This is a genomic window from Flavobacterium sp. Arc2, assembly GCF_041431385.1.
Lineage (GTDB): Bacteria > Bacteroidota > Bacteroidia > Flavobacteriales > Flavobacteriaceae > Flavobacterium.
Map to the genome: position 1 here is coordinate 1 of NZ_JASMRH010000019.1, position 57671 is coordinate 57671.

The following is a 57671-nucleotide window of genomic DNA, read 5'->3' on the forward strand; positions in this document are numbered from 1 at the left end:
TAGGGTGGTCAGTTTACTCCGGAACTGGTGGTCAATTTGCACTGGAATTGGGTGGTCAATTTGACCGGTTTTTCCAGATTGCCAGATAAAAGTGCAGTGAAGTATAATTTTAGAGTTTCAAAAGGTACAGCTCAAGCATTGTTGGGAAAAGTATTGGTTTTTGAAGGAAAAACTCTTGAAGCAATTCCTTATTTAAAAGCGGTAATAGATAATCCAGCACATGACTTGGAGCCGGACGTTTCAAAAGTTTGGTTAAAAGATTCAGAATTTGGAATTGAGTCTTTATTCGAAATTGGCTATATCTCTACAGCTGGTAATGACTGGGGTAATTTCAATTGGGGAGGTCGTACTGAAAGCAACATACATGCGCAATTAATGGGGCCTCGTGGTGACGGTTTTTTCAATCTAACAGGTACCGGAATTATTAATGGATGGGGCTTTAATTTACCAACTGCAAAAATATTAACTGCTTTTGATGCTGCCGGAGATGTAAAACGTAAAGCAGCTACAGTAATGAGTGAAGCAGAACTTAATGCATTTGGTGGAAGTTTAACAGGATCCCCTTGGGATTACGAAGGAGGTATTAGAACAAAATATGCCACACGTTCTTCAGAAACTTCAAGCACTGGTGTTGCAGAATTAAACTACGGTATCAATTGGAGATTATTTAGATATGCTGAAGTTTTGTTGCTTGCAGCTGAAGCGTACAATAAGGAAGGACAAGATGGAAATGCGAGAATAGAATTAAACAAAATTAGAAAAAGAGCAGGATTAGCTGATGTTTCTTCAACCTTAACAGGTACAAATTTGTTTAACGCTATCGCAAATGAAAAATTCCTAGAGTTAGCTTTTGAAGGCCAACGTTTTTGGGATTTAGTAAGATGGGGTAGAGCTAGTGCAGAGTTGTCAAGTAAAGGTTATACCTCTAAAAATGATCTATATCCAATTCCAGCATCAGAAATTGCTAAGAATAAGGCGCTAACAATAGCGGATCAAAATCCAGGTTATTAATAAGTGGTTTGTTAAATTTGGTTAGTTGAAGAAGGCTGTCCGAAAAGTGATTTTTGGGCAGTTTTTTATATAATGGGTAGTTTTTTGATTCTTAAAAGTTAAAAATCCGTCAATACAACCTGAATTTGAATCCTATTCTTAGGATCAATAACTATTTTATTTATCCAAAAAATAGCTACAAGGTTGATAAAGTATGTAAGTGAAAAAATAAAGATTCCTCCTGTTGTTTTGCAATAGAAATACAGCTCTATATTCCTAATTATTAAGTGTGTACTAATAGGTTTGTATACCAACAAAGCCATTAGATTACTTATTCTTTAAAAAGGGTATGATAAATTTAAAATACCTATTTCAAAGCTAAAATCGAGAAATATTTCCAATCTATCTTTGAAGGCTAGGTTAACATGTGCAAATGGATAATCGCCTTACAAATTGTAACTTATAAAAACCCAAAGAGGCTGTCAATTAATGACAGCCTCTTTACTTTTAATACTTTTTTATAAATACCTTAATTAAATTCAGATGTGAAGAATAATTTTACAGATGGATATTTATTTTGTGTCATTTTAATTGTAAAATCTGAATCAGCAAGGAAGACTAATTGACCATATTTGTCTTTTGCCAAGAATTTTTGTTTAATACGTTTGAATTCTTTAAACTCATCATTCTTTGCGTCATCTGGCTTTACCCAGCACGCTTTATGTACAGGAAAGTTCTCATAGGTACATTTAGCTCCATATTCATGTTCTAAACGGTATTGGATAACCTCATACTGAAGCGCTCCTACCGTTCCGATTATTTTTCGGTTGTTCATTTCAAGAGTAAATAATTGCGCTACACCTTCATCCATTAATTGGTCAATCCCTTTGTCAAGCTGTTTAGCTTTCATTGGGTCAGCATTATTGATGTATCTAAAATGTTCGGGAGAGAAACTTGGAATACCTTTGAAACTCATGATTTCTCCCTCTGTCAAAGTATCTCCAATTTTAAAATTCCCTGTATCATGTAGTCCAACAATATCACCAGGATAAGAGATGTCAACGATCTCTTTCTTTTCGGCAAAAAAGGCATTCGGACTCGAAAATTTCAGGTTCTTTTTTTGACGTACGTGATAATACGGCTTATTTCTTTCAAAAGTACCAGATACAATTTTTATAAATGCTAATCTGTCTCTGTGTTTAGGATCCATATTTGCATGGATTTTAAATACAAAGCCTGTCATTTTTTCTTCTTTCGGGTCAACTAATCTTGTTTCAGATTCTTTTGGTCTTGGTGATGGAGCGATTTCAACAAAACAATCCAAAAGCTCGCGAACTCCAAAATTATTTAATGCTGATCCAAAAAAGACTGGTTGTAATTTTCCGTCTAAATAATCCTGACGATCAAATTTTGGATAGACTTCATCAATCAATTCAAGCTCTTCACGTAAAGTATCTGCAGGTTTCTGTCCAATAATCTTTTCTAACTCTGGATTTTGCACATCTGAAAAAGCGATTGTTTCTTCAATATTTTTACGATTATCTCCACTAAATAGGTTGATGTTCTGTTCCCATAAATTGTATATTCCTTGGAAATCATAACCCATTCCTATTGGGAAACTAAGAGGCGTAACTGTTAATCCCAGTTTTTGCTCCACTTCATCCATAAGGTCAAAAGCATCTTTTCCTTCACGGTCCATCTTATTGATGAATACGATAATTGGGATTTTTCGCAACCTACAAACCGCGACTAATTTTTCTGTTTGTTCCTCAACACCTTTGGCAACGTCAATTACCACTATGACACTGTCAACAGCAGTTAAGGTTCTAAAAGTATCTTCGGCAAAATCCTTGTGCCCTGGGGTATCAAGAATATTTATTTTTTTTTCTTTGTAGTTAAATGCTAAAACGGAGGTAGACACAGAAATTCCTCTCTGACGTTCGATTTCCATGAAATCACTAGTAGCTCCTTTTTTGATTTTATTGTTTTTAACAGCACCCGCTTCTTGAATAGCACCACCAAAAAGGAGGAGTTTTTCTGTAAGTGTTGTTTTACCTGCATCGGGATGTGATATAATCCCGAAAGTTCTTCTTCTTTGTATTTCTTTTAAAAAGCTCATGTATGATGTAAATAGTGTGCAAAAGTACTATTTATAAATGTGAATAAAAAAAATGAGGCTGTCTTTTAGAACAGCCTCATTTATATTGGATTTATTTAGGGTTTACATGTTAATTGACCAGACAGAATAACCGTTTGGAGGACACTGGATTTTTACCCAAGTATCACCTTGCGTTGTTGGAATCCATGTGGAATTACCCGTAAAGTCTTTTATTTGTGCATTGGTCCAATTGGTAGGAACCCATCTTTCTTGCCAAGTTGAAGAATTATTGATATAGACAACTAAACCTGGGTTTCCGTTGTATCCATTTCTTCGGGCGATGTATTCATCATTATCTGCATATAAAATGGAAGTGGTTCCGGTCGCTTTTTGATTGTGGATCCAAATCAAGTTATTCATTTTAGTTTTGTCCAGCCATTCTTCATAATCTCTGTAAAAGATTGTTGGATAACCTTCGTGAGTCAAAATGTATGCATAAGCTAATTCTTTTTTATAGATCTCATCTGTATCATGATTGGTTACAAATGTTACGGCCTTGTATGGGTTTCTTTTCCACATCATGTCGTCATTCAAAAGAGCTAAATTATTACCGTCAAATGCGTCATTCATCTTATAGTAACAAGCAAAATCAAATACAGAACTGTTAGCGTTGTTTGCCCACCATTCTAATGTGTTTACGTTTGAATCCCAATATTCGCCAACTGAAAAACCACCCACATTACTATTCCAGTCTTTAACTACCCAAGGACCAAAACCTTTTACATAGTCAAATCTCCAGCCGTCAAATTTCATGGTGTTCTTGTAATATTTACCCACGCCATCTGATCTAAGCCAAAGCCAGTTTTGAACGTTTGGTGTTACATGTGCTAAATCAGGAAATCCTCCAAAAGCACCTTCGTCATTATTACCATAAGCATTTTTATAAAAATCGACGCTGGTTCTAGGGAATTTTCCTGAAGCAACGCCAGTAAAATTCGTATACGTTTGAGTTCCTGTAAAAGGATTGCTTTCTAGTTGTCCGCCGCTATTGTGATTTAGAACCATGTCAGCATAAACTTGAATGTTTTCGGAATGCGCTTTTGTAATTAAGGTGACTAATTCTGTTTTAGAACCAAAACGTGTTTCTATTGTCCCGTTTTGATTGTAATTTCCAAAATCAAAATAATCAGTAGGGTCGTATCCCATAGAAAAGGGACCATTTTGTGCTTTAGATACCGGTGGAAGCCAAATGGACCCAATACCGGCATTTGACCATGCAGTTACTTTTGTGCTTAATGTATTCCACCAGTTTCCACCGGCGGGTACGTCCCAGTAGAAAGCTTGCATCATTACGCCACCGCCCGGATTAGCTACGTACTTTCCTGTTAGTGATGTTGTCGTGGATTTACCCGTACTAAACGGATGACCATCGTGATGTGTAACATCGATTATTTTGCTTTGTGCCTTAATTTCTGCAGTAGGTCCTTGTAATTCATCGTTTGAATTACAAGAATAGAAACAAATAGTCAATGCGGCTAATGCTGCAATTTTAAAATTTGGTTTTTTCATGATTTTGTAGGTTGGTTAATAAAAGAATTGGGGTAATTTTTATAAAGGTTGATAACAAATATTTTTGATGGTAAAAGCTAAAAATTAAGTTATTATCTATTATATCGGGTTTTATTTTGAGATATTAGTTTTATTTTCTTTGTTATTTTAGGAATAATGATGCTCTAGTCGGGCTAATGTATGTAAATAATTGTATCGTATCTCACTTAAACCTTTTAGCCAGTAACGATAACGTTGTAGTGTTGATAAGTAATTATATTTTATTAAAAATGAGACGCTTGTGTTTTTTTTTGCTTCGATTTTGTTTTTTGTTTTAAAGCGGTGGGACGTAAAATTTTTTTGATGGGATATTGAATTATTGCAGAGTTTTAATTTCTGTGAGTAACGATACAATAGCCTTGCCAGGTGAGCTTGACTTGCTAAAGTAGTAAGTCATTAAATAGCAAAGCTAAATTGGTAAGGGCTTGAGGATATTACATGGTTTCCGTAATGAGTAAATGGGCTTATAATTTTTTGTTAATAGTAGTATGGAAACTTGTATTATGTAATTGAATTGTTATTTTTGTTCGTTTTAACTTTAGGAAATTGTTTGTAAGAACATTTTTATTTCTTGATCGTTAAAGTGTATATTTGGCGGCGAGCCATAGGGGCTTTATAAAAGGGATTCCGTCCAATGAAAATTAGAATACTTTACTAAAATATAAAATTGATATAATGCCATTAAAAACAATACAAATGAAGTCCATAAATAGTAGAATTGCATTTTTATTTTTTCTTTTACTGTTTTCAAGTACTATTACCAGAGCGCAAGAAATCATTAGAGATAGTGTGATTACGCCTGCTAAGAAGGTTCAAACTAATCAAAGACAAAAGATTGATGGTATTATTGCTACAGTAGGTGATTTTATTATTTTAGATTCAGATATAGATAAGTCTTATTTAGAGTTGTCAAGTCAGGGTAATTCTGTAAAAGACATCACTAGATGTCAGATGTTAGGGAAATTGCTTGAGGATAAATTATATGCACACCAAGCAATTCAGGATAGTGTGAAAGTAACGGATGCTGAAGTGAAAGGAATGATGGAGGAGCGATTGAGCTACATGGTAGGTCAAATTGGTTCTATTGATAAAGTAATAAAATATTACAAGAAAAATTCTGAAGAAGAATTCAGAAGTTATTTCTTTGATATTTTGAAAGAGAATAAGCTTTCTTCTGAAATGCAAAAGAAAATTGTTGAAGAAGTAGAAATTACACCTGAAGAAGTTCGTAATTTTTTCAAATCAATTCCTAAAGATGAATTGCCTCTTTTTGGAGCAGAAATGGAAGTAGCTCAGATTGTAATCACGCCTAAAGTATCCGATGCGGAGAAACAAAAGGTAATTGACAAGTTGAATGGATTTAAAAAAGAAGTTGAAGAGGGTTCAAGTTTTGCTACAAAAGCGGTATTGTATTCAAAAGATCCGGGGTCAAGCTCAAATGGAGGTTACTATAAAATGAATAGAAAAACACCATTTGTTAAAGAATTTAAAGATGTTGCTTTTAGTCTTCAAGAAGGTGAAATATCTGATCCATTCGAAACTGATTTTGGTTTTCATATTATTTATGTTGAAAAAATCAAAGGTCAAGAAATTGAATTGCGTCATATATTATTGACTCCGACAGTATCTGATGATGCTTTGACGTCAGCCAAAGAGAAAATTACTTTAATTAGAAATAAGATTGTAGATAAAAAAATCAGTTTTGCTGAAGCAGCCAGAACAGAATCTGATCAAAAAGAAACTAGAGCAAATGGAGGTTCTTTAATTAATCCAAAAACACAAGACACCCGTTTTGAAATGACTAAAATGGACCCAAGTCTATATAGTGAGGTTTCTAATTTAAAAGACGATAGTATTTCTCAGCCAATATTAAATACGGATGAAAACGGAAAGAAAAGTTATAAGTTAATAACGGTTACTAATAGAATTAATGAGCATGTCGCTGATTATGCTACAGATTATATTAAGATAAAAGATTTAGCACTAAAAGAAAAACAAATCAAAGCGATTGGAAAATGGTTTGATGAGAAAATCAAAGAGACCTATATTAAAATCCTTGGTGAATATAGAGACTGTGACTTTACAAACAATTGGTTAAAAAAATAATTATATTTTTCTAAAATAAATAAAAAGAGTTAGCTTTATGATTTCATAGAGTTAACTCTTTTTTAATTTAAATCCCCTTTAAAAATGTCTGACGTAGCAGCAATCCATAATTTGGTTCAGAAACGAAATGAGTTAAAAAGCGAAATCGCAAAAATTATTGTAGGTCAGGATTCGGTGGTTGATCAAGTATTGCTATGTATTTTTTCGGGCGGACATGCACTGCTTGTTGGTGTTCCTGGATTAGCTAAAACTTTATTGGTGAATACTCTTGCTCAGGCTTTAGGACTTAATTTTAAGAGAATTCAATTTACTCCGGATTTAATGCCTTCTGATATTTTGGGAAGTGAGATATTAGATGAAAACCGTCAATTTAAATTTATAAAAGGGCCTGTTTTTTCGAATATTATTCTGGCGGATGAAATAAACCGTACGCCTCCAAAAACTCAGGCGGCTTTGCTTGAAGCGATGCAAGAACGATCTGTTACTATCGCAGGTGAAAATTATAAGTTGGATCTTCCTTACTTTGTTTTGGCTACCCAAAATCCGATTGAACAGGAAGGAACCTATCCCTTGCCTGAAGCTCAGCTAGATCGATTTATGTTTGCAATCAAACTTGAATATCCTTCGTTTGCAGAAGAGGTTCAAGTGGTGAAACGTACTACATCAGATAACAAAACTATTATTAGCCCATTATTTACTGCGCAGGAAATTATAGATTTTCAGCTATTGATTCGAAGGATTCCTGTAGCGGATAACGTGATCGAATATGCTGTGACCTTAGTCAGTAAAACACGTCCAGACAATCCGTTGACTAATGAGTTTGTGAGAAGTTATTTGGATTGGGGAGCAGGACCGCGCGCATCCCAGAATTTAATATTAGCAGCCAAAGCACATGCTGCCTTCAACGGAAAATTTTCACCTGATATTGAAGATGTTAAAGCTGTGGCAACCGGAATTTTGCGTCACCGTATTATCAAAAATTATAAAGCGGATGCTGAAGGAATTACGGAGGAAATGATTATTGCAAAGTTAATTTAAAGCGCTTTTAACTACGCTGTAGAATGGCAATGTTTATGATTAACTACAACGATTACTTACATTCTCTTTATTTGGAATTTTAGTGAATTAAAATTCAAATAAATAATTGTCGATTTGTCATTTAAATGTTAATTTTTTACTTTTTCATCAATTATACGTATTAAAAATTAGTATTAGACAATAATAATTTTTGAAAAGGCCACTTCTATTAATTTTTTTTAGTTCTCATCTTAAATTCGTTAATTTGCATTACGAAAAAAACAAAAAAAACATTGATATTATGGCTTTTGATTTTGAGATGATCAAAAAAATCAGCCTTTAACATTGAAAAGAATTCTATTATGAACATGTATAACGATTATCTACAGGAAATCGAAGAACGAAAAGGTCAGGGACTTAACCCAAAACCGATTGATGGCGCTGAATTACTAAGCGAAATCATTGCGCAAATTAAAGATTCAGATAACGCTGAACGCGAACAATCTCTTAAATTTTTTACTTATAATACTGTTCCTGGAACTACTAGCGCTGCTGGTGTGAAAGCTACTTTTTTAAAGGAAATTATTCTGGGTGAATCTATTGTAAAAGAAATTACTTCTGCTTTTGCATTTGAGTTGTTATCACACATGAAAGGTGGTCCTTCTATTGAGGTTCTACTTGATTTAGCATTAGGTAATGATGCAGCTATTGCGAAAGAGGCTGCAAAGGTTCTTAAAACGCAATTTTTTCTTTATGAAGCAGATACAGCTCGTTTAGAAGCGGCTTACAAAAGCGGAAGCGCGATTGCTGAAGAAATTTTAGAGAGCTATGCTAAAGCTGAGTTTTTCACGAAACTTCCGGAAGTAGTAGAAGAGATTAAGGTAGTTACTTATATTGCTGGTGAAGGAGATATTTCAACTGATTTACTTTCTCCAGGAAATCAAGCACATTCAAGATCAGATCGTGAACTTCATGGTAAATGTTTGATTTCTCCTGAGGCACAAGATGAGATTCAAGCTTTGCAAGCGCAGCACCCTGATAAAAGTGTGATGCTGATTGCTGAAAAAGGTACAATGGGTGTTGGTTCGTCAAGAATGTCAGGTGTTAATAACGTGGCGCTTTGGACAGGAAAAAAAGCAAGTCCTTATGTTCCTTTTATTAATATTGCTCCAATCGTAGCAGGAACAAATGGAATTTCTCCAATCTTTCTTACTACAGTTGATGTTACTGGTGGTATTGGTCTAGATCTAAAAAACTGGGTAAAAGTACTTGATGCGAATGGTGAAGCTGTTCGTAATGAGAATGGAGACCCTGTTCTTGAAGAGGCTTACTCTGTTGCAACAGGTACTGTTCTAACGATCAATACAAAAACAAAAAAATTATATAATGGGGACAAAGAGCTTATAGATATTTCTAAAGCGTTCACTCCTCAAAAAATGGAATTTATAAAAGCGGGTGGTTCATACGCAATTGTATTCGGTAAAAAACTTCAAACTTTTGCATCGAAAACGCTAGGTATTGATATTTTACCTGTATTTGCTCCTTCAAAAGAAGTTTCTATCGAAGGACAAGGGCTTACAGCAGTAGAAAAAATATTCAACAAAAATGCAGTTGGAACTACTCCAGGTAAAGTTTTACACGCCGGTTCAGATGTGCGTGTAGAAGTTAATATCGTTGGCTCACAAGATACAACTGGTTTGATGACCTCTCAGGAATTAGAGTCTATGGCTGCTACTGTGATTTCTCCAATTGTTGACGGTGCGTACCAATCAGGTTGTCATACTGCTTCAGTTTGGGATAATAAGTCTAAAGCAAATATCCCTAGATTGATGAAGTTTATGAATGACTTCGGTTTGATTACTGCTCGTGACCCTAAAGGGGAATATCTTGCAATGACTGATGTAATTCATAAAGTGCTAAATGATATTACTGTAGATGAGTGGGCAATCATTATTGGTGGTGACTCTCATACAAGAATGTCAAAAGGGGTTGCCTTTGGGGCAGACTCAGGAACAGTTGCGCTTGCACTTGCTACTGGTGAAGCTTCAATGCCAATTCCAGAATCAGTAAAAGTTACTTTTAAAGGAAACATGAAAACTTACATGGATTTCCGTGATGTAGTTCATGCTACTCAATCTCAAATGTTAAAACAATTTGGCGGAGAGAATGTGTTCCAAGGAAGAATCATTGAGGTTCATTTAGGAACGCTTACTGCTGATCAAGCATTTACTTTTACAGACTGGACTGCCGAGATGAAAGCGAAAGCTTCTATCTGTATTTCTGAGGATGAAACTTTGATCGAATCATTAATGATCGCTAAGAGAAGAATCCAGATCATGATCGACAAAGGGATGGATAATGCAAAGCAAGTTCTTAAGGGATTGATCACAATCGCTGACAACAGAATTGCAGCGATTAGATCTGGTGAAAAACCTGCTTTGACTCCGGATGCAAATGCGAAGTATTATGCGGAAGTTGAAATTGATCTTGATCTGGTTGAAGAGCCAATGATTGCAGATCCAGATGTAAATAATGCAGATGTTTCTAAACGATACACACACGATACGATTAGACCGCTGTCTTTTTATGGAGGAGTGAAAAAAGTAGATCTTGGTTTTGTTGGTTCTTGTATGGTTCATAAAGGTGATTTGAAAATTCTTTCTCAAATGCTTAAGAACATAGATGAGCAATATGGTAAAGTTGAGTTTAAAGCACCGCTTGTAGTGGCGCCTCCAACTTATAACATTGTGGATGAACTTAAGGCTGAAGGAGATTGGGAAGTTTTACAAAAGTATTCTGGTTTCGAATTTGACGATAATGCTCCAAAAGGGGTGGCGCGTACTGGATATGAAAATATTCTTTACCTTGAACGTCCAGGTTGTAATCTATGTATGGGGAACCAAGAAAAAGCAGAAAAAGGGGATACCGTAATGGCAACTTCTACTCGTCTTTTCCAAGGAAGAGTGGTTGAAGATTCTGAAGGTAAAAAAGGAGAATCATTACTTTCTTCAACTCCTGTTGTTGTATTGTCTACAATCTTAGGTAGAACACCTACTATGGAGGAATACAAAGCAGCTGTAAAAGGAATTAATCTAACGCAATTTGCACCGTCTCATAAGTTGTTAGTTAAATAATAATAATAATAATTATATCAAAAAGCCTGAGTCTATGATTCAGGCTTTTTTTTATTTTTATAGCTACTCTATTTTTTGTACCTTGTCGTGTCTATAAAACAATAATAAAAAAAACAATTATATATGGCATTTGATATTGAAATGATAAAAAAAGTGTATGACAGCATGACAAGTCGTGTTGATGCTGCACGCGAAGTAGTTGATCGTCCACTTACTTTAACGGAGAAAATTTTATATAGCCACTTATGGGAAGGAAAGGCGAAGCAAGCTTATGGAAGAGGTGTCGATTATGTTGACTTTGCTCCAGATAGAGTAGCTTGTCAAGATGCAACGGCTCAAATGGCTTTATTGCAATTTATGCATGCAGGTAAGAAAACAGTTGCCGTTCCAACAACGGTACACTGTGATCACTTAATTTTGGCTAAAGTAGGAGCTGAGAAGGATTTAGCTGTTGCAAAAGAACAATCAAGCGAGGTTTTTGATTTCTTATCATCAGTTTCAGATAAATACGGTATTGGTTTCTGGAAACCAGGATCGGGAATTATTCATCAAATTGTTCTAGAAAACTATGCTTTCCCAGGTGGAATGATGATTGGGACAGATTCACATACTGTAAATGCAGGTGGTTTAGGAATGCTTGCTATTGGTGTTGGTGGAGCTGATGCTGTTGATGTAATGTCAGGAATGGGATGGGAATTGAAATTCCCTAAATTAATAGGAGTGAAGTTAACCGGTAAACTATCGGGTTGGACGGCTCCAAAAGATGTCATTTTAAGAGTTGCCGATATTCTTACTGTAAAAGGAGGAACAGGGGCAATTGTTGAATATTTTGGTGAAGGTGCACTAAGTATGTCTTGTACTGGTAAAGGAACCATTTGTAATATGGGTGCCGAAATTGGTGCTACTACTTCGACTTTTGGTTATGATGATTCTATGCGTAGGTATTTATCTGCTACAGGTCGTCAAGACGTAGTTGATGCTGCAGATAAGGTAGCTAGTTATTTAACTGGTGACCCAGAAGTTTATGCAAATCCTGAGAAATATTTTGATCAAGTGATTGAAATCAACCTTTCGGAATTAGAGCCTTATATCAATGGACCTTTTACTCCGGATAGAGGTACTCCAGTTTCTAAAATGAAAGAGGAAGCGAAAGCAAATGGTTGGCCAATAAAAGTGGAATGGGGATTAATTGGTTCTTGTACCAACTCTTCTTACGAAGATATGGCTCGTGCTGTATCAATTGTGAATCAGGCCATAGAACACGGTATTACTCCTAAGGCTGAATTTGGTGTTAATCCAGGTTCTGAGCAAATTCGTTACACTATCGAAAGAGACGGTATGATTGCTGCTTTTGAAAAATTGGGAACTAAAGTATTTACAAATGCTTGCGGACCGTGTATTGGACAATGGGACAGGGCTGGTGCTGATAAAGAAGAGAAAAATACAATTGTACACTCTTTTAACCGTAACTTCTCTAAAAGAGCAGATGGTAACCCAAATACGCACGCTTTTGTAACGTCTCCAGAAATGGTTGCGGCTTTAGCAATTGCAGGAAGACTAGATTTTAATCCATTAACAGATCCTTTAATAAATGATAAAGGAGAAGAGGTAATGTTAACAACTCCTTTTGGTGATGAATTGCCAAAAAAAGGATTTGATGTTGATGATAATGGTTTTCAAGCACCAGCCGATGATGGTTCAGGAGTTAAAATTGTTGTAAGCGAAACTTCGGATAGATTACAATTATTAGCCCCATTTGAAGCTTGGGATGGAAAAAATATTACAGGAGCTAAATTGCTTATTAAAGCATTTGGTAAATGTACTACTGACCATATTTCTATGGCTGGACCGTGGTTGCGTTTCCGTGGACATTTAGATAATATTTCAAACAATATGTTGATTGGTGCTGTAAATGCTTACACTCAAAAAACAAATTCAGTTAAAAATCAATTAACAGGTGAATATGGTGCAGTTCCTGCTGTAGCAAGAGCATACAAAGCAGCTGGAGTTCCTTCTGTTGTTGTTGGAGACCATAATTACGGAGAGGGTTCTTCTCGTGAGCATGCTGCAATGGAGCCTCGTTTCTTAGGTGTTAAAGCGGTATTAGTGAAATCATTTGCTCGTATCCACGAAACAAACCTTAAAAAACAAGGATTGTTAGGATTGACATTTGCTAATGAAGCGGACTATGATAAAATCCAAGAAGATGATACGATCAACTTTATAGATTTAGTTGATTTTGCACCAGGAAAACAATTAACAGTAGAATTTGTACATGCTGATGGAAGCAAAGATTTAATCTTAGCAAATCATACTTACAATGAAGGACAAATTGCTTGGTATGTTGCTGGGTCAGCATTAAACTTAATTGCTGCTGAAGCTTAATTTTAAGTTTATTAATAGTTATAAAACGCTCTGTGGAAACAGAGCGTTTTTTTATGTTTTTTTAGTTTGTTAAAATGATTGTAAAGAGATGTTAAAATAGTAAGATATTTGTATTTATAGGTTAAATTCGCATTTTAGACATGCAATATATTCGAGTAAGAACGTTATTGTAGTATGATTTATGATTTTGTGAAAATAAAATTGTATTATTGTTTTGTTATTCAGGGAGATAGAAGTTTTTGAGTGAAATTTAAATGAAATTTATGCGGTTTTTTAATTGGGTCTTTGGAGTTGTTTTATTAAGTAGTCTAAGTGGTTTTTCGCAACAAAAGTATACAGAGCATACCGTTTCCAAGGGGGAGACTATTTCTCAGATTGCTGCGCATTATAATATTAAGCCCACTGCTATTTACGAACTCAATCCTGATGCCAGAAAAGGGATAAAATTCAAAGGAGTTTTATTAATTCCCGCAGCTGTCTCAAAAAGCAAAAATACTACATCAGATATTGCTATTGCATACCCTGAAAAAAAGCATACAGTCCTTCCCAAAGAAACCCTTTACGGCATAGCCAAACAATACGGAGTTACCGTTGAAGATTTATACAAAATCAATCCTACACTACAGAATTCAGGATTAAAAAAAGGAGATACAATAAGAATTCCAGGAACAGAATTAAATCAAAGTCTAACTTTAACTGTTGCGGATCCAATAAAAGAAATTCAAAAAAATACTACCCCTGAAAGAAAAACAATTCAAAAAGAAGAATCAAATTTTACTGTAAAGTTCAATGATGCAAAAGTAAACTCATCCGAAGGTGTTGTGCGTGAAATTGTAGCAAACGACACTAAATATTCTATTGCAAAAGAATACGGAATTACAGTAGCTGACTTAGACAAAGCAAATCCTATTCTTGGAACAGAAGCTTTAAAAATTGGTCAAACAATTTCAATTCCTGTAAAAGAGGAAAATAATAAATCGTTAGCAGTTGTTCAAAAAGAAATAAAAAAAGAATCTGAAGTTACGGCTCAGTCCCGCCCTGAACCTAAAAACACAAAAGCCGAGCTAGTTATTGTAGGTGATAAAACAGTGTCGAAAGCTGAAACTCTAACAATAGTTGAACCTGTTACTAACGCTGTTGCTGTTGAAACAGAAGTGGTGAGAGAAGTATTGGCAAAAGAAACAAAATATGGAATCGCTAAAGAATATGGGATTTCAGTAAAAGAGTTAGAACGACAAAACCCGAAAATTATTAGAGGTCTTCCAGTAGGCTATAAATTAAATATTAGAAGTAATAAAGCTGTTGAGGCGATTGCTTCAAATAGTAATTCTGGGTCAACTAATGAAATGGGGAATTCAGATTCCAAATATAATGTAAAGTCTTTTCATGGAACTGATTTCTTAGATCAATTAGTTTCTACAGCTTCAGAGAATATCGGGACAAGATACCGCATGGGAGGAACCACAAAGGACGGGTTTGACTGTTCTGGATTGATGTGTACCACTTTTAGTAATTTTGATATTCAGTTGCCAAGAACCTCTATAGAACAATCGCAATATGGAGTAAAGATTGATAATGAAGATGCTCAAAAAGGAGATTTAATTTTCTTTAAAACGAATGGTAGAAGACAAATTAACCATGTTGGTATGGTAGTCGAGGCAGTTGACGGTGATATCAAATTTATCCATGCTTCGGTTAGTGGAGGTGTAATGATATCTTCAGTTAAAGAAAAGTATTATAAAAAGAAAGTAAGTCAAATTAATCGGGTGTTGTAGTATTTTCGATCAAAAAAACAGACTTTATAAACGAACTCTCAAGTTAACTTGGGAGTTTTTTTGTAAAAATGGTAATATTGCCTCGAGTTTTTCATGCTCTCCTTTAAACGGCTGAGAATCATATTTAAGAGAATCGTTTATGGCTTGGGTCAGAAGTATCAAATGCGTGGCTACTTTTGCTAGAAATGAATCGCACTCCTCGCTTTTCTGCGGTTAAATGTTTATTTTCAATGTTCAGTGGTAGTTGGCTGGTTTGTACCTTTAATGGGATATAGTAGTTTTAAAATGGCAAATATTTCTTTTTTTGTCAAATGTGAATTTTTGAAACACGAAATTTTAGTTTGAAAAGAGTGTTGTATTTGTATAAAAAAAGGAAAGAATACAGTTTGGGTATAAATTAAAGATCAGCATTCCCAAACTAGGAATGCTGATCTTTTTTGTTTTTTTTAATCGCGTTTTTCAACTGCGACGATTTTCAGTTGTTTTTCACCTTCTTCAAAGTTCCAGTTAATCACATCTCCTACTTTCCAGCCCACTAATGCAAGCCCCATCTTGGTTAATATGGATTCCGTTTGGTTTCTTCTCTTGGCTTTATCTGGAGCAACAAAAACATAAGTTTCTTCAAGGTTGCTATCTAAGTTTTTAACGGTTACACGTTTGTCTATGTCGACAATGTCATCCGGTAAATTCTTTCGGGTTAACTGTTTTGCATTCTTAAGTTGTAATTTTAAAGCTTCCTCTTCTGTAGGTGTTACTTTTTTACTTCTAATATGGTCTTTGATTAGATCGTAAATACCTGTTGTTAAAATAATATTTTGTGACATTTTTCTCTTTCTTAGTACCAATACTTTTGGTGCAGCTTTTTTAGCGGCCCAAACATTAAACATCAATTTTCCTGTACGGGATTGGTATTTAATGATAAAGCTGTATCAATAAGTCATTGATGGTTTTAAATTATATATAAAGGATATCTGAAAGTTTCCCTGCCTTGGGTTTGGCAGGGACTATTATATAAAGTCTTTGGAAACTTTAAGAAAAGAGTCATCATGCAGATAGGATAATACAAATAAAGGTCCTGATGCACAACTACTTATGTTAAAAAAAAGTGATTTACTCATTGTTTTTAATTGAACAGCAAAGTTACAAAATTAAATATACCTAAAAGAAGATTTGCCTTAAAATGAAGCCCGTCGTTTAATTCAAAGTAGCAGTCATCCTTTTTTATGTATTTGTTGTTTTCAATAAGATAAAAATGACTTTTTGCAGCTGGTTTTGTGAGTCAGAATGTCTTTTTGCATAAAAAAAAACTACTATTGATGAAGTAGCAGTTTGATTTTATTGATTCTTGAAACGGTTTTTATTTGTGATCTGTCTCAGCTTATTTTACCCGAGCACATGATGTGCCAGCACTTTTTGCACTTCATAAACATTAACTGACTTGTTAAATTGTTTTTTAATACTGGGTTGTAATTCGCTCGAAACCCAAATTTTCAACTCGGCATCAAGGTCAAAAGTTCCTGCAGTCTCAATGCTAAACCTAGAAATACTTTTATAGGAAATGGATTTGTATTCTGTTTTGCTTCCTGTCAAGCCCTGTTTGTCGACTAATATCAAACGTTTAGTAGTAAATATAAAAGTGTCTCGAATCAGTTTAAAACCCAATTCAATCTCTTCTCCGTCGATTAGTAGTTGCCCGAATTCCTTTGTTAGTTGTTCTTGAGTTACCGCGCCTGCGTTACCAAGTAGTGCCGAGAATATTCCCATATTGTTTATTTGTTTATTGTGATTTATTTTAATTTTTATCGCTTGTCGTCAGCATTGCCTATATTATTAGAGGAAGGAAAGTTTTTTTATTTATTTCTAAGACTCGTTATGATTGCCATTACATCTTCATCCCCCAAACCTTCTTTTTGGGCAGTTTCATAGCTATTATACAAGGGATAGATTAGAGGTGAGTCTAATCCAGCTTCCTTAGCTAGTCTCAGATCCTTGACCAAATGTTTGAGTGCAAAAGCAGCAGGATAATCGTTGTTTAAAACAGAATTGGCTTTGATATTGGTGATGCCATTTCCGCAAGCACCTTCATTTATAATCGTTAGCATATCTTCTTTTCGCACACCGCTTTTCTCGGCAAAAATAATAGTTTCTGCCAGTCCCTGAAGGTTTAGTCCTAGCAGGTAATTAATAGCTAATTTAGCTGAACTCGCTTTGCCAGGATCTCCCACGGGAATAGAAATTTTTCCCAGAACATCAAAAATGGGTTTGGCAAGTAGATAATCTTCGTCAGTGGCTCCTACCAAAATTACAAGGGTGCCATCCTGAGCCGGTTTAACGCTTCCAGAAACGGGAGCGTCAATAAAATGTACCTGACGCGCGGTACAGATTGTCGCTAAGTAGCGAGAAGTTTCAGGAGAAACGGTACTCATATTGATAATCAGTTTTTCAGGATTGTCTTGAGAAAGTAAACCATTCTCGCTTTCAAAAACTTCTTTGACAGCATCGTCATTAGATAACATCGTAATCACTACGTCACAGGTTTGTATCACTTCTTTCGGATTAGATGCTGATGTTGCTCCTAAGTCTATTAATTCTTTTTCCTTGTCTTTGGTGCGATTGAATACAACTACCTCAAAACCTGCTTTTAACAGGTTTTTCACCATTGGGTTTCCCATATTCCCAAGGCCAATCCATCCTAACTTTAGTGCTTCCATAATTTTAAATGATAATTTTACTCTTTCTTTTTTACTGTTTTTATAAGAACAGTGAAGCTGTTATTAGCTTCAGAAAAGGAATACTAAATTATGATTAATTTTTGGGATATAATAGTACAGATAGGATTTTAGAAGAAAGCATTTTTAATTTAAATTTTAAAACTGCAAGTGGTGAAATAGTTCGGCTTTATGCTAGCTAAAAAGGCATCTAAATTCATAAACTTTAGAATTAGGATGCCTAAATTGTAATTAAAAATGGGGAAAGATTGTTTTCCTCCTATGCCATATTGTGTTTTTTACTTGGTAAACATATTGTCAAAACGTTTTTATATTTCTTCGGGAGAGATATCCTATCTATGTGTTGCAATCATCTATTTCTATCCACAAGGATCCATTACCTGTCTCACGGGATCTCCATAAAACATGTTTTCAAGTGACATTATCGAATTGACGTTAGTATCCATCGCTTTTTGAAAAGATTTGTCAGCATTTATTATGTGTATAGAAAAAATAATAGGTTTGCCACCAATGGTTTACGGACTTTTATTACCTCAGTCTAAATTTTTTTAAGGGCAATCATTAGTAACGAATCTTCAATTATTATTTCTTCGTGACCTATTTTTCTGTTAGGTATTAACAAGCTTAAATTATCTATTACGTTGAATGCTTTTTTATTAAAAGGAATGGCATCAGTACAGTTTTTAAGGGTCGTATAAGCGCTTAATATTGGCATACCTGATATATATGTCAAGTTTCTCTACTATTTTTTATGTAGATATCCTAGAATATCTGCATATTAGACATAAATTAGTAATACCCTATGGCGTCAACCTTTTTTGAATTTCTTTTTTCATCACTTTCTCAGTTATGGAGAATATTGCTTTTTTGTTTTTCCTGAATTTATTTACAAAAGAGGAGATCTCATTTTCTAATTTATCATGCTCGCTTCTTATTTGGTGGGAATCATATTTATAGGGAGCATCAATAAGCTCGGCGAGATGTTTCAAATGTAGAGCGGTTTTGTCTTGTAGTCCATCGCAACATTTACTTTCGTCAGAAAGCTCTTTGGCTATGTCTCGCATTTCATCTAAGTTCGCATTAAGGGTCAATCCCATAAAATATTTGTCAACAAGATGGTATAAAAAATTCAAATCCTCCTTATAAAATTGTAAGTCAGAGTACCATTCTTCGGTCAAGATATACAATTGTTGCCACTGTGCTTCCCAGTTAAAATCATTTTTTAGTTTGCGTTTTAAATTTTCCATACTATTGATTTATTAGTTAACTATTTCTTTTCATGCTCTAGCGCAGTTTAAAAAGGCATCGCTAAAACGAGGAAGTTGTTTTTAATAGCGAATCAGTGTTTCTTTATATGTACGCGTCAAGTTGTAATCTGCAATGAATTTTTAAATTTTGCTGAAGTGTGTTTTCGAGCGAGAATTTTTATTTAAAAGTTCTTTAAAATTACGAAAAAATAAAGGAATAGGCGATTTTAAGCCTTTATATTTTGGCCGTTTTTTTATTTAAAATCTAACGTCGAAGTAGTTTAGGAGCTGGCTTTATTTAATTGTTATTTTTGTTTTTTTGTAAATCCACTCTAGAAGAAAACAGCTAAATATGATTGAGATTGCCACAATAACGCCCACTTTGTTCGATAGGTATTGCTGTTGTATCAAAACTAATACTGCAGTTAGACAAAGTAAAAAACCAGTCAACGGAATGATTCTGTTTCCATTAATTTCGGCGTGCAATTTAAAACCTACAAAGTTTACTATTGCAAAGATGGATAGGAAACCAACACTTCCTGCTGTGGAAAGACTTTCTAGTTTTAATAAATTGGCAATAGCCAAAGTAGCCACTGCGGTAATCAGTAGTCCGATGGGTTGGTTCCAAAGGAGACTCGTTAAATGATGTGGTAATTCATCGTCTTGGGCTATTTCATAGCTTACTCTGCTGCCTCCATATAAGGACGCGTTAATGGCCGAAAAGGTAGAGATTAGTGCAGCAATGGTGATAATGGTAAATCCCGTTGTTCCTAGCATGGGTTTTGCTGCTGCTGCCAAAACATAATCTTGGGCGGTTGCAATTTCTTTAAAGGGAATAGAGCCTACTGTTACCGCAGCAATAATTACGTAGAGTAGAATGACAAAAATAACCGAATAGTAATATGCCTTTGGGATATTGATTTTGGGGTTTTCGATGTCCGGCGCAGCATTTGCTATGAGCTCAAAACCTTCGTAAGCCACAAATATTACCATGCCGCCCGTTGTTAGTTTTAGAGGAGTTTCCCAATTTTCAAAAGAGAGTTGGCTCAAGTTAGGGTTTCCAAACAATCCATAAATCCCTAATAAAATAAACGACAGCAATATAATGAGTTTGATAATTACAGCGTAGGATTCAATTTGACCTACTACTTTTATACTGTAATAGTTTATGGCTGTAGCCAAAATAATTATAGCACTTGCATAAATATGAAAATCAGCTGTTCTATTGCTTATTTCAAGTAAATTAGGAGCATAGGAGCCAAAGGCAGAAGCATAAAGTGAGAGCATTATGATATAGCTAATCCAGAGGAGGTTGTTCATTCCGCCACTGAAAACGGATTTGCCAAATCCTTGGTTTATAAATTTCACGGTTCCGCCACGATCGGGATAGGTCATAGAGAGTTTGACGTAACTATAAGAAGTGATTAAAGCTAAAATTCCTGCAATTAGAAAGGCGACAGGGGTTCCGCCTTGTGCCAGCGAAACTGCTAATCCCAGAACAGCAAAGATTCCGCCACCGACCATTCCGCCAATTCCAATTGACATTGCTTCCCTGAGTTTAATCTTTTCGTTCATGCTTTAAATTTCATTATGATGGTAACTAATGACGCTCTTAAGAGAAAGTATCTGTTTCTCAAACAATCATGCGGCTTGGTAAATGTAATTGATTTGACGGGCAAAAAAAAGTGAATTGATAGGCAGTCGTGGTCAAATAGGTGTTGTTTGGCCGTGGGTTCGCAACGACGAAATAAAATAGAATAAAGATAAATTAGGGCTGTGAAGTCAAAAAAGTGTACGTCTATGCGAAATGCTGAGCATTTATTTTGCAATCTTTGAACTCAAAAAAAAAATAGCATTATGAGCAAAACAAAACTAATAATCAATAACAACGGATCTATTAAGATAGAAGGTGATTTTGAAATAATGGACAGTGATGGTAAAGTATATGGGCTAGAAGGAAGAACGACTTTAGGTCTTTGTCGTTGTGGGTTGTCTTCTAACAAACCTTTTTGTGATGGTTCACACCGTAGCAGTTTTGAACATGAATCAAAAGCATTTGATTTACCACCAATGAAAACGAAATAATTAATATCGTTTACTGTTTATACCATATAAAAAGCTGCATTTTTCATTAATGCAGCTTTTTATGTTTCTCTCAATCTTTTGATTTCTACAAAGGAGGAGTCTCCATATACTTTGTAATATGTTAATGTAAAGCAATTGCGTTATCGTTATTTTTTTTCCAACTTGAACTGAGTCGTTCTACTTGAATTCGATGTATCATTGATTGCACTTTCGCCCGCGTGAAGGATAGCAGCGGAAATCCTCCCGCTTTTTGGGAGATTGCAGCGGATAGCCTGACCTTGTTGCCGGTGCGGAATTTTTGGATGTTAGGAGTCGTTCTGCAACAAGGGCACGCCCAAAAGAATATGGGTATAACTTAATCGATTTCCAAAAAAAGTATATCTTTATCTAACCAAAAAAACAAAAACCAAAATATGCAAGAAGATAATCAAGACGATTTTAAGAGAGAACTGAGCTTATTTGACGGAACCATGCTTGTCGTGGGTTCCATGATAGGTTCTGGGATATTTATAGTGAGTTCAGATATGGTGCGCCAGCTGGGTTCTGCAGGATGGCTGATCGCCATGTGGGTGCTTACGGGTGTTATTACCGTGATTGCCGCGGTGAGTTATGGCGAACTTAGTGCGATGTTTCCCAAAGCCGGTGGCCAATATGTGTACATCAAGGAGGCTTACGGGAAGTTGATTGGGTTTCTATACGGCTGGAGTTTCTTTGCCGTGATACAGACTGGTACGATTGCCGCAGTGGGTGTGGCCTTTGCTAAATTTACCGCCTATTTGTTTCCGGTCGTTAGCGATGCGAATATTCTGTATGAGCTTGGAGATTTTAAACTGAATGCCGCACAAGTGGTTTCTATTTTTATTATTGTTTTACTAAGTTATGTAAACAGTCGCGGGGTAAAAAACTCTAAGATTCTGCAAACGGTTTTAACGGTGATCAAGATTTTATCATTGGCCGGACTGATCGTTTTTGGCTTCATGTCCGCCAAAGCTGAGGTTTGGGATGCTAACTGGGTTGACGCGTGGGGATCGAAATCACTTGATGTGGCCACAGGAAACTGGATCCCTATCAGCGGGACGGTTTTGATATCGGCAATTTCGGCAGCATTGGTGGGTTCGATATTCTCGAGTGTGGCTTGGGAAGGCGTGACCTTTATAGCGGGTGAAATCAAAAACCCAAAACGCAATGTGGGTTTGAGCTTGTTTCTGGGTACCTCAATCGTGTGCTGTATTTATGTGTTGGCGAATCTGATGTATCTGGCAGTGGTGCCTTTGCAGGGAATTGCCACTGCCCCGGCGGATCGGGTAGGCGTTGTCGCTTCGCAATTCATTTTTGGGGACATAGGGACCCTGATTATCGCTGTGATGATTATGATTTCGACTTTTGCCTGCAACAATGGGTTAATCATGGCAGGGGCGAGAGTGTATTACACTATGGCCAAGGACGGGGTTTTCTTCAAGAAAGCCGCTGAATTGAACAAAGCGAAAGTTCCGGCCTGGGCCTTATGGGCACAGTGTTTATGGGCTTCGGCTTTGTGTCTGACAGGGAAATATGGCGATTTGCTGGATTTTGTGGTGATTATCGTTTTGATATTTTACATACTGACCATTTTGGGAATTTTTATCCTCCGCAGAAAAATGCCGGATGTCGAAAGACCATATAGGGCTTTTGGTTACCCATTTTTACCAGGACTTTATATTGTTGTGGCCAGTGCCATCTGCATCGCCTTGTTTGTCACTAAAACGAGTACGAGCGGTTGGGGTGTGTTAATCATGCTACTTGGAGTACCGGTTTATTATTTGACGCGAACTAAAGAATAATTGTTAGTGAAAAGTGAGAAGTAAGAATAACGAAAAAAGGAAGTGAGTATTGAATCTTACGTCTTTACCCTTTTTTCTTTGTTTCCTTTCTCTTCTTTAAAAGTAAACATAAAAAAATCCCTCACGTTGCAATAACGGGAGGGATTTTCTATTTAATCCAGGTTGGGCCGCTGTGAATCTTAATCTAAAACTTGAACTAAAAACTAAAAACTAAAAATTGAAACGGCCTTCCCAAACCTGTAATCTGTAGGCTAGTAGTACGTGAAACGTCTTACTTTAGCGATATATTTTGCCAATCTTATAACTTGGTGACTGTAGCCATATTCATTGTCATACCAGATGTACAAGACAATGTTTTTACCGTCATTAGAAACGATTGTGGCATTACTGTCATAAATCGAAGGTGCAGATGTACCAACGATATCTGAAGAAACCAGTTCGTTATTTGTTGAGTATTTAATTTGCTCTACTAACTCACCTTCTAATGCATATTTTTTCATAATAGCATTGATTTCTTCAATTGAAGTTTCTTTTGCTACTTCAAGATTCAGAACAACCAATGATCCATTAGGAACAGGAACACGAATCGCATTAGAGGTCAATTTACCTTCTAGTGATGGTAACGCTTTCGCAACAGCAGTACCTGCTCCCGTTTCAGTAATTACCATGTTTAAGGCTGCAGCTCTACCACGACGGTATTTTTTGTGCATGTTATCGACCAAGTTTTGGTCATTTGTATATGAGTGTATGGTTTCTAAGTGTCCTTTTACTACGCCTAAAGTATCTTCAACTGCTTTCAGTATCGGAGTGATGGCATTTGTTGTACAAGAAGCGGCTGAGAAAATATCTAAATCGTCTGGATTGTATTCATTTTGGTTTACACCATGAACAATATTTGGAACCCCTTTACCCGGAGCAGTCAGTAATACTTTATGTGCCCCTTTTGAAACTAAATGTCTGCTTAAAGCTTCTTTAGTTGTAAAAGCACCTGTATTATCTATTACCAAAGCATTGTCAATTCCATAAGCAGTATAATCAATTTCTTCTGGAGCGTTTGCCGTAATAATATGAACTGTGGTACCGTTTATGATTAACGCATTGTTTTTAACGTCAGCGGTTACAGAACCTTGAAAATCACCATGAATGGAATCGTAACGCAATAGAGAAGCTCTTTTTTCAAGTGTAGAGGCATCATTTTTATCTCTGGTTACAATCGCTCTCAATCGTAATTGATTTCCTTTTCCGGTTTTAGACATTAGCTCTCTGGCCAATAAACGTCCAATTCTACCAAAACCATATAAAACCACATCTTTCGGCTGAATTTCTTCCGATGATTTGGCTTCTTTTAATTTGTCTAATACAAAATGTCTTGCGTCTGGGTATTTATCATCTTCTAATACGTACTCGTAAGTCAGTTTACCAATATCTAATTTTGATGGCGGTAAGTCTAATGATAAAACGACTTTGGCAATTTCTACCGAATCAAAGATGGTAATCGGTTTGCCTACAAATTCAGCGGCATACTGATGCAAATTGATGATTTCGTTTACGTTTTTGTCTATCAATTGGTTTTTAAACAAAACCATTTCTATGGATTTGTCATACCATAAATCGCTGACAATTTTAATTAATTCTACTCCCGCACGTCGTCTGTCGACCTGAAATGAAACTTCTTTTTGATACAAAGGTGTCTTGCTCATATTGAAAATTTAAAAAAAATTTTAGTAGTTATTTGATAAAATTTGCCGCAAAAGTACCTATTTCAATCGATTTCGTAAACTATTTCGACGTTTATTTTCAATAAAAAAAGCCAATGCGTTTTTACGGCCTGGCTTTCTTTTTATTCAAAGGGGGAGTTATTAGATGATAACTCTAAAGATTTCCCCGCTTTTATTAATCATTTCGAGGCGCATGCTTTGATTTTCTTCTTTAGTATTTAAAAGTTTAGAAACCGTTTCGATATCCTTAGCTTTTACATTATCAATACTCAGAATAATACTTCCTTTTAACTCATTGCTATACTGAACTAAATTTTCGTTAGAGATGGATTTAATTTTCACGCCATAATTGATGTTGAATTTCTTTTTATCGGCGGCATTAATATTTTCTAATTCGATTCCTTTAAATTCAGTACTGAAGAATTCATTTTTACTTAATACGACAGCGACTACACGATTGTTTCCACCTCTGGTATAAGTAACCTGTATTTTATCATTGGGTCTTTTAGTATTGATGTACCCAGAAAGGTCTGCATAAGTAGCAATCTTCTGGTCGTCTAATTTAACGATGATGTCTCCTTTTTGAAGCCCTGATCTTTCAGCACCAGAATTTTTTGTAACGGCACCAATGTAAAATCCTTCGGTTTGATTAATTCCTAATTCTCTGGAAGCGGTTGCATTCAATTCTCCACCTTCTACACCTAGGATTGCTCGTTGCACGTTACCATACTCCATTAAATCTTCGATGATTTTTCTGGCTATATTAGACGGTACTGCAAAAGAATAACCTACATAAGAACCAGTCATAGAGGAAATCATGGTATTGATTCCTATCAAGTCACCGCGGGTATTCACTAAAGCGCCGCCACTGTTCCCTGGGTTTACTGCAGCATCTGTTTGAATAAAAGATTGAATTCCGCTGGTTCCAAGGTCTCTGGCTTTCGCCGAAACAATACCGGCTGTTACCGTTGAGGTTAAATTATAGGGATTACCAACTGCGAGCACCCATTCCCCAATTTTTACAGAATCAGAATTACCAAACGTAGTATAAGGGAGTTTTTCGTCAGCATCAATTTTTAGTAAAGCGATATCCATTTTTGAATCGGTACCAATTAGTTTTGCTTTGTAAGATTGTTTATTGTTTAAGGTGATTTCAATTTCAGAAGCATCTTTAATCACGTGATTATTAGTCACGATATAACCATCTGCAGAGATAATCACGCCAGAACCTGTTCCCACCTGTTCCTGTGTCTGTCCTCCTTTGTATCCGTAATAGTATTCGAGCATGGGATTAGAAACGGTTTTATAGGATACATTTTTTACGTGGACGACTGTATGGATTGTTTTTTCGGCAGCATCTGTAAAGTCAATTACGTCTGGAGATAGGCCTACTTTTTTAGCATAGGAATCAGTTGATAAGGCTGTTATTGGGGTTTTATTGGAAGAAAAATAGCCATTAGTGTCAAATAATAATTTGTAAGCTCCTAATGTTACGGCGCCACTTAATAGAGATGCCAAAAATAGCTGTGAAAATCGATTCATAATAGAGTAAGTTTTACGTTATTTGTAATGTAAAAATAGAACTAAATAGGGCGTTCAAAAAACAGTTTAACGCTCTTTAACAGTGATTAACGTTTCATTAATAGTTAGTCCTTTTGTGAAACACAATTAAAAGAAAATGCAATTAGAATTTTATAAATACCAAGGAACCGGAAACGATTTTGTGATGATTGACAATCGGCTAGGAACTTTTCCAAAAGAAGATACGAAACTCGTGGCTCATTTATGTGATAGACGTTTTGGAATAGGAGGAGATGGCCTTATTTTATTGGAAAATGATCTCGAATCTGATTTCAAGATGGTGTATTACAACTCAGATGGAAGCCAAAGCACCATGTGTGGTAATGGTGGAAGATGTTTGGTGGCTTTCGCCAAAAAATTAAAAGTGATCGGAGACAGCACTACTTTTAATGCTGTAGACGGCATGCATCATGCAACAGTTAATGAAGCAGGTATTGTGTCATTGCAAATGATTGATGTTTCGAATATTAAAAGAGAATCCGATTATACTTTTTTAGATACTGGATCTCCTCATCACGTTCAGGTTGTGGATGATTTAGTAAATTTTAATGTAAAACAACAAGGCGCCGCCATTCGATACGGTGATTTGTACGGAAAACAAGGAAGTAACATCAATTTTGTAAAAAAAATAGATGCCACTACTTTTTCGCTACGTACCTATGAAAGAGGTGTTGAAGATGAAACATTAGCTTGCGGAACGGGTGCTACTGCTGTTGCGATAGCGATGAATGCTACTGGGGTGACGGATTCTAAGTCTATAGATTTAAATGTGGAAGGCGGAAAACTAGTCGTTTCTTTCGACAAAAAAGACAACCATTACACTAATGTATTCCTGAAAGGACCTGCTAAGTTTGTCTTTGAAGGAACAATCGAGGTTTAAACTTACCTCTAATTTTTAACCCTTAACCTCTTATTTCGATAATGATAACCCTAAAAGGAGATAACATATACATCCGAGCGCTTGAACCAAATGATTTGGAGTTTATTTATGCCATAGAAAACGAACAGAGTATGTGGGACGTGAGTAATACTAACACCCCATACAGTCGGTTTTTAGTAAAGCAGTATCTGGAGAACGCACATCAGGATATTTATGAAGCTAAGCAATTGCGATTGGCTATTTGTCAAGATGAGGACTTTCCAGCTGTGGGATTAATTGATTTATTTGATTTTGATCCAAAAAATAATAGGGCAGGAGTAGGGATTGTAATACAGGGACTTGATAAACGAAATCAAAATATTGGTTCTGAAGCATTAGGTCTGCTAATACAATATGCATTTCATAATCTTAATTTACATCAGTTGTATGCAAATATTGGCACCGAAAATGAAGCAAGTAAAGCTCTTTTTACTAAATTTGGCTTCGAATGTATCGGTGTAAAAAAAGATTGGAATCTAGTGAGTGGTAGTTATAAAGACGAGGCATTTTTCCAATTAATTAATCAACAATTTTAAAACTTTAGCTTTGAATATAAAAAAAACTATCTCAATTGTAGCCGTAGTTGTGGTTTCAGGATTAATTATCTATGGATTCATCCTTGTAAAACAAATTTTTGCTGACAACACAAAATTTGCCGAAAAGGAAGTGTATGTTCATGTTCCCACAGATTCTAATTATGAAACAGTAAAAAAAATATTAGCACCTTATGTGGATAATATAGATCGCTTCGAAATGGTGGCAAACAAAATGAGCTATCCTCAAAATATAAAAGCGGGACGTTTTTTATTTACCAAAGGAATGAATAGCTATGCTCTTGTAAAAGCAATGCGATATAATGTTCCCGTAAAATTAGCATTTAACAATCAAGAACGCCTAGAAAATTTTGCTGGAAGAGTAGGTTCTCAAATAGAAGCCGATAGTTTGTCATTGCTAAGCTCTTTTAAAGATTCTATTTTTCTAAAGGAAAACGGTTTTACCCCCGAAAATGTTTTGGTTATGTTTATTCCAAATACTTATGAGTTTTATTGGAACACACCAGCCGAAAAATTCCGCGATAAAATGATCAAAGAATACCGCAATTTCTGGAATAAGGAGCGTGTTGCAAAAGCAGCGCAACAGGGATTGACTCCTATTGAAGCAACGATCTTAGCTTCGATAGTTCATAAAGAATCGGTAAAAAAAGATGAAAGACCAAGAATTGCTGGCGTATATCTTAATCGATTGAGATTAGGGATGCCGCTTCAAGCAGATCCTACGGTTATTTACGCCCTGAAATTAAAATCAAATGACTTTGACCAAGTAATCAAAAGAGTCTTTTACAATGATTTGACAATGGCATCTCCTTACAATACCTATATGAATATCGGACTACCTCCAGGACCTATTGCCATGCCGGATATCACCGCTTTAGAAGCTGTAATCAATCCTGAAAAGAATGATTTTATCTATTTCTGCGCAAGTGTCGAGCGTTTTGGCTATCATGAATTTGCAGCTACTTTAACAGAGCACAATGCAAATGCTAAAAAATATTCGGACTGGATCAACGCCCAAGGGGTAAAAAGATAATTTTGAAGGGTAAAAGCAATTGTTTTTTTTTACTTTCTTTAATGCTATGGTTTCATATTAGTTTTGGACAAAATGGACTAGACGGTTTCCTAACACCTTCTGATACCTTAAATACAAGCAGAAGAAATGCGGTAATCATTACGGAAGCAATAGTTACCTCAGGAGCATTAGTCGGTCTAAACCAACTTTGGTACGCTGATTATCCAAAATCAAAATTTCACTTTATCAATGATAATGACGAGTGGCTGCAGATGGATAAGATTGGCCATATGTATTCTTCTTATCATTTGGGGAGACTCGGGGCAGAAATGCTGGCATGGAGCGGAACTACCCAAAAAGAACGATTGATTTACGGAGCGGGGATTGGTTTTGCGTTTTTAACCGCTGTTGAGGTCTTAGACGGGTTTTCTTCTGAATGGGGTGCTTCATCAGGAGATATAATTGCTAATGCTTCAGGGACGGCTTTATACGTCTCACAGGAATTACTTTGGAACGAGCAACGTATCACGCCTAAATTTTATTTTCATTCGACTCAATATGCTCAATACAGACCCAATGTTTTAGGAAGCTCTGTATCAGAACAAATTCTAAAGGATTACAATGGACAAACCTATTGGCTTTCGGCCAATTTATATTCCTTTTCTAAAGGTTCAAAAATACCCAAATGGCTAAACTTAGCTATTGGTTACGGAGCGGATGGAATGATCACTGGAAATGGCGAAAATAGCGGGCTTTTTCTAACGCCAAAAACCGAAAGAAGAAGACGGTTTTATTTGAGTTTTGACGTTGACCTGACGAAAATTCAAACAAAATCTCATTTTTTGAAGACTATTTTCTCTGTTTTGAACACTTTAAAAATTCCTGCGCCAACGATTGAATACTCACATCGCGAGGGTTTTAGAGGTCAGATATTGTATTTTTAGGTAAGTTTAACAGCTTGATTTACAGCTTTATGAATTTTATTGTATCTTTGCACGCAGAAATTTCTTAACGGGACAGCGTTTTGAAGAAAAACAATTTATGGTAAAGAAGTGGTATTTTTATACAAGTTTAACTGTTATTATAGCTTTTTTAAGCTCGGGTTTTAAACCTCTTGAGATTGAAGCAAATCAGTGGTTTCTAATAAAAAACACAGATGGAATTAGATACTTATTTCCATCGCTAGAGCAGGACGATTACACCAATATGAATATTCCTTTTACTGGAAATTTATTTATTGGTTTCAAAGAAGCAGTCGGATATAGAGAATCTGAAAACAAATACAAAAAAATCAATTCTCTCGGTTATTTAGGGAAATACCAGTTTGGTAACGAAACCTTAAAATCAGTAGGAATATACGATACTTCTTTATTTCTTAGAAGTCCTAAGATGCAGGAAAGAGCCTTTGTGGCCCTTTTGTCGAAAAACAAGTGGATATTACAGGATATTATCGAGAAATACGATGGTAAGGTGGTAAATGGGATTTTGGTCACAGAATCCGGGATTTTAGCAGCTGCGCATCTTGGTGGTGCGGGTTCTGTAAAGAGATACTTTAAAAGTAATGGAAAAAAATACATCAAGGATGCTTATGGTACTTCAATACGAAGTTATATGGAAGCATTTGGAGGATATGATACTTCATTAATAGTTGCAAATGTAAATGCAATTGCAAGTTTGAAGTAATTTCCAAGACGGTAAAAAAAAAGAGGTTGTCAAAATTTATTTGACAACCTCTTTTTTTGTGACATTTGGTTTTATCTGACTTTTAGAATTTCACCATTAGGACGAACGGTAAGGCGAAGTGTTTCTTTCTCCCTTTTAATTTTGAGGTTGTACTGTTTTTTTAGGACATCGCCATCTTCTTGCGTGTATAAAAATTTGTCATTTACAATAGTCCAGTCTGGATAGGTTCTATAAATAGAATAGATTACTTCGTTAGGTAATCGTATATCTTTAAAATTTTCTACTACTCGAATTAATTTTCCTTTATCATCATAGGTAGCTGATAAAGAACCATCCTTTGTTTGCATGATTAACAAGTAGTTTTCAGATCCTTGATAATCTTTACCAATGTCATAGGCAATAAACTTTTCCTCTAATCTTCTAATGTCCATGTCAGGATTATTATCAGGGATATAAATAGAAAAGTCAGCTCCTACTCTTTTAATCACGACTGCCGGTAGTTCTTCGATTTTCATGATTCCTTCTTCGTATTCTTTCTTCGTTTTATCTTGTCCATATGACGAAACGGTTAAACCTAAAAACAACAAAGTAATAATAAATGATTTCATAATGTTTAGTTTTAAATTAATATTTGGTATGTGTAATTAAAATTCAATATTTTCAGTAGTCTATTTTATTTATTTTTAATAACGTTAAAAACAGTTAGTTAAAAATTTTTTTATGAAGGCGTTTTTAGTATTTATAAAGCGATGCTATATAAAGTTAGTTGTTTTTCTGAATCTATTGTGTTATTTTTTTTATTATTCATCTTAATGGAAATTACTTTTTTATTTGTTTTTTGATTAATTGGATTCCATTATTAAGAAAAGAATAGATGTTATTATTGAAAAAATTTGAAATGCGTATAAAAATAGATTAAAGTCACCCTAATTCGAATACAAAAAAAGCTCCCCAAATTTGGGGAGCTAGAAGTTAATCTATTTTTAAAGTGCTTACCTTACAGAAAGAATTTCACCATCGGCATGAACCTTTAATTTCTTGCTTTCTTTTCCTTTTTTAATTTTTAAATTATATTGTTTTTTCAAGACATCTCCTTTTTCTTGAGAATATAAATACTTGTCATTTACAATTTGCCATCCTGGATAAGTCTTGTATACAGAATAGATGACAGAAGAAGGCAACTTAACATTCTTGTAATTTTCTACAACACGAATTAACTGTCCGTTTTCATTATAAGTTGCAGATAAAGTTCCTCCTTTTAGTTCCATATAAACAAGGTATGTTTCGTACCCTTCATAGTTTTTACCCAAATCATAGGCGATGAAATTATCTTCCAAGGCTCTTACCTTGGGATCTGCGTTTCTGTCTGGCAGATATATTGAGAAGTCATCTCCTGCACTTTTAATTACCACAGCTGGTAAATCTTCTATTTTGATAACTCCTTCTTTCGTAACTTTCTCCATTTTATCTTGCGCATAAGATGAAGTGGTCAAACCTAATAACAATAAAATAATAATAAATGCTTTCATGATAGATAGTTTTTAAATTAATATTCAGTTTAGGTTAAATAATTGAAATTTAAGGACTTGTTATGTGATCGTTAATTTTCATGATCTTTATTTGTTGAATTGTGTTTTATTGCACTGTATAATTATAGACTTACAGTAAATTTAGTCTTTTTATTGAAAATTTCATGTTAAAGCTTTCCTTTTGACATGTTAATATTTTCCGTCAATACTTTGTTTTTTTATTAGGATAAATCATCTCCTTGCGATAAAAAAATCAAACTTTATAAATATTTGATGAAGGAAATTAGCTGATTAGAGAAGGAAGTGTGTTGATAATGGGGTACTTTAATCTTGATATAAAAGGAAACTGCCCAATGTTAATTGGACAGTTAAAAAGGTTTCTATTTTGTAATTTTAGTTTTCAGCGATAAGTTCGCCATCAGGATGAACCTTTAATTTACGGCTTTCATTTCCTTTTTTTATTTTTATGTTATATTGTTTTTTTAAGATGTCTCCTTCTTCTTGAGAATACAAGTACTTATCATTTACGATTTCCCATCCAGGGAACTTGCGATAAATTTCGTAGATTAATTTACTGGGTAATACTACATTCTTGTAATTTTCTATAACACGAATTAGTTTTCCGTTTTCATTATAAGTGGCTGACAAAGATCCTCCTTTTATTTCCATATACACAAGATATGTTTCATATCCTTCATAGTTTTTACCAAGATCATAGGCAATGAAATTATCTTCTAAGGCTCTTACTTTAGGATCTGGATTTCTGTCAGGCAGATATATCGAAAAGTCCTCTCCAGCACTTTTTATTACTACAGCTGGCAAATTTTCCATACTTATGTTTCCAGTATTTTTTACTTGTGAGTAAGATGTAGTTGTCACTCCTAGGAATAACAATATTATAATATAAGCTTTCATAACAGTCGAATTTAAATTAGTAATAACTTAATTTAGAATAAATTTTAAGGTCTATGAGTTTCTTCCCCTTTTTATTACGTCAATTTAGTCTAAACTCTTTTTTTAAATAATACTTTGCGTTTTGGAGCTTTTAAATAAAATTATAATTATAAACAAATTTAAGGGTTATCGAATTTACCAATAGTTAAGGCGTTATTTAAGTTTTGTTAATTAACAATATGTTTGTAGTGTTATTAGCTTTGTTTATAGGGTTTTACTAGTTATGTTGAGGGTTTGATTTCAGTAATTGCTGCCTTTATTATTTTTTCTGAATGATTAAATAATCGTTTTCTTGTAGCTTTAGGAGTAATGTTATTGAATGGTATCTATCTCATTTAATGGCTTAGTTTGACTTTCCTTTTTCATTTTTCAGGATATATTTATTGTCGATTATAAATAGAAAAGCACCAACTTTTGGTTGATGCTTTTCTATTTAGTAGAGTATTTTAACTTGCTATTCTCCTATAAGAATTTCTAATATCTTTATAGCAGCATCACTAATTTTTGTTCCAGGGCCAAAAACGGCAACCGCTCCAGCATCAAATAAGAATTGATAGTCCTGTGAGGGAATTACGCCACCCACAACCACCATAATATCTTCTCGACCGTATTTTTTTAATTCTTCAATTACTTGAGGAACTAAGGTTTTATGTCCTGCGGCCAATGAGGAAACACCCAGAATATGAACATCATTTTCTATAGCCTGTTTCGCTGCTTCGGCTGGAGTTTGAAATAAAGGGCCAATATCCACATCAAAACCTACATCGGCATATCCAGTGGCAACCACTTTAGCACCACGGTCGTGACCATCTTGCCCCATTTTAGCAATCATTATTCTAGGGCGACGGCCTTCTTGTTTTGCAAAGGTATCGGCTAGTTGTTTGGCTTTTTGAAAGCTTTTGTCGTCTTTGATTTCTTTACTATACACGCCACTAAAGGATTTAATTTGTGCTTTATATCGTCCGAAAACCGTTTCTAAGGCATCACTGATCTCGCCTAATGTAGTTCGGTTTCTTGCTGCATCCACTGCTAATTCCAGTAAATTTCCTTCTCCTGTCTTTGCGCAAAGCGTTAGCTTTGCCAATGATTCCTTTACTTTTTCACTGTCTCTGGTCGCTTTAATATGATCCAATTGTTCTAATTGTTGCTTGCGAACCATTTGGTTGTCCACATCTAATATAAGCAATGGATCTTCTTTTTCCAGTCGGTATTTATTAACACCCACAATAATATCCTGTCCGCTATCAATGCGCGCTTGTTTTCTTGCTGCTGCTTCTTCAATTCTAAGTTTCGGAATTCCGGCTTCAATAGCTTTTGTCATTCCACCAAGCTCTTCTACTTCTTCGATAAGCTTCCAGGCACTTTCAGCAATGTCATTGGTTAAACTTTCGACATAATAGCTTCCGGCCCATGGATCGACCGTTTTAGTTATTTTTGTTTCTTCCTGTAAAAATATCTGTGTGTTTCTCGCAATTCGAGCGGAGAAGTCTGTCGGTAAAGCAATGGCTTCATCCAGTGCATTGGTGTGCAAGGATTGCGTTCCTCCAAAAGCTGCCGCCGATGCTTCAATGCAAGTACGAGCTACATTATTAAAAGGGTCTTGTGCTGTTAAGCTCCAGCCGCTGGTTTGACAATGGGTTCTTAAAGCCAATGATTTATCGTCTTTTGGGTTAAACTGTTTCACTAGTTTAGCCCAAATCATTCTTCCGGCACGCATCTTGGCAATTTCCATAAAATGGTTCATCCCAATTGCCCAGAAGAAGGAAAGACGTGGAGCAAATTCATCGATTTTCATTCCAGTTGATAACCCAGTTCTAATATATTCTAGTCCGTCGGCCAGCGTATACGCTAATTCAATATCAGCGGTTGCACCAGCTTCCTGCATGTGATAACCAGAAATGGATATGGAATTGAATTTTGGCATTTTCTTGCTCGTGTATTCAAAGATATCGGCAATAATTTTCATCGAAGGAGTAGGAGGGTAGATGTATGTATTACGCACCATAAACTCCTTTAGAATATCATTTTGTATCGTTCCTGACAGTAGCTCTGGTTTTACCCCTTGTTCTTCGGCAGCAACGATATAAAAAGCCATAATAGGCAATACCGCGCCGTTCATAGTCATCGAAACTGACATTTCGTCTAAGGGAATCTGATCAAATAATACTTTCATATCTTCGACAGAGTCAATGGCAACGCCTGCTTTTCCTACATCACCCACAACGCGTTCGTGATCTGAATCATAGCCACGGTGCGTAGGTAAATCGAATGCGATAGACAATCCTTTCTGTCCTGCTGCAAGATTTCGTCTGTAGAAAGCATTACTTTCTTCTGCGGTTGAAAATCCGGCATATTGACGAATTGTCCAAGGACGGCGCACATACATAGTAGTATATGGCCCTCTTAAATTTGGCGCAAAGCCAGCCCCAAAATCAAGATGCGTGAGGTTTTCAATATCTTTTTTAGAATAGGTGGGTTTGAGTTCAATGCCTTCAGCCGTAAAAAAGTCCGCGGCCGATGCATCTGCTTCGTGCAACGCTGGTTCTTCTTTTGACTTTTGACTATCTAATTGAATATGTTGGAGGTCATTTCTTATCATTTGTGACACTAATTTATACTTATTGTTGACTGATTGCAATTCTACACTATTATTCTAAATCCAGACGTTCTTGTTCTACTTTTTCGGCTAATCGTTTTTCGATTATTGGAGTTATCAACGTTTTTCTAGGTTTCACTTTTACAAAAGGAAACAATTCTAAATCTTGTTTCATCTTGTCGTCTTTGTTTGGATACTTGTTAGTTCCTAGTAAGACTTCTTTTCCTGAGTCAAAAAGTTCCTGTTCTTTGTCAGCACTTTCTTGAATTTTTCTTTTGATGATACCTTCATTCAATTGTTTTAGAAAACCACCGTTAGCTTCGATGTCTTTAAATAATGTCAATGCTTTCTCGGCTAATTGAATGGTCAGTGTTTCGATATAGTAACTTCCGTCAGCAGGGTTATTTACCTTGTCGAAGTAGCTTTCGTTTTTTAGAACTAACAATTGGTTTCTGGCGATTCTATCTCCAAATTCATTGTCTTTATGATATAGTGAATCGTAAGGTAGATTCGCGATTGCATCAGCTCCTCCTATAATTGCCGCCATACATTCTGTTGTAGTACGCAACATATTTACGTTGTAATCATACAGCGTTTTATTCCGTTTTGTAGGCGAAACTAAAAGATGGCATTCTAAATTATGATTGTATTCGTTAGCTACTAAATTAAAAAGCAATCGCAATGCTCTGAGTTTTGCAATCTCAAAGAAATAATTGGTACCCACAGCAACGGCAATAACTATCGGCTGACTAATAACAGGAATTCTATTAAAATATTCATTGGCATGTGCTAAGGTGTAAGCAAGTTGCTGTACCATGTTAGCTCCTGCATTTTGATATAAGGTAGCGTCAACACTAATTATGGAACTATTTGGAATCGCTGTGGAAAGTAAATTCAGCGAATCAAAATTATTTTTATCCTTAGTAGTAAACCAGTTTCCATCTCGGGCTAATTGCCCTATTGGGTCGAGGTTATAGTACGCAACAGCTTTTTTCTTCTGAAGGATTGCATCAATTTTTTTAACGAAATCGATTGAGAAAAAATTAAAATTGAAGTAAACAGCAACGTTTTCTAAAGGAAGTTTTTCCAAAAGTTTAGCTACGTCAATGGTGTCACTTTCTATCGTAAAACGAAGACTGTCTGCGCCTCTGCTTAAGGTGTCTAAAGCTCTTTCTACTGATTTTTCAATGTCGAAAACAAAAATGTTTTGACAAATTTCAAATTCAGAGGCTTTAGTATTTACGTCAGCTGATTTTGTAAATTCATCTCTATGATAAAAAGGTTTTACCTTAATGTCTTCTGGCGAATTCCAGATTAAGGTTTCATTGTAATCTGCCCCTTTGAGTTCAAACTGGATTTTTTGTTTCCATTGTTTGGAAGAAACAGGATCGAAATCTTCGAATAGATTAGTAGCCATTTTGATTTTGATTTTTAATAATTCAAGATTTATTATTTTTTTTCTATGCTGTCACCTTCAAATTCTATGATGTAAATATCCTCGCTGTCCTTTTTCATATAGTACTTTTCGCGAGCATATTTTTCTATTTGTTCTGGGTTCTTTAACTGCTTGATTTGCTCTTCGTCTTTTTTAATCTCTTCCTGGTAGTATTCTTTGTTGTCCTCCAGTTCGCTAACTTGGTTGTCTAGAAATCTATGGTCAAAATACGAATAGTTATCTAGAAAAACCATCCATGTTGAAAAAAACAACAACACCCAAACATATTTATTGCTTAAAAATTTAAACCAAGGTTTGTCTTTATGCGGATTTGTCATGTTTTATTTATTTCCGAGTACGGTAAAAAATTAATAGTATTGTCCTGTATTGAAACAGAAAACGCCTCCCGATAGCTATCGGGATCGTTTCTCAACTTGTAATGGTATAAAATTACAATAAATTTATAGAATTCTTTGATTTATTACGGCACGAACTACGTCAATTGCAACCGTATTGTATTTGTCATTAGGTATGATAATATCTGCAAATGCTTTCGTAGGCTCAATGAACTGCTGATGCATAGGTTTTAGGGTGTTTTGATATCTGCTAAGAACCTCGTCCATATCACGTCCACGTTCGGCAATATCTCTTTTCATACGGCGAATCAGTCTTTCGTCAGAATCGGCATGAACATAAATTTTCACGTCAAACATATCGCGTAACTCAGGGTTTGCTAGTATTAAAATCCCTTCCACAATCATCACTTTTCTAGGATGAGTAGTAATGGTATCTTCTGTTCTGTTATGAGTTACAAAAGAATAGACCGGTTGCTGGATTGTTTTCTCTTCTTTAAGCTCTTTTAAATGGGCAACTAGCAATTCGAAATCTATAGCGCGAGGATGATCAAAATTAATTAAAGCACGCTCGTCAAAAGATAAGTTGTGGTTCTCTTTATAATAAGAATCCTGTGATATTATCCCGACTTCCGCCTCGGGTAATTCATTCATAATCTGATGTACTACGGTAGTTTTTCCGCTTCCTGTTCCGCCTGCAATCCCTATAATGAGCATAAAATGGTGTTGTTATAAATTGGTGGTGCAAAAATAGGAATTAAATCGGGAGTGGTTTTTGTTTTTTGCATAAAATATTGGCCTTTAAATTGAGGAGCTATTCCAGCTATCCGTTTCAAGTTTTTGTCCTCAAGCTGCTTTTCTAATGCCCTAAAAAGAGCTTCTTTCAGTCGCTTTTTTAGGACAGGAAAAGCAAAGCTTTTAGACTGCAAACCCTTTTCACTGCTATCTGGGCTATTAAACGATTGGCGGTTAAAAAGACGAAATTTACCAAGTTGAATTAGTGGTAAGGAAAATGAAGTGTTGTTAAACACAAAAAGAGAGAACCAAACAAATGGTTCTCTCTTTTTAAAAAGAATTCAGATCTTACTTATTTATTCTTCTTTGCTTTTATCATCATTTCCAGTTGATCCCAAAGTTCCTCAGGAATTGCTTCTAATATATTAAATTGTCCAGCACCTTTCAACCATTCACCACCGTCTATAACCACGACTTCACCGTTTACATAAGCAGAGAAATCAGAAACCAAATAAGCAGCTAAATTGGCTAATTCCTGGTGGTCTCCCACACGTTGTAGCGGCACTTTTTTTGCCATGTCAAATTTTTCAGCAAGATCCCCAGGCAACAATCTGTCCCAAGCTCCTTTGGTTGGGAAAGGGCCGGGCGCAATTGCGTTTGTACGAATACCATATTTTGCCCATTCTACAGCAAGACTTCGGGTCATTGCAAGAACTCCTGCTTTTGCAGTAGCGCTAGGAACAACATAAGCTGAACCCGTCCAAGCATAAGTAGTTACGATGTTTAATACCGTTGAAGACGTTTGTTTGCTGTCGATCCAATGTTTACCAAAAGCGAGTGTACAGTTTTTGGTTCCTTTTAAAACGATATCAATAACCGTATCAAAAGCATTGGCTGACAATCTTTCTGTTGGCGAAATGAAATTTCCAGCTGCATTATTCAATAAAACATCTACTTTTCCAAAAGTTTTTAATACGCTTTGTAACATGTTTTCGACTTCTTCATAATGACGTACGTCACATTGTATCGGCAAACAAGTTCCTCCAGTTGCTGCTTCTAGTTCGGCAGCAGTATTTTTTAGTTTGTCTAAGTCTCTGGAAGTAATCGCTACTTGCGCACCCAGTTCCAGAAAATACTTTGTCATCGCTTTTCCTAAACCGCTACCGCCACCAGTAACAACTATTACTTTTCCTTTTAACGCATCATCGCGTAACATTTTATCGGTATAGCTCATAATTTTTTTTTTTTGGTATTGTAAATATAGAAAAATTAAATAGTATGCATGCATATTAAAATCAAAAGTTCAGGGACTTATATTTTGCATAATCTTTTCGCCGCCTCTTGCAGAGTTGCATTGTCTTTTGCAAAACAAAAGCGGATTAAATGAAGATCTTTTCCATTTTCATAGAAAGTCGAAATAGGAATCGCTGCCACACCATATTCCGTGATCAATCTTTTACAGAAGTCTACGTCATTTTCAGTAGAAATGGCTGCGTAGGACGCCACCTGAAAGTAAGTGCCTTCACAAGGCAGGAGTTCGAACCGACTTGTCGTAAGTAATTTTATAAAATAATCCCTTTTCTCCTGATATAAAGTTCTAATTTCGTCAACAGAAACAAGATCTAGGTACTCGCTAATTGCCACTTGGCATAGACTATTGACACTGAAAACCAAAAACTGATGTACTTTTTTAATTTCTTTCATTAAATGTTGTGGAGCCACTAGATAGCCTATTTTCCATCCAGTTACATGAAATGATTTCCCAAACGAGGAAACCATTACGCAGCGGTCTAAGAGTTTGATACGGGTGTGCGCCGAAATGTGTTTTTGTTCAAAAGTGATGTATTCGTAAACTTCATCAGAGAGTACAATAATTTTCGGATATTTTTGTAGTAAGGATTCCAAATGTTCAAAATCAGTTTGGGTCAGAATTTTTCCAGTTGGATTATGTGGATTATTGATGATGATCATTTTAGTATTGGCCGAACATGCTTTTTTAATGGTACTCCAATTAGGCGTGTAATCGTCGTTGAGTGAAACACGCACTGGCTTTGCGTTGCATAGTAGAACGGGAGCTTCATAGCAGTCATAGCTTGGATCCAGTATAATTACCTCGTCATCAGTTTGTACTAAAGCTTGAATAGTTGTAAAAATGGCCTGTGTAGCACCCGCAGTCACCAGTATTTCGATTTCTGGCAAAATGATTCTTCGGTAGGAGTTTTTGACCAGAAGTGCTATGTTAGATAGTAGAGGAGGATAACCCGCCATGGGAAGGTATTGGTGTACGTTTTCTTTGGCTAAGCGAATGATAATATCGGTTAATAGGGAAGCAACAGGAAAATTCGGGAATCCCTGTGAAAGATTTATGGCACCATGCTCTGCAGCCATTTTTGACATTACAGTAAAAATACTCGTACCAATGTTTGGAAGTTTTGACATACCTATCTTTTTAATACTCTAAAAGTACGCAAATGGTTTTAGTTAATAAACTGTTTCTATGAGATTCAGAAGTATTAGATGAAATAAAGAAAGACCCTTCGTGTAGAGTGTCTTTCTTTGTTTCTTTTTATTTTTTTTCCATGGGCATATCAGAATTTCCCATATCTCTAGTACAAACGTATTTTCCGTCCCTTTTCTCAAAAAGACTGATAAAATGCCCGCTGTTGATTTTTGTGTCTGTGGAGTCTGTTACCTTGTAACCCCCAATTTCTACTACCATATCTCCATTATTTGAAGGATGGATTTCTTGAGTTTCGAAGGCGATTTTCGCGCCTATTGGGAAGGTGAGTAATTCGCTCTTCATAGATTCATGAATCGCTTTTTTTCCTTCTAACGGCATTTTACCATTTGAAAAACTAACGGCATCCTCTGCATAATAATTTATTCCATCGGTAGCCCTATTATTGTAGGCTTCTGCAAAAGCATTTTCCATTGCTTGAATTTCAGTTTTGATTGCCTCTTTGTCAACCACAACTGCGGGAACTTCTTTCTTTTGATTGCAGGCTGTGATCAGAAACATGATAACTACCATTAATCCCCCCTTTAAGATCTTGTTTTTCATAATTAAATTTTTAAAAATTTATAATTGCGATTTTTTTTTCAAGATAAGGGGAACTAAATTTAGTTATAAAATATTGATTATCAGGATTAAAAGGTGTTTTTTTGTAAAACGATCTTTTGTAGCCTTCGAAGTAATGAATGTATTTTATCGCAGATTTACTTTTTTTTAGATGGAAGATTACTAAAATAACAAGCTCAAAAAAAACCAGGCTATTATAAAACGTGTCCGTTTTTGTAATAGTCTGGTTAATTATTTTTTATAGATGTTTCGTTCCCTGTTTAACAGATTTTATTTTTTGTCAATACTTTAATCAGAATTTCGACCGTTATGATATCCATCCATAAAGGCGGCTTTAGATTCTTCCCAATTATAGATTGATTCGAATACTAAAAAAGCTAGCATGCCTAATACAAATACACGAACATCTCTACTAGTTACTTTCATTTTAGATAGTTTAAAGGTTTAATTTATGAGACTAAAATAAAGCTGTTCTATTTTTTTTCAATTGCATTACCGCCTGCTGCGTAACCATCGTGAAAACCTGTAGAAATATCTTCTTTGACTTGTTTCCAATCGTAGATTGTTTGAAATGTAAAAAGTGCAAACATTCCTAGCGCAAATATTTTAATTTCTCTTTTATTTATTTTCATCTTATTTGGTTTTTAGATTGGTTAATTTTCTAAAGGTAATAATAATAATTTTAATGTATTCTAAAAATTACATTTTATGGATAATAAAAATAGTTGGGCGTTTATGCAAGTCAATTGTCTCTTTTTTCCAAGCCGAAATTCTCTTAGTTTTTATGTATTCGGTTGGTAGTGTGATGTCTGTGGCAACACATAAATGAGTTTCTGGATGTAAAGTCTGTAATAAATCTTCTATTAAGTTATTATTACGATATGGTGTTTCAATGAAAATTTGAGACTGATTTTTTTCGAAAGAGGTTCTTTCTAGAGTTTTAAAACTGGCTCTTTTCTCATCTTTATCAATAGGTAAATAACCGTGAAATGTAAAACTTTGCCCATTCATTCCTGAGGCCATCATAGCCAAAAGGATAGAAGAAGGTCCTACTAATGGTACTACTTGTATGCCTTTTTCGTGTGCCAGTTTAACGATTACAGCGCCAGGATCTGCCACGCCAGGGCATCCTGCTTCACTCATCAGACCAACATTTTTACCTTCTAATAAAGGTTGGATGAAGTCTTGGTGCTCTTTTACTTCGGTACGTTTGTTTAAAACAAAAAGAATTAATTCTGATTGTTTTTTTTCAGGATGTACTTCTTTGATTGACTTACGAGCTGTTTTTTCATTCTCAACGATATAGTAATCAATGAAATCTATGGTTCTTTTTACAGTCTGTGGTAAAACATCCATCGGGTCACAATCTCCCATTGTGGTAGGGATTAAATATAGTTTTCCTAAAAGAGTAGCTGATTTCATTATGGGTGTGTTTATATTTTTTAATCGATGTTATTTGACAAAAATACAGGATAAAATAGAGAATTAAACCTTCGTTCGATAAAAATCCAACGAATGCTAATCTAAGCGTGTTTGCTAATTAATTTGTCGGCTATTATGTCGCAAACTTCATCGAGCATAGCATAGACAATTTCGAATCCGTTTGTCATTCCGAAGTAAGGATCGGGAACATCAACATTTTCATTTGGATACAATTCATTTAGAATGATTTTCACTTTGTCTTTATGTGCTGGGTTTTCTGTAAGATCAAGTACATCCGAATAATTGGAATTATCCATCACATAAATATAGTCATAGGTTTCAAAATCAGCTGTTTTAAATTGACGTCCTCTTTGAGTGGAAATGTCAAGATTATGATTTTTTGCCTCTGCAATCGAACGTGCATCAGGAGCATGACCTATATGCCAAGAACCTGTTCCTGCAGAGTCTACAGTGAATTTGTTATTGGGAAGTTTTGAGGCTAAAATACCTTCGGCCAAAGGTGACCGACAAATATTTCCCAAACATACCATTAGAATTTTTACGGACATGATGCATTTATAGCGTTAGTTTTTTATGGATATCCTCAACAAATTTCTTGAACTGTTTGTCAGTAGCCACTAGATTATCGACCGTTTTACAAGCGTGCAATACCGTCGCGTGATCACGATCCCCAATTTGAGAACCAATATTTGCCAATGATGCTTTTGTAAATTTCTTAGCAAAGAACATAGCTAACTGTCTTGCTTGCACGACATGTCTTTTTCTGGTTTTAGACTGTAACGTTTCTAAATCCAATTGGAAATAATCAGAAACTGTTTTTTGAATATAATCGATAGAAATTTCGCGCTTTACATTCTTCACGAATTTTTCAACGACGCTTTTTGCTAATTCGATTGTTACTTCTTTTTTGTTGAAAGAAGATTGAGCGATTAAAGAGATTATAGCTCCTTCAAGTTCTCTAACATTCGATTTGATGTTGCGGGCTACATATTCTATTATTTCTTCTGGAATTTCAACACCGTCACGATACAAGATGTTTTTCAAGATAGAAATCCTTGTCTCGTAATCTGGTTGGTGTAATTCAGCAGAAAGTCCCCATTTGAAACGAGATAATAAGCGTTGCTCGATATCTTGCATGTCAACTGGCGCCTTGTCAGAAGTAAGGATTACCTGTTTTCCATTTTGATGTAAGTAATTGAAGATGTGAAAAAATACATCCTGTGTTCCGGATTTACCAGACAGGAATTGTACATCATCAATTATTAAGACATCAATAAGTTGATAGAAGTGAATGAAATCATTTCGGTTATTTTTCTTTACCGAATCAATATATTGTTGGGTGAAAATTTCAGCTGAAATGTATAAAACTGTTTTTTCTGGATATTTATCTTTAATTTCTACACCTATCGCGTGCGCTAAGTGTGTTTTACCTAATCCTACACCACCAAAAATAAGTAATGGATTGAATGATGTTCCTCCAGGTTTATTGGCAACAGCCATACCTGCTGAACGAGCTAATCTGTTTGAATCTCCTTCAAGGAAATTGTCAAAACTATAGTTTGCGTTCAGTTGTGATTCTATTTTTAAATTTCTGATTCCAGGGATTACAAAAGGATTTTTTAATTCTGGGTCTAGATTTTTAAAAGGAGCATCAATATTTTGGGGTTTCATAGGTGCGCGGTTTGCACTTGGCAATTGTTCCGTAAACGGTTGTTTGTTGCCATAAGTGTTTTCCATCTTAATTTTATAAAGTAACTTTGCGTTTTTACCAAGTTCTTTAGTTAATGCTACTTTTAATAATTTTACATAGTGCTCTTCTAACCATTCGTAAAAAAATTTACTTGGTACTTGAATGTATAATGCGTTATCGGTAAGTTCAACTGATTTAATAGGTTCAAACCAAGTCTTGAACGCTTGATCTTGGATGTTGTCTTTTATAAAAGACAAACAGTTTTCCCACACTGATTGAGCAGTTTTGTTCATAAATTCTATGTAAATTATTTTATTTAGTAATCGTTGTCTTATTAAATAATGCTTAAAAAAGCACTATTTTTCGGGGTAACAAATATGTGAACAAATTTCTGTAAAAAAAAATATTTAGGGGTTGATTATGTAGTAATATTGTTGTAAGTAGTATTTAGAGGGTAAAATTTTGATACAAAATAAATAAATTATATAATGAAAGAACACGAATTTAATGTAAGGGTAAGGTACGCTGAAACAGATCAAATGGGGGTTGTTTATCATGGAAATTATGCCCAGTATTTTGAGATGGGACGCGTGGAATGGCTTAGAAACCTTGGGATTTCTTACAAATGGATGGAAGATAACGGAATTATGCTTCCGGTGGTTTCGTTAAATGTAAATTATAAAAAACCAGCGCGCTACGATGACCTTTTGAGGGTAAAAACTATTTTTAAAAGTCAGACTTCTGTAAAGATTGAGTTTGATTATGAAATTTATAATGAAGAGGGGGAGTTGTTAACAATTGCTAACTCAATTTTGGTTTTTGTGAACATGAAAACGGGTCGACCTACTGTTCCTCCAGAGTATGTTACTGAGAAGCTTTTAAAAATGTAAAAATTAAGGAAAAAAAATATTTATTCTTTAAGTTTTATGTCTATTTCAAATATAGAATTGAAAATGTCGAATATCATTTCGGCATTTTTTTTTCGTGTTTTTACCTCGATTTTTCCTATTGGCAAACCTGATTCTTCGTTAATCTCCATTTCTTGAGTTACGATTTCTAGCTTCTTTTCTTTAATTACACGCATGACTTTATTCATGTTTTTATAATCAAAAGAAACCTGATAATGGATATCTATCGTTTTTTCGATAATCTCACAGCTTTCAAGCGTGAGTTGTGCGGTTGTTTTATAAGCGGAGATTAATCCGCCAACGCCTAGTTTTACGCCTCCAAAAACCCTAGCAACTACAATAAGTACATTCGTGAGAGAAAACGATTGAATTTGGCCATAAATAGGCATTCCGGCGCTATTGCTTGGTTCTCCATCGTCATTGGCTCGGTAAGAAAGTATATCGGTGCCTATTTGGTAGGCATAACAGAAATGACCTGCATTTGGATGTTTTTTTCGTAAACCGTCAATAATGACTTTTACTTCGTCTTCTGATTGAATGGGAAAAGCAGAACCAAAAAATTTACTGTTCTTTTCTTTGTGTAGTATTTCTTCTGATGCTAATTCGATGGTGTTGTAGGTGTCTTTTACTTCCAAAAGGGGTTTTCTAAATTATATTTTTATTGAATAAGTCTACTACATCTTCCTGACCTACCTGTAAATTCCATACTTGAAGGCCTAGAGATAGAGCAGCATCCGTGTTTTCTTTTTTGTCATCTATGAATAAAGTGCGTTTTGCCTGTAAATCATGTTTGTTTAAAACGTATTTGTAAATTTCAGGATTTGGTTTTCTCATTTCTATTTCAAATGAGAAATAGACTTTTTCAAAGCACTTGTAGAAATCACCGTAAAAAGAGGCGCCGTTATTTTGTTCGAATGTTTCGATATGGATTGCATCTGTATTGCTGAGTAAAAATAAGCGGTATTTTTTAGACAGCATTTGTAAAAATTCCAATCGGTATAGTGGGAAATCGAGTAAAATTGCACTCCATGCTTTTAAGATTTCCTCGGTGCTAGCATTCGGAATGTGTTTTTGAATACCTTCAATAAAATTATCTCGGGTAATTTGGCCGGTTTCAAATTGAATGTTTAACTGGTCGAGATCATCATTCCAGTGTGTAAGTCCTAAATTCCTTAGTCCGTCAACAGTGGCTTGTTTGTCTAAATTAATAAAGACATCTCCAAAATCAAAAATAATTGCGTTAATCATAGTTTCGGGATATTATAAGTTCATCTTGACCGATTTTATGTTTTTCCAAATAAGGTCCACCTAGAATCGGAGCCTTTGTGCCTTCTTTAAAAAAGAGATTGCCCTTAAAAACACGTGCTTCATCCCAGAGATTTGCGTCAATGAAAGTTTGTAGTGTTTGTCGGCCTCCTTCAATGATCACCGATTGAATTTGATGTTTGTACATTGCGTCTGTCACTTGACTTGCAATGTTTTTTTCAAAATCAACGATTTCAAAGATAAGGTTTTCTTTGTCGGCTTTTGTTTTTATTTTTGAAAAAACAATAGTTTTCAATTGATTGTCAAGTACTTGGCTGTTTTTTGCGATGCGATTGTGTTGATCTAAAACGATTCGTACAGGATTGTTTCCCGCCCAATCTCTCACGTCTAATTTGGGATTATCATCAATGACCGTTTGTGTTCCTACAAGAATAGACTGTTCTTCACTTCTCCATTTATGAACTAATTGTCTGGAATAGATATTAGTAATCCAAACCGGTTTTTGTTCTGATTTTACTTTTGGCGAAATGAAGCCGTCTTGACTTTCGGCCCATTTCAAAATTAGGTAGGGTCTTTTCTTCTGATGAAAAGTAAAAAATCGTTTGTTCAGCTCGTGGCATTCATTTTCAAGAATACCGACTGTCACATTTATTCCGGCTTCTATTAATTTTTTTATTCCGTTCCCTGCCACTTTTACATTTGGGTCAACCGTTCCGATAACTACCTGTGGGATTCCATTTTTTATGATTAAATCAGAACAGGGTGGTGTTTTTCCAAAATGACTGCAAGGTTCCAAACTCACATAAATGGTGGCTTTTTTTAATAGCGATTTGTCTTTTACCGAATTGATGGCATTTACTTCGGCATGAGGTTCACCCGCTTTTTTATGCCAGCCTTCCCCTATAATTTTATTTTCATAAACAATTACGCTGCCCACCATCGGATTTGGGTAGGTAGTTCCTAAGCCGTTTTTGGCTAATTGAATGCATCGCTCTATGTATTTTTCATGTATCTTCACGATGTAAAAGTAGTTATTTTTGAGGTTAGCCTATAAATTTCGAGATTAGTTTTCCAACTTCCGAAAATTACAATAAACTATTTCTATTTTTGTATTTTTATAAACAAGCAGTTACAAAGAATGGAAAATTTGATTATTAGAAAAATTGAAAAAAAGGATAATGAAGCCGTTGCCCAGTTAATAAGAGCGGTTTTTGACGAATTGAATATCCCAAAAGTTGGAACGGCGTATGCGGATCCTTATTTAGATTTGATGTTTGAAGAATACAATAAGCCTAAATCGGTTTACTATGTTGTTGAAAATAATGGAAAAATAGTAGGTTCGGCCGGAGTGGCTCCTCTTGAGAATGAAGCTGAAACCATTTGTGAATTGCAAAAAATGTATTTTTTACCTGAAACACGTGGTCAGGGAATAGGCAGTCAAGTAATGGCTGTATGTCTGGAAAGTGCAAAAGATTTTGGCTTCGAAAACTGTTATCTGGAAACAATGCCTTTTATGCATGATGCTCAAAAATTATACAAAAAAGTAGGTTTCGAATACATAGATGCTCCCATGGGAAGTACGGGGCATGTCTCTTGTCCGGTCTGGATGTTGAAGAAATTATAAGTTATGAATTATGAGTTTTCAATTCATAAAGTAATAAAGATACGATGAAAATTAAAGAATACAGAAGCCAATTTATTCAAGAACTACTTCCGATTTATGATGAAGGCGAAGCAGAAAGTTTTTTTTACCTGATACTGGAGGAGAAACGTCAGTTAAAAAGAATTGACTTGGCTCTGGATCCGCAGTTGGTTTTTTTGAATGAAGAAATTACGCTTTGGAATTCGATTTTGGAGCAACTGAAGTTGGAGATTCCCATTCAGTATTTGCTAGGGAAAACTAGTTTTTATGGTTTGGAATTCGAGGTAAACGACGATGTATTGATTCCTAGACCTGAGACCGAAGAATTGGTAGAATGGATTATTCAAAGTACGATGAGCGAAGTTGAAAATACGAAGTTGAAAGTACTGGATATTGGAACAGGAAGCGGTAGTATTGCTATTTCATTGGCTAAAGCCATCCCGAATGCCAAAGTGTATGCAATTGATGTTTCTGAAAAGGCTTTGGCTATAGCCAAAAGAAATGCGGTATTAAATCAAGTCAATGTAACATTCATAACTCAGAATATTCTAGAAACTGAGGACTTAAATCGACAATTTGATATCATTGTTTCTAATCCTCCCTATGTTCGAAATTTAGAGAAGCAGGAAATTAAAAAAAATGTTTTGGACAATGAGCCTCATTTGGCTCTTTTCGTTGAAGACGATGATGCCTTAATTTTTTATAAAAAAATAGCGGCATTAGCACAGAAAAACCTTTCAGAGAATGGTCAGTTATTCTTTGAAATCAATCAATATTTAGGGAAAGACATGGTTGCTTTGCTCGAGAAAATGAACTTTAAAAACATTGAATTGCGAAAAGATATTTATGGCAATGACAGAATGATTAGGGGGACGATTTAAGATTTTTGACAACTACTTAGAACTCAATAAAAAGACTTGCTTTGTTATCCTGACTAAAGAGTAATCTCTATTTCTCAGCAAATTGAAACTATTTTTTATCTAAAGAACAACTACTCCTTTTATTATAAAAGGAGTAGTTGTTCTTTAATCTAAAACATATTAAACGTTACTCGTATCGCAAGGCTTCGATTGGATTTAGGTAAGCAGCTCTAATTGCAGGGTACAAACCAGAAACGATGGCAACCATGAAACTCGTAAAAAAAGCAGCCATGATCGCGCCCCAAGGAATGACAAATGCAAAGCTTAAAGCAGTTGCGATTCCGAAACCTATTAAAATGCCTAAAATTATTCCAACTATACCGCCTAGTTGACCAATGAGCAAGGTCTCTATAAAAAACTGAATAGCGACGGTAGATCTTTTGGCTCCCAACGCTTTTCTGACACCTATTTCTCGTGTTCTTTCGGTTACCGAAACAATCATAATATTCATTAATGCAATAGAAGATCCTAAAACGGTAATAATTCCTATAAGCCATGAAGCTAAACCAAGGTATTTTGTGATACCAAGGATTTTATTGATAAGGTCGTCACTACGTACAACCCCAAAATTGTTGTCTCTTACGGGGCTTAACTTTCGAACATTACGCATGGTAATGATGGCGTGGTCTATTGCTTGATCTAATAATTCCTTATTGGAAACCATGACGCTCATCGTGTAATTAATGTTTGGCGCGGTAAATAACGATCGGGCGACTTGTATTGGAATCAAAACTCTTAAATCTTGTTTGTTACCAAAAGTAGAGCCTTTCTCTTTCAGGATACCGATTACTTTGAATCGGGCACCGCGTATCGAAATTGTTTTACCAATAGGGTTAATGTCTTTAAGGAGTCCTTTTCCAAAATCAGAACCTACAATACATACATAGTTGTTGTTGTCAATGTCAAAACCTGTAAAATTTCTTCCTAAGCTTGTTTCTAAACCAGAGTTGGTCATAAAATATTCGTCAACACCAACAATAGCAATTTCCGGGTCGGTTTTTGTCGCTTCATATTTTACCTCTGCAGTTGAAGTTGCTGTAAATGAAAGGGAAGTTTCTGTAAAAGGGTAGTCGTATTTATTTTTAAAATCGACAGCTTCGGGGTAGGAAATAATAGGATTTATAATTTCACGTTCCTCTCCTCCTCGTCGTTGCGCTGTGTTTTCGTATTGTTTGACGTTAAAAGTATTAGCTCCCATGGATGCAAAATCAGAAGAGATGGTGTTCTCCAAGGCAGAAACCACAGTCAGAATACCTACTAAAGCTGTAATTCCTATAGCGATAATTAATACGGTCAGCGAGGTACGCAATATTTGGGTTCTAATGGATCCAAAAGCAATTCGTACGTTTTCTTTGAATAAATTTAGCATCATGGTAGTTTGACACGAAAATACAATTTTTGTTACAAGTTTGTTTTGGAAGGAGTATTATTTATTTTAAAAATAAGATATTTGCAACCTGAATTTACGATTTGGGAGTTTGCAGATTGGAAATTTTTGCCAATTGATATTATCCCGAATCCTAAATAGTAAAACCTAAATTAAAAATAATGGCATCAAAACCGAGCATCCCTAAAGGAACAAGAGATTTTTCACCTGCTGAGGTGGCAAAACGTCAATATATTATTCAAATCATTAAAAATAATTTTGAGAAATTTGGTTTTCAACCGATAGAAACACCATCATTTGAAAATTCAGAAACCTTAATGGGGAAGTATGGAGAAGAAGGAGATCGTTTGATTTTCAAGATTTTGAATTCGGGCGAGTATGTTTCTAAATTTAACGATACACTTGTTGAATTTATTCGCTTTTCTATAATTTATCATAAAGATTATTTAGAAAAGAAAAATGAATCTTTTGATATGAAAGATTATGATTTTCTGTATAAAAAAAATCTTACCACATATTTAAAAAGTAAAAGCTTATATATTTTTAAAGATGGAACAATATCGGAAATAGAATTATTAGATGATGTTTTCTATTTTATATTAAAGCGTCTTAAAAAAGATAATTTGCTTTCAAAATCAGATTCGGAGCTTGATGATTTTGTTAAAATCATTTTTGCAGACTTTTATTATGAATTGAAGTATAAGTATTTGACTGGTTATATTTCAGAAAAAGCCTTGCGGTATGACTTGACCGTTCCTTTTGCTCGTTACGTGGTGCAACATCAAAACGATATCGAATTCCCGTTTAAAAGATACCAAATCCAACCCGTTTGGCGTGCAGACAGACCGCAGAAAGGACGTTTTAGAGAGTTCTTTCAATGTGATGCTGATGTAGTAGGTTCAAAGTCTTTGTGGCAGGAAGTGGAATTAGTGCAACTTTATGATACTGTTTTTACAGAATTGGGTTTGAAAGGAGTGACTGTTAAAATTAATAATAGAAAAGTATTATCTGGAATAGCTGAGGTAATTGGTGCTTCTGATAAATTGATTGACTTCACTGTTGCGCTTGATAAATTAGATAAGATAGGTGAGGACGGTGTAAAAAAGGAAATGATTGAAAAGGGAATTGGGGCCGAAGCAATTGAGAAGGTTCAGCCACTTTTTAATTTCACTGGAACTATAGCAGAGAAAATTGAAAAACTAGGGCTGCTTTTAACTTCTTCGGAAGAAGGAATGAAAGGAGCGGAAGAATTGAGGTTCATTTGTGAAAATGTAATGAAGTTAGGATTGTCGTCGGCAATATTAGACCTTGATGTTACGCTTGCGCGCGGATTGAATTACTATACTGGAGCAATATTTGAAGTAGCACCTCCTAAAGAAGTAGCTATGGGTTCTATCGGTGGTGGAGGTCGATATGATGATTTGACCGGTATTTTTGGATTGAAAAACATGAGCGGAGTTGGAATTTCTTTTGGACTAGATCGTATCTATTTGGTTGTAGAAGAGTTGAATCTTTTCCCAGAAACCGTTACGGCAACATCACAAGCGTTGTTTATTAATTATGGAGATGCCGAAGCATTTTATGCTTTACAGGCAATACAAAAATTAAGAGCCGCAGGAATAAAAGTAGAACTGTATCCAGATAATGCAAAAATGGCAAAACAGTTTCAACATGCTGATAAGAGGAATATTCCTTTTGCAGTAATTATAGGAGAGCAAGAGATTGCTTCAAATTCTTTTTCACTGAAGAACTTAGTGAGTGGAGAGCAGGTTTCTCTTGATTTTGAAGGTTTGAAAAACGCATTACTTTAAATTAAATTTTGCACATAAAAAAAAAGCTTTGTCTAAAGACGAAGCTTTTTTTAATATAAGGTAATCACGAATTAATAATATTTAGAAACCAACCTAAAATTTGTTTTTAACAGATTAAAAATTTAATCCAGATTAGATCCAGCAACAAACTTATAGAAACTAAAGTGTAATAGTCTTAAAATTTTATTAAAATTTAAATTAATATTAAAAAGATAAGCTATAGTGTTCTCCATTATAAATAGTTGCTATTAAAAAAAAGAATGACAATTTGACATTTAGTGAGAATTGGCAGTACTTTTGCAATTCAAAGAAAAGTGTAAAAAATGAAGTTTAAGAATATTTTTAAAAATACGGGTAATATGACTACTGAAAATACAGAAATCGATAAAGAGATGGATGATGTAACATTAGATAACAATGCGGCTGAAGAGCAAATTGTTGCTGATGAGTTAAGTGTTGAAGAGCAATTGACGCAAGACTTAGCGAAAGAAAAAGATAAATATTTACGATTATTTGCAGAATTTGAAAATTATAAAAGACGAACTTCAAAAGAACGTATTGACTTGTATAAGACAGCAAATCAAGAAGTTATTTTAGCTATGTTGCCTGTTTTAGATGATTTTGACAGAGCGATGGTCGAAATAGGTAAATCAGATGACCAATTACTTATGAAAGGGGTAGAACTTATTCATGAAAAATTGAAAAGCACTCTAGTTTCAAAAGGATTAGAACAAGTAGAAGTTAAAGCTGGAGATGCATTTGATGCTGATTTTGCTGAAGCAATAACACAAATTCCTGCTCCTAAGATGAAAGGGAAAATTGTAGATGTACTTGAAAAAGGATATAAATTAGGGGATAAAATTATTCGATTTCCTAAAGTTGTTATAGGACAATAATGTAGACAAGTGTAAACGCAATTATTTGCGTCAATACTTTCACAAGAAAAAATAAAAATGAAAAAAGATTTTTACGAGATATTAGGCATTTCAAAAGGTGCTGATGCAGCAGCGATAAAGAAAGCTTACAGAAAAAAAGCATTAGAGCATCATCCTGACAAAAACCCTGGAGACAAATCGGCAGAAGAAAAGTTCAAAGTAGCTGCTGAAGCGTATGAAGTTTTAAGCGATCCGAACAAAAAAGCAAAATACGATCAATATGGTCATCAAGCTTTTGATGGTTCAGGAGGTTTTGGCGGAGGCGGAGGTCATGCTGGAATGAATATGGATGATATCTTCAGTCAATTTGGTGATATTTTCGGTAGCGCCTTTGGTGGTGGTGGCGGATTTGGCGGCGGCGGCGGAGGCCAACGCAGAACTAAAGGAAGCAATTTACGAATCAAAGTAAAATTGACATTAGAAGAAATTGCAAATGGTGTTGAGAAAAAAGTAAAAGTAAAACGTAAAGTTCAGGCGCCAGGTGTGTCTTATAAAACATGTTCTACCTGTAATGGACAAGGACAAGTAATGCGTGTTACTAATACAATCCTAGGAAGAATGCAATCAGCATCTACCTGTCCTACCTGTGGTGGATCAGGTCAGATTCTAGATAAAAAACCTTCAGAGGCAGATTCTCAAGGGATGATTGTTGAAGATGAAACAGTTTCTATTAAAATTCCTGCGGGTGTAGTTGATGGAATGCAGTTGAAAGTTTCTAATAAAGGAAACGATGCTCCAGGAAACAGTGTTCCAGGTGATTTGATTGTAGCTATCGAAGAATTAGAGCATGAATTTTTGAAGCGTGAAGGAGAGAACTTGCATTATGATTTATACATCAGTTTTCCAGAAGCGGTTCTTGGAGTTTCCAAAGATATTGAAGCTATAAATGGAAAAGTTAGAATCAAACTAGAAGAAGGAATTCAATCTGGTAAGATTCTTAGACTTAAAGGAAAAGGTATTCCAAATATAAATGGCTACGCAAGTGGAGATTTATTAGTGCATGTAAATGTATGGACTCCTAAAACGATAAGTAAAGAGCAAAAGTTATTTTTTGAAAATAATATTAGTGATGAACATTTTATTCCAAATCCTGAAAAATCAGATAAATCATTTTTCGAGAAAGTAAAAGATATGTTCTCTTAATTTTTATAAAGGTTAAAAATTAAATATAAGTTTCCCATCTTTGTGAAAATAAGGGTGGGTTTTTTTATGTAACAATTATATCTATTTCGATACTAATTATTTACTTTTACACAAATTCAAATTTCAGCATGAGTACTCTACTTGAAGTCAATAAAGTCGTAAAACAATATGGCGATTACGTGGCGCTTAACGAAGTTTCATTATCAGTTCCTAAAGGCAGTATTTATGGACTCTTAGGTCCAAATGGTGCAGGAAAAACATCCTTAATCCGAATCATAAATCAAATTACGTTGCCTGATAGTGGTGAGATCATCCTTGATGGTGAAAAACTGCAGCCCAAACACGTACAATATATAGGCTATCTTCCGGAGGAAAGAGGGCTGTATACTAGTATGAAAGTAGGGGAGCAATGTTTGTATTTGGCTCAAATGAAAGGACTGTCAAAAGCAGAAGCCAAAAAGCAATTAGAATATTGGTTTGATAGATTAGGAATTCAAGGTTGGTGGAATAAAAAAATTCAAGAGCTTTCTAAAGGAATGGCTCAAAAAATTCAATTTGTCGTTTGTGTGTTGCACAAACCTAAATTGTTGATTTTTGACGAACCTTTTTCTGGTTTTGATCCTGTTAATGCTAATGTGATTAAAGATGAAATTCTAGCATTGCGAGAAGAGGGTGCTACGATTATATTTTCTACACATCGTATGGAAAGTGTGGAAGAACTGTGTGACCATATAGCACTAATCCACAAATCAAATAAACTGATTGAAGGAAAGTTAGACGATGTGAAAAGACAATTCAAAACTAATAGTTTTGAGGTGGGTATTGTATCTGATAATGTCGAAGGTCTGATGTATGATATCACTCAAAAATTTACTGTAGCTCCAGCGAATTTTAAATCATTGGGCAAAGAATTGAAACTTGAAATCCAATTGGGGAATGCCAAGCCAAATGAATTGCTACAGGTTTTGACGCAAAGGGGGCAAGTGACTCATTTTGTCGAAAAAATTCCAAGTGTCAATGATATCTTTATTCAAACGGTAAGCGAAAAGTAAATAATTTTTAATGTTATAGTTTTAGATTTCTGAAATCTAAAATCGTTAATCATAAATCATAAATCTAAATGAGTATTATTTCATTAATCATAAAAAGAGAGTTTGTTGCCAAAGTGCGTAATAAATCTTTTATTGTTATGACCTTTTTAAGTCCGTTGCTATTTGTGGGTATTGCCGCATTTGTGGGATATTTAAGTTCGATGAAAGCAGAAACGAAGCGAATTGCAATTCATGATGAATCAGGTTTGTTTGTCAAAGAGTTTTTAAAACAAAACAATCCAAAAAGTGAATACAGATACCTTGATTTATCTTTAATTGATGCGAAATTCCTGAAGGATAGTATCACTAATCTAAATTATGAGGGTTTGTTGTTGATTCCGAATACCGCTAATGTTACCGATTTAGAAAATAGAATAAAATTTATATCTAACAGTAGCCCTAGTATTTCGTTTATTGAAAAGGTTCAGGATATCGTTGCTAACAAAATCACTAAAACGAATCTGGAAAAAGCAAATTTAGATACTTTAGCGATTAAAAATGCCCAGTCAAAGGTCAATATAAGCTTGGCGAAAGCCTCAGGAGAGCAAAGTATAAAAGGCCTTAATGAAATAAAAATTGCTATTGGTGGTGGATTTGGTTACCTGATTATGATGTTTATTATCATTTATGGTAATATGGTGATGCGAAGTGTGATAGAAGAAAAAACAAATCGTATTATTGAAATAATCATCTCCTCGGTGAAACCGTTTCAGCTGATGATTGGTAAAATTATCGGAACCTCATTGGCCGGGATTCTGCAGTTTGTTATATGGGCTGTAATAGGGCTTTCACTTATGTTTGCCGCTTCTGTATTTTTTGGCGTTAATGTGGGGCCAACAGCAAGAGTTTCCCCAGAATTAATGGATCAGGCACAGCATCAATTGTCTGGTACCGCACAAATGTATATCAAGGAGTTGTGGAGTTTGCCAATAGCTAGTATATTGATCGGTTTTGTAGTTTATTTCATAGGCGGGTACTTTTTATATAGTTCTTTTTATGCTGCAATTGGTGCTGCTGTTGACAATCAGACCGATTCTCAACAATTCCTTTTGCCTATAATAATGCCTCTAATGCTTAGTGTTTATGTTGGTTTTTTTAGTGTAATGAATGATCCGCACGGTACTTTAGCAATTGTTTTTTCTATGATTCCGCTTACATCGCCTATTGTTATGCTAATGCGAATTCCGTTTGGCGTACCTTTGTGGCAAATTGTCATTTCTGTAAGCCTATTATTTGCGACCTTCTTTTCAGTGGTATGGTTTGCAGCAAAAATATATCGTGTGGGAATCCTGATGTATGGAAAGAAACCGACATGGAAGGAATTGTACAAATGGCTTAAATATTAAAGTTTACTTGGTTGCTTGTTACTTCGTTTAGTTGGAAGAATTGCAGGAAGCCAAATACTAATAATAAAAATAGATATGAGTAAAATATTAATCATAGAAGACGAAGCCGCGATCCGAAGAGTACTTAGTAAAATACTTTCTGAAGAGAACGATACCTATCAGGTTGAAGATGCAGAAGATGGTGTGGCTGGATATGAAAAAATAAAAAATAACGACTACGATCTAGTTTTGTGCGATATAAAGATGCCAAAAATGGATGGTGTTGAATTGCTTGAAGCAGTTAAAAAAATTAAACCAGAAATTCCAATTGTTATGATCTCTGGTCATGGTGATATGGAAACGGCTATAAATACAATGCGATTAGGTGCCTTTGATTATATCTCAAAACCACCAGATTTAAACCGACTATTAAATACGGTTAGAAACGCATTAGATAAAAAACAACTTGTAGCTGAGAATAAGATTTTAAGAAAGAAAGTCAGCAAGAACTACGAAATGATTGGCGAAAGTGAAGCAATAGGTCACATAAAAGTGATGATTGATAAAGTAGCCCAAACAGATGCGCGTGTACTTATAACGGGACCAAATGGAACTGGTAAGGAATTAGTGGCGCATCAGTTGCATGAAAAAAGTGAACGTGCTAATTTTCCTTTAATCGAAGTAAATTGTGCTGCGATTCCTTCTGAATTGATAGAAAGTGAATTGTTTGGACACGTAAAAGGAGCGTTTACATCAGCAGTAAAAGATCGAGCGGGGAAATTTGAAGCTGCCGATAAAGGAACTATTTTCTTGGATGAAATTGGTGATATGAGTCTTTCGGCTCAAGCCAAAGTTTTACGAGCATTACAAGAAAGTGTAATTACAAGAGTAGGAGCAGATAAAGATATTAAAGTGGATGTTCGTGTAATGGCGGCTACCAATAAAGATTTGAAAATAGAGATTGCCGA

Annotated in this window: 52 protein-coding genes and 1 pseudogene (1 of these 53 running past the window's edge); 22 read left to right on the plus strand and 31 right to left on the minus strand. The window is 35.1% G+C overall.

Annotated features, from left to right (window positions below; all coding sequences use genetic code 11):
• Positions 1 to 27: 27 nt before the first annotated feature.
• Positions 28 to 1011: a RagB/SusD family nutrient uptake outer membrane protein gene (locus QO182_RS13465; RefSeq protein ID WP_371562159.1), complete on the plus strand. Its 984-nt coding sequence runs from the start codon at positions 28 to 30 to the stop codon at positions 1009 to 1011.
• A 508-nt stretch (positions 1012 to 1519) separates the two neighbouring features.
• Here the strand turns inward: QO182_RS13465 and QO182_RS13470 are convergent.
• Both QO182_RS13470 and QO182_RS13475 read right to left on the minus strand, forming a co-directional pair.
• Positions 1520 to 3109 (minus strand): peptide chain release factor 3, encoded by a 1590-nt coding sequence (locus QO182_RS13470; protein WP_371539697.1) that lies wholly within the window; start codon positions 3107 to 3109, stop codon positions 1520 to 1522.
• Positions 3110 to 3211: 102 nt separating this feature from the next.
• Positions 3212 to 4657: an alpha-amylase gene (locus QO182_RS13475; RefSeq protein ID WP_371562160.1), complete on the minus strand. Its 1446-nt coding sequence runs from the start codon at positions 4655 to 4657 to the stop codon at positions 3212 to 3214.
• Between the two features lie 714 nt (positions 4658 to 5371).
• Between QO182_RS13475 and QO182_RS13480 the strand changes: the two genes are divergently transcribed.
• The 5 genes from QO182_RS13480 (at position 5372) to QO182_RS13500 (ending at position 15113) form a co-directional block, all read left to right on the plus strand.
• Complete coding sequence (locus QO182_RS13480) at positions 5372 to 6802, plus strand: peptidylprolyl isomerase (protein WP_371562162.1); 1431 nt, start codon at positions 5372 to 5374, stop codon at positions 6800 to 6802.
• An 84-nt stretch (positions 6803 to 6886) separates the two neighbouring features.
• Complete coding sequence (locus tag QO182_RS13485; protein WP_371562164.1) at positions 6887 to 7840, plus strand: AAA family ATPase; 954 nt, start codon at positions 6887 to 6889, stop codon at positions 7838 to 7840.
• A gap of 341 nt (positions 7841 to 8181) precedes the next feature.
• Positions 8182 to 10953 carry a bifunctional aconitate hydratase 2/2-methylisocitrate dehydratase gene (locus QO182_RS13490; RefSeq protein WP_371562165.1) on the plus strand — a complete coding sequence of 924 codons (2772 nt, stop codon included), beginning with the start codon at positions 8182 to 8184 and terminating at the stop codon, positions 10951 to 10953.
• A gap of 123 nt (positions 10954 to 11076) precedes the next feature.
• Positions 11077 to 13338, plus strand: coding sequence for an aconitate hydratase (locus tag QO182_RS13495; RefSeq protein ID WP_371562167.1), 2262 nt, complete (start codon positions 11077 to 11079; stop codon positions 13336 to 13338).
• Positions 13339 to 13601: 263 nt separating this feature from the next.
• Positions 13602 to 15113 carry a LysM peptidoglycan-binding domain-containing protein gene (locus QO182_RS13500; RefSeq protein WP_371562168.1) on the plus strand — a complete coding sequence of 504 codons (1512 nt, stop codon included), beginning with the start codon at positions 13602 to 13604 and terminating at the stop codon, positions 15111 to 15113.
• A 446-nt stretch (positions 15114 to 15559) separates the two neighbouring features.
• Here QO182_RS13500 and QO182_RS13505 read toward each other — a convergent pair whose 3' ends face one another.
• The 7 genes and pseudogenes from QO182_RS13505 to QO182_RS13535 form a co-directional block, all read right to left on the minus strand.
• On the minus strand, positions 15560 to 15937 hold the full coding sequence (locus tag QO182_RS13505) for a GreA/GreB family elongation factor (protein WP_371539716.1): 378 nt from the start codon (positions 15935 to 15937) through the stop codon (positions 15560 to 15562).
• Between the two features lie 559 nt (positions 15938 to 16496).
• Positions 16497 to 16877: a PH domain-containing protein gene (locus QO182_RS13510; protein ID WP_371539719.1), complete on the minus strand. Its 381-nt coding sequence runs from the start codon at positions 16875 to 16877 to the stop codon at positions 16497 to 16499.
• An 86-nt stretch (positions 16878 to 16963) separates the two neighbouring features.
• The gene (locus QO182_RS13515; protein WP_371539757.1) at positions 16964 to 17338 is read right to left on the minus strand and encodes an NAD-binding protein; all 375 of its coding nucleotides are present in this window, start codon (positions 17336 to 17338) and stop codon (positions 16964 to 16966) included.
• A gap of 21 nt (positions 17339 to 17359) precedes the next feature.
• Positions 17360 to 17839, minus strand: a pseudogene (locus QO182_RS13520) (NAD(P)-dependent oxidoreductase); the annotation flags it as partial.
• Positions 17840 to 18380: 541 nt separating this feature from the next.
• Positions 18381 to 18557: a hypothetical protein gene (locus QO182_RS13525; RefSeq protein ID WP_371539721.1), complete on the minus strand. Its 177-nt coding sequence runs from the start codon at positions 18555 to 18557 to the stop codon at positions 18381 to 18383.
• Positions 18558 to 18642: 85 nt separating this feature from the next.
• Positions 18643 to 19089, minus strand: a complete 447-nt coding sequence (locus tag QO182_RS13530; protein WP_371539723.1) for a hypothetical protein — start codon at positions 19087 to 19089, stop codon at positions 18643 to 18645.
• A 294-nt stretch (positions 19090 to 19383) separates the two neighbouring features.
• Entirely contained in the window at positions 19384 to 20664 is a 1281-nt protein-coding gene (locus QO182_RS13535; protein ID WP_371562170.1) for an APC family permease, read from the minus strand.
• Between the two features lie 282 nt (positions 20665 to 20946).
• On the opposite strand from QO182_RS13535, the gene QO182_RS13540 reads away from it, so the two are divergent.
• Entirely contained in the window at positions 20947 to 21174 is a 228-nt protein-coding gene (locus tag QO182_RS13540; protein WP_371539727.1) for a CDGSH iron-sulfur domain-containing protein, read from the plus strand.
• A gap of 413 nt (positions 21175 to 21587) precedes the next feature.
• Entirely contained in the window at positions 21588 to 22994 is a 1407-nt protein-coding gene (locus tag QO182_RS13545; protein ID WP_371562172.1) for an APC family permease, read from the plus strand.
• 251 nt (positions 22995 to 23245) lie between these two features.
• On the opposite strand, the gene QO182_RS13550 is transcribed toward QO182_RS13545, so the two are convergent.
• The gene (locus QO182_RS13550; protein WP_371539732.1) at positions 23246 to 24694 is read right to left on the minus strand and encodes a glyceraldehyde-3-phosphate dehydrogenase; all 1449 of its coding nucleotides are present in this window, start codon (positions 24692 to 24694) and stop codon (positions 23246 to 23248) included.
• Between the two features lie 159 nt (positions 24695 to 24853).
• Positions 24854 to 26254, minus strand: a complete 1401-nt coding sequence (locus tag QO182_RS13555; RefSeq protein ID WP_371562174.1) for a trypsin-like peptidase domain-containing protein — start codon at positions 26252 to 26254, stop codon at positions 24854 to 24856.
• Between the two features lie 136 nt (positions 26255 to 26390).
• Between QO182_RS13555 and dapF the strand changes: the two genes are divergently transcribed.
• From dapF to QO182_RS13580, 5 genes are all read left to right on the plus strand, one after another.
• On the plus strand, positions 26391 to 27173 hold the full coding sequence (gene dapF, locus QO182_RS13560) for a diaminopimelate epimerase (RefSeq protein ID WP_371562176.1): 783 nt from the start codon (positions 26391 to 26393) through the stop codon (positions 27171 to 27173).
• A 41-nt stretch (positions 27174 to 27214) separates the two neighbouring features.
• On the plus strand, positions 27215 to 27748 hold the full coding sequence (locus QO182_RS13565) for a GNAT family N-acetyltransferase (RefSeq protein ID WP_371539740.1): 534 nt from the start codon (positions 27215 to 27217) through the stop codon (positions 27746 to 27748).
• A 10-nt stretch (positions 27749 to 27758) separates the two neighbouring features.
• A complete protein-coding gene (gene mltG, locus QO182_RS13570) occupies positions 27759 to 28799 on the plus strand; it encodes an endolytic transglycosylase MltG (RefSeq protein ID WP_371539743.1) in 1041 nt (346 codons plus the stop codon).
• A gap of 41 nt (positions 28800 to 28840) precedes the next feature.
• Positions 28841 to 29722, plus strand: a complete 882-nt coding sequence (locus QO182_RS13575; RefSeq protein WP_371562178.1) for a DUF2279 domain-containing protein — start codon at positions 28841 to 28843, stop codon at positions 29720 to 29722.
• Between the two features lie 97 nt (positions 29723 to 29819).
• Positions 29820 to 30461, plus strand: a complete 642-nt coding sequence (locus QO182_RS13580) for a peptidoglycan-binding protein LysM (protein ID WP_371539747.1) — start codon at positions 29820 to 29822, stop codon at positions 30459 to 30461.
• 71 nt (positions 30462 to 30532) lie between these two features.
• On the opposite strand, the gene QO182_RS13585 is transcribed toward QO182_RS13580, so the two are convergent.
• The 16 genes from QO182_RS13585 to dnaA all read right to left on the minus strand — a co-directional run bounded on the left by QO182_RS13585 (position 30533) and on the right by dnaA (position 44568).
• A complete protein-coding gene (locus QO182_RS13585; protein WP_371539750.1) occupies positions 30533 to 31069 on the minus strand; it encodes a hypothetical protein in 537 nt (178 codons plus the stop codon).
• A gap of 384 nt (positions 31070 to 31453) precedes the next feature.
• Entirely contained in the window at positions 31454 to 31990 is a 537-nt protein-coding gene (locus QO182_RS13590) for a hypothetical protein (RefSeq protein WP_371538789.1), read from the minus strand.
• Between the two features lie 393 nt (positions 31991 to 32383).
• Positions 32384 to 32905 (minus strand): hypothetical protein, encoded by a 522-nt coding sequence (locus tag QO182_RS13595; RefSeq protein WP_371562180.1) that lies wholly within the window; start codon positions 32903 to 32905, stop codon positions 32384 to 32386.
• Positions 32906 to 33398: 493 nt separating this feature from the next.
• The gene (gene scpA / locus QO182_RS13600; protein ID WP_371562182.1) at positions 33399 to 35543 is read right to left on the minus strand and encodes a methylmalonyl-CoA mutase; all 2145 of its coding nucleotides are present in this window, start codon (positions 35541 to 35543) and stop codon (positions 33399 to 33401) included.
• Positions 35544 to 35592: 49 nt separating this feature from the next.
• Positions 35593 to 36957, minus strand: coding sequence for a methylmalonyl-CoA mutase subunit beta (locus QO182_RS13605; RefSeq protein WP_371562184.1), 1365 nt, complete (start codon positions 36955 to 36957; stop codon positions 35593 to 35595).
• 32 nt (positions 36958 to 36989) lie between these two features.
• A complete protein-coding gene (locus tag QO182_RS13610; protein ID WP_371538797.1) occupies positions 36990 to 37313 on the minus strand; it encodes a septum formation initiator family protein in 324 nt (107 codons plus the stop codon).
• Positions 37314 to 37436: 123 nt separating this feature from the next.
• Positions 37437 to 38045, minus strand: coding sequence for a uridine kinase (gene udk, locus QO182_RS13615; RefSeq protein WP_371538799.1), 609 nt, complete (start codon positions 38043 to 38045; stop codon positions 37437 to 37439).
• Positions 38033 to 38359: a hypothetical protein gene (locus QO182_RS13620; protein ID WP_371562186.1), complete on the minus strand. Its 327-nt coding sequence runs from the start codon at positions 38357 to 38359 to the stop codon at positions 38033 to 38035. The genes udk and QO182_RS13620 overlap by 13 nt, the downstream gene beginning before the upstream one ends.
• Positions 38360 to 38415: 56 nt before the next feature.
• A complete protein-coding gene (locus tag QO182_RS13625; RefSeq protein WP_371562188.1) occupies positions 38416 to 39297 on the minus strand; it encodes an SDR family oxidoreductase in 882 nt (293 codons plus the stop codon).
• Positions 39298 to 39374: 77 nt separating this feature from the next.
• Positions 39375 to 40502, minus strand: a complete 1128-nt coding sequence (locus QO182_RS13630; RefSeq protein WP_371562190.1) for a methionine aminotransferase — start codon at positions 40500 to 40502, stop codon at positions 39375 to 39377.
• 127 nt (positions 40503 to 40629) lie between these two features.
• Positions 40630 to 41124: a DUF4440 domain-containing protein gene (locus tag QO182_RS13635; RefSeq protein ID WP_371562192.1), complete on the minus strand. Its 495-nt coding sequence runs from the start codon at positions 41122 to 41124 to the stop codon at positions 40630 to 40632.
• 306 nt (positions 41125 to 41430) lie between these two features.
• Positions 41431 to 41568: a hypothetical protein gene (locus QO182_RS13640; RefSeq protein WP_371538808.1), complete on the minus strand. Its 138-nt coding sequence runs from the start codon at positions 41566 to 41568 to the stop codon at positions 41431 to 41433.
• A 47-nt stretch (positions 41569 to 41615) separates the two neighbouring features.
• A complete protein-coding gene (locus QO182_RS13645; protein ID WP_371538810.1) occupies positions 41616 to 41774 on the minus strand; it encodes a hypothetical protein in 159 nt (52 codons plus the stop codon).
• A 67-nt stretch (positions 41775 to 41841) separates the two neighbouring features.
• Positions 41842 to 42564, minus strand: a complete 723-nt coding sequence (locus QO182_RS13650) for an SAM-dependent methyltransferase (protein ID WP_371562194.1) — start codon at positions 42562 to 42564, stop codon at positions 41842 to 41844.
• Positions 42565 to 42665: 101 nt separating this feature from the next.
• Positions 42666 to 43133 carry a low molecular weight protein-tyrosine-phosphatase gene (locus tag QO182_RS13655; protein ID WP_371562196.1) on the minus strand — a complete coding sequence of 156 codons (468 nt, stop codon included), beginning with the start codon at positions 43131 to 43133 and terminating at the stop codon, positions 42666 to 42668.
• A gap of 7 nt (positions 43134 to 43140) precedes the next feature.
• Complete coding sequence (gene dnaA, locus QO182_RS13660) at positions 43141 to 44568, minus strand: chromosomal replication initiator protein DnaA (protein WP_091084370.1); 1428 nt, start codon at positions 44566 to 44568, stop codon at positions 43141 to 43143.
• A 195-nt stretch (positions 44569 to 44763) separates the two neighbouring features.
• On the opposite strand from dnaA, the gene QO182_RS13665 reads away from it, so the two are divergent.
• Positions 44764 to 45165 carry an acyl-CoA thioesterase gene (locus QO182_RS13665; RefSeq protein ID WP_371562198.1) on the plus strand — a complete coding sequence of 134 codons (402 nt, stop codon included), beginning with the start codon at positions 44764 to 44766 and terminating at the stop codon, positions 45163 to 45165.
• A gap of 20 nt (positions 45166 to 45185) precedes the next feature.
• Here QO182_RS13665 and QO182_RS13670 read toward each other — a convergent pair whose 3' ends face one another.
• From QO182_RS13670 to ribD, 3 genes are read right to left on the minus strand one after another with little or no spacing between them, the layout of a single operon-like run.
• Complete coding sequence (locus tag QO182_RS13670) at positions 45186 to 45818, minus strand: YigZ family protein (protein ID WP_371538816.1); 633 nt, start codon at positions 45816 to 45818, stop codon at positions 45186 to 45188.
• A 10-nt stretch (positions 45819 to 45828) separates the two neighbouring features.
• A complete protein-coding gene (locus QO182_RS13675; protein WP_371538819.1) occupies positions 45829 to 46431 on the minus strand; it encodes an HAD family hydrolase in 603 nt (200 codons plus the stop codon).
• Positions 46424 to 47467 carry a bifunctional diaminohydroxyphosphoribosylaminopyrimidine deaminase/5-amino-6-(5-phosphoribosylamino)uracil reductase RibD gene (gene ribD, locus QO182_RS13680; RefSeq protein ID WP_371538822.1) on the minus strand — a complete coding sequence of 348 codons (1044 nt, stop codon included), beginning with the start codon at positions 47465 to 47467 and terminating at the stop codon, positions 46424 to 46426. The genes QO182_RS13675 and ribD overlap by 8 nt, the downstream gene beginning before the upstream one ends.
• A gap of 120 nt (positions 47468 to 47587) precedes the next feature.
• Here ribD and QO182_RS13685 point away from each other — a divergent pair, with 120 nt between their 5' ends.
• Both QO182_RS13685 and prmC read left to right on the plus strand, forming a co-directional pair.
• The gene (locus QO182_RS13685; RefSeq protein ID WP_371538824.1) at positions 47588 to 48073 is read left to right on the plus strand and encodes a GNAT family N-acetyltransferase; all 486 of its coding nucleotides are present in this window, start codon (positions 47588 to 47590) and stop codon (positions 48071 to 48073) included.
• A gap of 44 nt (positions 48074 to 48117) precedes the next feature.
• Entirely contained in the window at positions 48118 to 48972 is an 855-nt protein-coding gene (gene prmC, locus QO182_RS13690) for a peptide chain release factor N(5)-glutamine methyltransferase (RefSeq protein ID WP_371562200.1), read from the plus strand.
• Between the two features lie 166 nt (positions 48973 to 49138).
• Here the strand turns inward: prmC and QO182_RS13695 are convergent, their stop codons facing one another.
• On the minus strand, positions 49139 to 50383 hold the full coding sequence (locus QO182_RS13695) for an ABC transporter permease (RefSeq protein WP_371538828.1): 1245 nt from the start codon (positions 50381 to 50383) through the stop codon (positions 49139 to 49141).
• Positions 50384 to 50559: 176 nt separating this feature from the next.
• Between QO182_RS13695 and hisS the strand changes: the two genes are divergently transcribed.
• The 6 genes from hisS to QO182_RS13725 all read left to right on the plus strand — a co-directional run.
• Positions 50560 to 52209 (plus strand): histidine--tRNA ligase, encoded by a 1650-nt coding sequence (gene hisS / locus QO182_RS13700; RefSeq protein WP_371562202.1) that lies wholly within the window; start codon positions 50560 to 50562, stop codon positions 52207 to 52209.
• A 323-nt stretch (positions 52210 to 52532) separates the two neighbouring features.
• A complete protein-coding gene (locus QO182_RS13705; RefSeq protein WP_371562204.1) occupies positions 52533 to 53105 on the plus strand; it encodes a nucleotide exchange factor GrpE in 573 nt (190 codons plus the stop codon).
• 57 nt (positions 53106 to 53162) lie between these two features.
• Entirely contained in the window at positions 53163 to 54287 is a 1125-nt protein-coding gene (gene dnaJ / locus QO182_RS13710; protein WP_371538834.1) for a molecular chaperone DnaJ, read from the plus strand.
• 128 nt (positions 54288 to 54415) lie between these two features.
• The gene (locus QO182_RS13715; RefSeq protein WP_371538836.1) at positions 54416 to 55339 is read left to right on the plus strand and encodes an ABC transporter ATP-binding protein; all 924 of its coding nucleotides are present in this window, start codon (positions 54416 to 54418) and stop codon (positions 55337 to 55339) included.
• Between the two features lie 68 nt (positions 55340 to 55407).
• Positions 55408 to 56724 carry an ABC transporter permease gene (locus tag QO182_RS13720; RefSeq protein WP_371538838.1) on the plus strand — a complete coding sequence of 439 codons (1317 nt, stop codon included), beginning with the start codon at positions 55408 to 55410 and terminating at the stop codon, positions 56722 to 56724.
• 75 nt (positions 56725 to 56799) lie between these two features.
• On the plus strand, positions 56800 to 57671 hold the 5' portion of the coding sequence (locus tag QO182_RS13725) for a sigma-54-dependent transcriptional regulator (protein WP_371562206.1). Its footprint extends 292 nt past the window's final position; the window shows 872 of its 1164 coding nt (coding positions 1–872); its start codon is at positions 56800 to 56802; its stop codon lies off the right edge, out of view.

Bases quoted from the DNA above. Each gene is read 5' to 3' on its own strand.
- QO182_RS13470 (WP_371539697.1), bottom strand. From the start codon at position 3,109: ATGAGCTTTTTAAAAGAAATACAAAGAAGAAGAACTTTCGGGATTATA.
- QO182_RS13475 (WP_371562160.1), bottom strand. From the start codon at position 4,657: ATGAAAAAACCAAATTTTAAAATTGCAGCATTAGCCGCATTGACTATT.
- QO182_RS13480 (WP_371562162.1), top strand. From the start codon at position 5,372: ATGCCATTAAAAACAATACAAATGAAGTCCATAAATAGTAGAATTGCA.
- QO182_RS13485 (WP_371562164.1), top strand. From the start codon at position 6,887: ATGTCTGACGTAGCAGCAATCCATAATTTGGTTCAGAAACGAAATGAG.
- QO182_RS13490 (WP_371562165.1), top strand. From the start codon at position 8,182: ATGAACATGTATAACGATTATCTACAGGAAATCGAAGAACGAAAAGGT.
- QO182_RS13495 (WP_371562167.1), top strand. From the start codon at position 11,077: ATGGCATTTGATATTGAAATGATAAAAAAAGTGTATGACAGCATGACA.
- QO182_RS13500 (WP_371562168.1), top strand. From the start codon at position 13,602: ATGCGGTTTTTTAATTGGGTCTTTGGAGTTGTTTTATTAAGTAGTCTA.
- QO182_RS13505 (WP_371539716.1), bottom strand. From the start codon at position 15,937: ATGTCACAAAATATTATTTTAACAACAGGTATTTACGATCTAATCAAA.
- QO182_RS13510 (WP_371539719.1), bottom strand. From the start codon at position 16,877: ATGGGAATATTCTCGGCACTACTTGGTAACGCAGGCGCGGTAACTCAA.
- QO182_RS13525 (WP_371539721.1), bottom strand. From the start codon at position 18,557: ATGCCAATATTAAGCGCTTATACGACCCTTAAAAACTGTACTGATGCC.
- QO182_RS13530 (WP_371539723.1), bottom strand. From the start codon at position 19,089: ATGGAAAATTTAAAACGCAAACTAAAAAATGATTTTAACTGGGAAGCA.
- QO182_RS13535 (WP_371562170.1), bottom strand. From the start codon at position 20,664: ATGAACGAAAAGATTAAACTCAGGGAAGCAATGTCAATTGGAATTGGC.
- QO182_RS13540 (WP_371539727.1), top strand. From the start codon at position 20,947: ATGAGCAAAACAAAACTAATAATCAATAACAACGGATCTATTAAGATA.
- QO182_RS13545 (WP_371562172.1), top strand. From the start codon at position 21,588: ATGCAAGAAGATAATCAAGACGATTTTAAGAGAGAACTGAGCTTATTT.
- QO182_RS13550 (WP_371539732.1), bottom strand. From the start codon at position 24,694: ATGAGCAAGACACCTTTGTATCAAAAAGAAGTTTCATTTCAGGTCGAC.
- QO182_RS13555 (WP_371562174.1), bottom strand. From the start codon at position 26,254: ATGAATCGATTTTCACAGCTATTTTTGGCATCTCTATTAAGTGGCGCC.
- dapF (WP_371562176.1), top strand. From the start codon at position 26,391: ATGCAATTAGAATTTTATAAATACCAAGGAACCGGAAACGATTTTGTG.
- QO182_RS13565 (WP_371539740.1), top strand. From the start codon at position 27,215: ATGATAACCCTAAAAGGAGATAACATATACATCCGAGCGCTTGAACCA.
- QO182_RS13575 (WP_371562178.1), top strand. From the start codon at position 28,841: ATGCTATGGTTTCATATTAGTTTTGGACAAAATGGACTAGACGGTTTC.
- QO182_RS13580 (WP_371539747.1), top strand. From the start codon at position 29,820: ATGGTAAAGAAGTGGTATTTTTATACAAGTTTAACTGTTATTATAGCT.
- QO182_RS13585 (WP_371539750.1), bottom strand. From the start codon at position 31,069: ATGAAATCATTTATTATTACTTTGTTGTTTTTAGGTTTAACCGTTTCG.
- QO182_RS13590 (WP_371538789.1), bottom strand. From the start codon at position 31,990: ATGAAAGCATTTATTATTATTTTATTGTTATTAGGTTTGACCACTTCA.
- QO182_RS13595 (WP_371562180.1), bottom strand. From the start codon at position 32,905: ATGAAAGCTTATATTATAATATTGTTATTCCTAGGAGTGACAACTACA.
- scpA (WP_371562182.1), bottom strand. From the start codon at position 35,543: ATGATAAGAAATGACCTCCAACATATTCAATTAGATAGTCAAAAGTCA.
- QO182_RS13605 (WP_371562184.1), bottom strand. From the start codon at position 36,957: ATGGCTACTAATCTATTCGAAGATTTCGATCCTGTTTCTTCCAAACAA.
- QO182_RS13610 (WP_371538797.1), bottom strand. From the start codon at position 37,313: ATGACAAATCCGCATAAAGACAAACCTTGGTTTAAATTTTTAAGCAAT.
- udk (WP_371538799.1), bottom strand. From the start codon at position 38,045: ATGCTCATTATAGGGATTGCAGGCGGAACAGGAAGCGGAAAAACTACC.
- QO182_RS13625 (WP_371562188.1), bottom strand. From the start codon at position 39,297: ATGAGCTATACCGATAAAATGTTACGCGATGATGCGTTAAAAGGAAAA.
- QO182_RS13630 (WP_371562190.1), bottom strand. From the start codon at position 40,502: ATGTCAAAACTTCCAAACATTGGTACGAGTATTTTTACTGTAATGTCA.
- QO182_RS13635 (WP_371562192.1), bottom strand. From the start codon at position 41,124: ATGAAAAACAAGATCTTAAAGGGGGGATTAATGGTAGTTATCATGTTT.
- QO182_RS13640 (WP_371538808.1), bottom strand. From the start codon at position 41,568: ATGAAAGTAACTAGTAGAGATGTTCGTGTATTTGTATTAGGCATGCTA.
- QO182_RS13645 (WP_371538810.1), bottom strand. From the start codon at position 41,774: ATGAAAATAAATAAAAGAGAAATTAAAATATTTGCGCTAGGAATGTTT.
- QO182_RS13650 (WP_371562194.1), bottom strand. From the start codon at position 42,564: ATGAAATCAGCTACTCTTTTAGGAAAACTATATTTAATCCCTACCACA.
- QO182_RS13655 (WP_371562196.1), bottom strand. From the start codon at position 43,133: ATGTCCGTAAAAATTCTAATGGTATGTTTGGGAAATATTTGTCGGTCA.
- dnaA (WP_091084370.1), bottom strand. From the start codon at position 44,568: ATGAACAAAACTGCTCAATCAGTGTGGGAAAACTGTTTGTCTTTTATA.
- QO182_RS13665 (WP_371562198.1), top strand. From the start codon at position 44,764: ATGAAAGAACACGAATTTAATGTAAGGGTAAGGTACGCTGAAACAGAT.
- QO182_RS13675 (WP_371538819.1), bottom strand. From the start codon at position 46,431: ATGATTAACGCAATTATTTTTGATTTTGGAGATGTCTTTATTAATTTA.
- QO182_RS13685 (WP_371538824.1), top strand. From the start codon at position 47,588: ATGGAAAATTTGATTATTAGAAAAATTGAAAAAAAGGATAATGAAGCC.
- prmC (WP_371562200.1), top strand. From the start codon at position 48,118: ATGAAAATTAAAGAATACAGAAGCCAATTTATTCAAGAACTACTTCCG.
- QO182_RS13695 (WP_371538828.1), bottom strand. From the start codon at position 50,383: ATGATGCTAAATTTATTCAAAGAAAACGTACGAATTGCTTTTGGATCC.
- hisS (WP_371562202.1), top strand. From the start codon at position 50,560: ATGGCATCAAAACCGAGCATCCCTAAAGGAACAAGAGATTTTTCACCT.
- QO182_RS13705 (WP_371562204.1), top strand. From the start codon at position 52,533: ATGAAGTTTAAGAATATTTTTAAAAATACGGGTAATATGACTACTGAA.
- dnaJ (WP_371538834.1), top strand. From the start codon at position 53,163: ATGAAAAAAGATTTTTACGAGATATTAGGCATTTCAAAAGGTGCTGAT.
- QO182_RS13715 (WP_371538836.1), top strand. From the start codon at position 54,416: ATGAGTACTCTACTTGAAGTCAATAAAGTCGTAAAACAATATGGCGAT.
- QO182_RS13720 (WP_371538838.1), top strand. From the start codon at position 55,408: ATGAGTATTATTTCATTAATCATAAAAAGAGAGTTTGTTGCCAAAGTG.